The organism is Trinickia diaoshuihuensis (assembly GCF_003390925.1).
Classification (GTDB): domain Bacteria; phylum Pseudomonadota; class Gammaproteobacteria; order Burkholderiales; family Burkholderiaceae; genus Trinickia; species Trinickia diaoshuihuensis.
Genome location: NZ_QUBS01000078.1, coordinates 1 through 54,781, shown reverse-complemented (window position 1 = coordinate 54,781; position 54,781 = coordinate 1). Strand labels below are relative to the sequence as shown.

Annotated in this window: 60 protein-coding genes, 1 tRNA gene and 4 pseudogenes (1 of these 65 cut by a window edge); 48 read left to right on the top strand and 17 right to left on the bottom strand. The window is 61.4% G+C overall.

Annotated features, from left to right (window positions below; genetic code table 11):
• The 23 genes from mlaD to tatC all read left to right on the top strand — a co-directional run.
• Nucleotides 1-246 carry the 3' end of an outer membrane lipid asymmetry maintenance protein MlaD gene (gene mlaD, locus DXT59_RS16815; RefSeq protein ID WP_205417443.1) on the top strand. It extends 294 nt beyond the left edge of the window, so 246 of the gene's 540 nt are visible here — the last part of the coding sequence; its start codon lies beyond the left edge, outside the window; the stop codon is at nt 244-246.
• Nucleotides 247-297: 51 nt separating this feature from the next.
• Complete coding sequence (locus DXT59_RS16810; protein WP_116138019.1) at nt 298-1,197, top strand: MlaA family lipoprotein; 900 nt, start codon at nt 298-300, stop codon at nt 1,195-1,197.
• A gap of 122 nt (nt 1,198-1,319) precedes the next feature.
• Nucleotides 1,320-1,952 carry an MlaC/ttg2D family ABC transporter substrate-binding protein gene (locus DXT59_RS16805; protein WP_116138018.1) on the top strand — a complete coding sequence of 211 codons (633 nt, stop codon included), beginning with the start codon at nt 1,320-1,322 and terminating at the stop codon, nt 1,950-1,952.
• Nucleotides 1,949-2,263 carry an STAS domain-containing protein gene (locus tag DXT59_RS16800; RefSeq protein WP_116138017.1) on the top strand — a complete coding sequence of 105 codons (315 nt, stop codon included), beginning with the start codon at nt 1,949-1,951 and terminating at the stop codon, nt 2,261-2,263. The genes DXT59_RS16805 and DXT59_RS16800 overlap by 4 nt, the downstream gene beginning before the upstream one ends.
• 213 nt (nt 2,264-2,476) lie before the next feature.
• Nucleotides 2,477-3,403 carry an ABC transporter ATP-binding protein gene (locus tag DXT59_RS16795; protein WP_116138016.1) on the top strand — a complete coding sequence of 309 codons (927 nt, stop codon included), beginning with the start codon at nt 2,477-2,479 and terminating at the stop codon, nt 3,401-3,403.
• On the top strand, nt 3,400-4,155 hold the full coding sequence (locus DXT59_RS16790) for an ABC transporter permease (RefSeq protein ID WP_116138015.1): 756 nt from the start codon (nt 3,400-3,402) through the stop codon (nt 4,153-4,155). The genes DXT59_RS16795 and DXT59_RS16790 overlap by 4 nt, the downstream gene beginning before the upstream one ends.
• Nucleotides 4,156-4,174: 19 nt before the next feature.
• Complete coding sequence (locus tag DXT59_RS16785) at nt 4,175-4,414, top strand: BolA family protein (RefSeq protein WP_102645166.1); 240 nt, start codon at nt 4,175-4,177, stop codon at nt 4,412-4,414.
• Between the two features lie 88 nt (nt 4,415-4,502).
• On the top strand, nt 4,503-5,786 hold the full coding sequence (murA, locus tag DXT59_RS16780) for a UDP-N-acetylglucosamine 1-carboxyvinyltransferase (protein ID WP_116138014.1): 1,284 nt from the start codon (nt 4,503-4,505) through the stop codon (nt 5,784-5,786).
• Nucleotides 5,783-6,457, top strand: a complete 675-nt coding sequence (gene hisG, locus DXT59_RS16775) for an ATP phosphoribosyltransferase (RefSeq protein WP_116138013.1) — start codon at nt 5,783-5,785, stop codon at nt 6,455-6,457. The genes murA and hisG overlap by 4 nt, the downstream gene beginning before the upstream one ends.
• A 71-nt stretch (nt 6,458-6,528) precedes the next feature.
• Complete coding sequence (gene hisD / locus DXT59_RS16770; protein WP_116138012.1) at nt 6,529-7,851, top strand: histidinol dehydrogenase; 1,323 nt, start codon at nt 6,529-6,531, stop codon at nt 7,849-7,851.
• A 2-nt stretch (nt 7,852-7,853) separates the two neighbouring features.
• On the top strand, nt 7,854-8,927 hold the full coding sequence (gene hisC, locus DXT59_RS16765) for a histidinol-phosphate transaminase (protein WP_116138011.1): 1,074 nt from the start codon (nt 7,854-7,856) through the stop codon (nt 8,925-8,927).
• A 20-nt stretch (nt 8,928-8,947) separates the two neighbouring features.
• Entirely contained in the window at nt 8,948-9,535 is a 588-nt protein-coding gene (gene hisB, locus DXT59_RS16760) for an imidazoleglycerol-phosphate dehydratase HisB (RefSeq protein WP_116138010.1), read from the top strand.
• Nucleotides 9,536-9,594: 59 nt separating this feature from the next.
• A complete protein-coding gene (locus DXT59_RS16755) occupies nt 9,595-10,215 on the top strand; it encodes a MarC family protein (RefSeq protein ID WP_116138009.1) in 621 nt (206 codons plus the stop codon).
• Nucleotides 10,212-10,850 carry an imidazole glycerol phosphate synthase subunit HisH gene (hisH, locus tag DXT59_RS16750; protein ID WP_116138008.1) on the top strand — a complete coding sequence of 213 codons (639 nt, stop codon included), beginning with the start codon at nt 10,212-10,214 and terminating at the stop codon, nt 10,848-10,850. The genes DXT59_RS16755 and hisH overlap by 4 nt, the downstream gene beginning before the upstream one ends.
• Before the next feature lie 157 nt (nt 10,851-11,007).
• Nucleotides 11,008-11,760, top strand: a complete 753-nt coding sequence (hisA, locus tag DXT59_RS16745) for a 1-(5-phosphoribosyl)-5-[(5-phosphoribosylamino)methylideneamino]imidazole-4-carboxamide isomerase (RefSeq protein WP_116138007.1) — start codon at nt 11,008-11,010, stop codon at nt 11,758-11,760.
• Between the two features lie 113 nt (nt 11,761-11,873).
• Nucleotides 11,874-12,647 carry an imidazole glycerol phosphate synthase subunit HisF gene (gene hisF, locus DXT59_RS16740; RefSeq protein ID WP_116138006.1) on the top strand — a complete coding sequence of 258 codons (774 nt, stop codon included), beginning with the start codon at nt 11,874-11,876 and terminating at the stop codon, nt 12,645-12,647.
• Nucleotide 12,648: 1 nt separating this feature from the next.
• Entirely contained in the window at nt 12,649-13,059 is a 411-nt protein-coding gene (gene hisI / locus DXT59_RS16735; protein WP_116138005.1) for a phosphoribosyl-AMP cyclohydrolase, read from the top strand.
• Nucleotides 13,056-13,457, top strand: coding sequence for a phosphoribosyl-ATP diphosphatase (locus DXT59_RS16730; protein WP_116138004.1), 402 nt, complete (start codon nt 13,056-13,058; stop codon nt 13,455-13,457). Before hisI ends, DXT59_RS16730 begins: the two co-directional genes overlap by 4 nt.
• Nucleotides 13,458-13,510: 53 nt before the next feature.
• On the top strand, nt 13,511-13,888 hold the full coding sequence (locus DXT59_RS16725; protein WP_116138003.1) for a DUF4870 family protein: 378 nt from the start codon (nt 13,511-13,513) through the stop codon (nt 13,886-13,888).
• A gap of 34 nt (nt 13,889-13,922) precedes the next feature.
• Nucleotides 13,923-14,285: a histidine triad nucleotide-binding protein gene (locus DXT59_RS16720; protein ID WP_116138002.1), complete on the top strand. Its 363-nt coding sequence runs from the start codon at nt 13,923-13,925 to the stop codon at nt 14,283-14,285.
• A 117-nt stretch (nt 14,286-14,402) separates the two neighbouring features.
• Nucleotides 14,403-14,651: a Sec-independent protein translocase subunit TatA gene (tatA, locus tag DXT59_RS16715; RefSeq protein ID WP_116138001.1), complete on the top strand. Its 249-nt coding sequence runs from the start codon at nt 14,403-14,405 to the stop codon at nt 14,649-14,651.
• Between the two features lie 121 nt (nt 14,652-14,772).
• Nucleotides 14,773-15,330, top strand: coding sequence for a Sec-independent protein translocase protein TatB (gene tatB / locus DXT59_RS16710; protein WP_116138000.1), 558 nt, complete (start codon nt 14,773-14,775; stop codon nt 15,328-15,330).
• A gap of 99 nt (nt 15,331-15,429) precedes the next feature.
• Entirely contained in the window at nt 15,430-16,209 is a 780-nt protein-coding gene (gene tatC, locus DXT59_RS16705) for a twin-arginine translocase subunit TatC (RefSeq protein WP_116137999.1), read from the top strand.
• A gap of 89 nt (nt 16,210-16,298) precedes the next feature.
• On the opposite strand, the gene DXT59_RS16700 is transcribed toward tatC, so the two are convergent.
• The gene (locus tag DXT59_RS16700) at nt 16,299-17,531 is read right to left on the bottom strand and encodes a Do family serine endopeptidase (RefSeq protein ID WP_116137998.1); all 1,233 of its coding nucleotides are present in this window, start codon (nt 17,529-17,531) and stop codon (nt 16,299-16,301) included.
• Between the two features lie 19 nt (nt 17,532-17,550).
• Between DXT59_RS16700 and DXT59_RS16695 the strand changes: the two genes are divergently transcribed.
• The 19 genes and pseudogenes from DXT59_RS16695 to DXT59_RS31215 all read left to right on the top strand — a co-directional run bounded on the left by DXT59_RS16695 (nt 17,551) and on the right by DXT59_RS31215 (nt 30,343).
• Nucleotides 17,551-18,297 carry a Nif3-like dinuclear metal center hexameric protein gene (locus DXT59_RS16695; protein WP_116137997.1) on the top strand — a complete coding sequence of 249 codons (747 nt, stop codon included), beginning with the start codon at nt 17,551-17,553 and terminating at the stop codon, nt 18,295-18,297.
• Between the two features lie 285 nt (nt 18,298-18,582).
• Nucleotides 18,583-19,203, top strand: a complete 621-nt coding sequence (petA, locus tag DXT59_RS16690) for a ubiquinol-cytochrome c reductase iron-sulfur subunit (protein ID WP_116137996.1) — start codon at nt 18,583-18,585, stop codon at nt 19,201-19,203.
• A complete protein-coding gene (locus tag DXT59_RS16685; RefSeq protein WP_116137995.1) occupies nt 19,204-20,586 on the top strand; it encodes a cytochrome b in 1,383 nt (460 codons plus the stop codon).
• 22 nt (nt 20,587-20,608) lie between these two features.
• Entirely contained in the window at nt 20,609-21,376 is a 768-nt protein-coding gene (locus tag DXT59_RS16680) for a cytochrome c1 (protein WP_116137994.1), read from the top strand.
• Nucleotides 21,377-21,478: 102 nt separating this feature from the next.
• Entirely contained in the window at nt 21,479-22,090 is a 612-nt protein-coding gene (locus DXT59_RS16675; protein WP_006052302.1) for a glutathione S-transferase N-terminal domain-containing protein, read from the top strand.
• 87 nt (nt 22,091-22,177) lie between these two features.
• Complete coding sequence (locus DXT59_RS16670; protein WP_116137993.1) at nt 22,178-22,693, top strand: ClpXP protease specificity-enhancing factor; 516 nt, start codon at nt 22,178-22,180, stop codon at nt 22,691-22,693.
• A gap of 19 nt (nt 22,694-22,712) precedes the next feature.
• Nucleotides 22,713-22,788 (top strand) — tRNA-Thr (locus DXT59_RS16665).
• 516 nt (nt 22,789-23,304) lie between these two features.
• Nucleotides 23,305-23,904 (top strand): hypothetical protein, encoded by a 600-nt coding sequence (locus DXT59_RS16660; RefSeq protein WP_162878116.1) that lies wholly within the window; start codon nt 23,305-23,307, stop codon nt 23,902-23,904.
• A 7-nt stretch (nt 23,905-23,911) separates the two neighbouring features.
• Nucleotides 23,912-24,961, top strand: coding sequence for a tyrosine-type recombinase/integrase (locus DXT59_RS16655; protein ID WP_116137991.1), 1,050 nt, complete (start codon nt 23,912-23,914; stop codon nt 24,959-24,961).
• Between the two features lie 286 nt (nt 24,962-25,247).
• The gene (locus tag DXT59_RS16650; protein WP_081068816.1) at nt 25,248-25,484 is read left to right on the top strand and encodes a plasmid-related protein; all 237 of its coding nucleotides are present in this window, start codon (nt 25,248-25,250) and stop codon (nt 25,482-25,484) included.
• Entirely contained in the window at nt 25,481-26,107 is a 627-nt protein-coding gene (locus DXT59_RS16645) for a helix-turn-helix domain-containing protein (protein WP_116137990.1), read from the top strand. Before DXT59_RS16650 ends, DXT59_RS16645 begins: the two co-directional genes overlap by 4 nt.
• Nucleotides 26,108-26,305: 198 nt before the next feature.
• Nucleotides 26,306-26,584 (top strand): hypothetical protein, encoded by a 279-nt coding sequence (locus tag DXT59_RS30675; protein ID WP_060102428.1) that lies wholly within the window; start codon nt 26,306-26,308, stop codon nt 26,582-26,584.
• A gap of 22 nt (nt 26,585-26,606) precedes the next feature.
• Complete coding sequence (locus DXT59_RS16640) at nt 26,607-27,560, top strand: TrbL/VirB6 family protein (RefSeq protein ID WP_162878115.1); 954 nt, start codon at nt 26,607-26,609, stop codon at nt 27,558-27,560.
• A 33-nt stretch (nt 27,561-27,593) separates the two neighbouring features.
• Nucleotides 27,594-27,875, top strand: coding sequence for a hypothetical protein (locus tag DXT59_RS16635; RefSeq protein ID WP_116137988.1), 282 nt, complete (start codon nt 27,594-27,596; stop codon nt 27,873-27,875).
• Nucleotides 27,876-28,402: 527 nt separating this feature from the next.
• Nucleotides 28,403-28,825, top strand: a complete 423-nt coding sequence (locus tag DXT59_RS16630; protein WP_116137987.1) for a hypothetical protein — start codon at nt 28,403-28,405, stop codon at nt 28,823-28,825.
• An 83-nt stretch (nt 28,826-28,908) separates the two neighbouring features.
• The gene (locus tag DXT59_RS16625; RefSeq protein WP_116137986.1) at nt 28,909-29,256 is read left to right on the top strand and encodes a hypothetical protein; all 348 of its coding nucleotides are present in this window, start codon (nt 28,909-28,911) and stop codon (nt 29,254-29,256) included.
• A 90-nt stretch (nt 29,257-29,346) separates the two neighbouring features.
• A complete protein-coding gene (locus DXT59_RS16620; protein WP_162878114.1) occupies nt 29,347-29,862 on the top strand; it encodes a hypothetical protein in 516 nt (171 codons plus the stop codon).
• Entirely contained in the window at nt 29,852-30,058 is a 207-nt protein-coding gene (locus DXT59_RS16615) for a hypothetical protein (protein WP_240324552.1), read from the top strand. The genes DXT59_RS16620 and DXT59_RS16615 overlap by 11 nt, the downstream gene beginning before the upstream one ends.
• A pseudogene (locus tag DXT59_RS31215) lies at nt 30,055-30,343 on the top strand (CopG family ribbon-helix-helix protein). The gene DXT59_RS16615 and the pseudogene DXT59_RS31215 overlap by 4 nt, the downstream one beginning before the upstream one ends.
• A 55-nt stretch (nt 30,344-30,398) precedes the next feature.
• Here the strand turns inward: DXT59_RS31215 and DXT59_RS16605 are convergent.
• From DXT59_RS16605 to DXT59_RS31510, 4 genes and pseudogenes are all read right to left on the bottom strand, one after another.
• Entirely contained in the window at nt 30,399-30,869 is a 471-nt protein-coding gene (locus DXT59_RS16605; RefSeq protein WP_116137984.1) for a hypothetical protein, read from the bottom strand.
• A gap of 9 nt (nt 30,870-30,878) precedes the next feature.
• A complete protein-coding gene (locus tag DXT59_RS16600) occupies nt 30,879-32,009 on the bottom strand; it encodes a HigA family addiction module antitoxin (RefSeq protein ID WP_116138067.1) in 1,131 nt (376 codons plus the stop codon).
• A gap of 12 nt (nt 32,010-32,021) precedes the next feature.
• Complete coding sequence (locus DXT59_RS16595) at nt 32,022-32,318, bottom strand: type II toxin-antitoxin system RelE/ParE family toxin (protein ID WP_116137983.1); 297 nt, start codon at nt 32,316-32,318, stop codon at nt 32,022-32,024.
• A 434-nt stretch (nt 32,319-32,752) separates the two neighbouring features.
• Nucleotides 32,753-33,113 (bottom strand): annotated as a pseudogene (locus DXT59_RS31510) (type II toxin-antitoxin system HicB family antitoxin).
• A 69-nt stretch (nt 33,114-33,182) separates the two neighbouring features.
• Here DXT59_RS31510 and DXT59_RS16585 point away from each other — a divergent pair.
• Both DXT59_RS16585 and DXT59_RS16580 read left to right on the top strand, forming a co-directional pair.
• On the top strand, nt 33,183-33,470 hold the full coding sequence (locus DXT59_RS16585; protein ID WP_116137982.1) for a CopG family ribbon-helix-helix protein: 288 nt from the start codon (nt 33,183-33,185) through the stop codon (nt 33,468-33,470).
• Nucleotides 33,470-33,754, top strand: a complete 285-nt coding sequence (locus tag DXT59_RS16580) for a type II toxin-antitoxin system RelE/ParE family toxin (protein ID WP_116137981.1) — start codon at nt 33,470-33,472, stop codon at nt 33,752-33,754. Before DXT59_RS16585 ends, DXT59_RS16580 begins: the two co-directional genes overlap by 1 nt.
• Nucleotides 33,755-33,810: 56 nt before the next feature.
• On the opposite strand, the gene DXT59_RS16575 is transcribed toward DXT59_RS16580, so the two are convergent.
• The 3 genes and pseudogenes from DXT59_RS16575 to DXT59_RS30670 form a co-directional block, all read right to left on the bottom strand.
• The gene (locus DXT59_RS16575) at nt 33,811-33,996 is read right to left on the bottom strand and encodes a hypothetical protein (RefSeq protein ID WP_116137980.1); all 186 of its coding nucleotides are present in this window, start codon (nt 33,994-33,996) and stop codon (nt 33,811-33,813) included.
• Between the two features lie 47 nt (nt 33,997-34,043).
• Complete coding sequence (locus DXT59_RS16570) at nt 34,044-34,424, bottom strand: DUF1493 family protein (protein ID WP_116137979.1); 381 nt, start codon at nt 34,422-34,424, stop codon at nt 34,044-34,046.
• 1 nt (nt 34,425) lies between these two features.
• Nucleotides 34,426-34,895, bottom strand: a pseudogene (locus DXT59_RS30670) (STM2901 family protein).
• A 488-nt stretch (nt 34,896-35,383) separates the two neighbouring features.
• Between DXT59_RS30670 and DXT59_RS16560 the strand changes: the two are divergent.
• Complete coding sequence (locus DXT59_RS16560; RefSeq protein WP_162878112.1) at nt 35,384-39,553, top strand: type III effector; 4,170 nt, start codon at nt 35,384-35,386, stop codon at nt 39,551-39,553.
• Between the two features lie 39 nt (nt 39,554-39,592).
• Here DXT59_RS16560 and DXT59_RS16555 read toward each other — a convergent pair whose 3' ends face one another.
• Genes DXT59_RS16555 through DXT59_RS16545 form a run of 3 tightly spaced genes read right to left on the bottom strand, consistent with a single transcriptional unit; the run spans nt 39,593 to nt 40,677 of the window.
• Complete coding sequence (locus DXT59_RS16555; protein ID WP_240324550.1) at nt 39,593-39,919, bottom strand: hypothetical protein; 327 nt, start codon at nt 39,917-39,919, stop codon at nt 39,593-39,595.
• Nucleotides 39,920-39,929: 10 nt separating this feature from the next.
• Nucleotides 39,930-40,295, bottom strand: a complete 366-nt coding sequence (locus tag DXT59_RS16550) for a helix-turn-helix domain-containing protein (RefSeq protein WP_116137977.1) — start codon at nt 40,293-40,295, stop codon at nt 39,930-39,932.
• A complete protein-coding gene (locus tag DXT59_RS16545; RefSeq protein WP_116137976.1) occupies nt 40,276-40,677 on the bottom strand; it encodes a type II toxin-antitoxin system RelE/ParE family toxin in 402 nt (133 codons plus the stop codon). The genes DXT59_RS16550 and DXT59_RS16545 overlap by 20 nt, the downstream gene beginning before the upstream one ends.
• Before the next feature lie 749 nt (nt 40,678-41,426).
• Between DXT59_RS16545 and DXT59_RS16540 the strand changes: the two genes are divergently transcribed.
• The 3 genes from DXT59_RS16540 to DXT59_RS16530 all read left to right on the top strand — a co-directional run bounded on the left by DXT59_RS16540 (nt 41,427) and on the right by DXT59_RS16530 (nt 43,888).
• Entirely contained in the window at nt 41,427-42,488 is a 1,062-nt protein-coding gene (locus DXT59_RS16540; protein ID WP_116137975.1) for an aldo/keto reductase, read from the top strand.
• Between the two features lie 51 nt (nt 42,489-42,539).
• On the top strand, nt 42,540-42,863 hold the full coding sequence (locus DXT59_RS16535) for a YciI-like protein (RefSeq protein ID WP_116137974.1): 324 nt from the start codon (nt 42,540-42,542) through the stop codon (nt 42,861-42,863).
• Nucleotides 42,864-42,967: 104 nt separating this feature from the next.
• Nucleotides 42,968-43,888, top strand: a complete 921-nt coding sequence (locus DXT59_RS16530) for a LysR family transcriptional regulator (RefSeq protein ID WP_116137973.1) — start codon at nt 42,968-42,970, stop codon at nt 43,886-43,888.
• 22 nt (nt 43,889-43,910) lie between these two features.
• Here the strand turns inward: DXT59_RS16530 and DXT59_RS16525 are convergent, their stop codons facing one another.
• From DXT59_RS16525 to DXT59_RS16500, 6 genes and pseudogenes are all read right to left on the bottom strand, one after another.
• Nucleotides 43,911-44,801, bottom strand: coding sequence for an oxidoreductase (locus DXT59_RS16525; protein ID WP_116137972.1), 891 nt, complete (start codon nt 44,799-44,801; stop codon nt 43,911-43,913).
• 33 nt (nt 44,802-44,834) lie between these two features.
• Entirely contained in the window at nt 44,835-45,461 is a 627-nt protein-coding gene (locus tag DXT59_RS16520; RefSeq protein WP_116137971.1) for a LysE family translocator, read from the bottom strand.
• A gap of 142 nt (nt 45,462-45,603) precedes the next feature.
• Nucleotides 45,604-48,129, bottom strand: coding sequence for a two-partner secretion domain-containing protein (locus DXT59_RS16515; protein WP_116137970.1), 2,526 nt, complete (start codon nt 48,127-48,129; stop codon nt 45,604-45,606).
• A 5-nt stretch (nt 48,130-48,134) separates the two neighbouring features.
• Entirely contained in the window at nt 48,135-50,657 is a 2,523-nt protein-coding gene (locus DXT59_RS16510) for a two-partner secretion domain-containing protein (RefSeq protein ID WP_116137969.1), read from the bottom strand.
• Nucleotides 50,658-50,852: 195 nt separating this feature from the next.
• Entirely contained in the window at nt 50,853-53,360 is a 2,508-nt protein-coding gene (locus DXT59_RS16505) for a two-partner secretion domain-containing protein (protein ID WP_240324549.1), read from the bottom strand.
• Between the two features lie 280 nt (nt 53,361-53,640).
• Nucleotides 53,641-54,781 (bottom strand): annotated as a pseudogene (locus DXT59_RS16500) (filamentous hemagglutinin); the annotation flags it as partial.

Sequence of the window (54,781 nt, the reverse complement as noted above, 5' to 3'; positions counted from 1 at the left end):
TCGGCCAAGATCTTGACCTCCGGGCTGCTTGGCGAGCAGTACATCGGGCTCGAGCCCGGCGGCGACTCCGAGATGCTGAAGGCCGGCGATACCATTTCGATGACCCAATCGGCCATCGTGCTTGAAAACTTGATCGGGCAGTTCCTTTACAGCAAGGCCGCCGACGCGGGCGGCTCGAAAACCGCTCCTGCCCCGGCGCCTAGCGCTCCGGCCGCGTCCAGCGCGCCCGCGGCTAGCGGCGGTTAAGGAAACCCGGTTGATCGAATCACAGATAGTGTGAGCTAACGGAGAACAATAATGCGAACCACGCGCGCGAAGAACGTGACGCTTGCTTTGGCCGCCGCGGCATTGGCCGGCTGCGCGTCCGTCCAAACGCCGACACCGGGCGATCCGCTCGAGGGGCTGAACCGGACCGTCTTCAAATTCAACGATACGGTCGATACCTACGCGCTGAAACCCGTCGCGAAGGGCTATCAATGGGCCGTACCGCAGCCGGTACGCTCGAGCGTCACCAACTTCTTTTCGAATATCGGCGATGTCTATGTCGCCGCCAACGAACTGCTCGAACTGAAGATCGCCGACGGCGTGGGCGACGTCATGCGCGTCGTCATCAACACCGTGTTCGGCGTGGGCGGCCTGTTCGACGTCGCGACGGCGGCCAAGCTGCCGAAGCACTCCGCCGACTTCGGCGTGACGCTCGGCCATTACGGCGTGCCGTCGGGCCCGTACCTCGTGCTGCCGTTGCTGGGACCGAGCACGGTACGCGATGCGGCGGGCCTCGCGGTCGATTACTACGGCAACCCGCTCAGCTACGTGCATCCGTCGAGCGTGAGCTGGGCGCTGTACGGCGTGAATCTCGTCAATACGCGCGCCAACCTGTTGACGACCGTGGACGTGCTCTCGGGCGCCGCGATCGACAAGTATTCGTTCATACGAAACGCCTATTTGCAGCGGCGCCAATTCCTGATCACGGGCGGCGACGGGGCCGAGAGCGTTCCGAACTACGACGATTCGCTGCCCAAGTACGACGACGGATCGGCCGAGCCGGCCGGTGCTTCGGGTGCTACGGCGGCATCGGCGCCCGCCGCGGCGCCGGCGCCGGCCAGCGGGACGAACGGCGACGGCCAAACGGTGCCGGGCCAGCAGTACGTGCCGCCGCCGCACAACGGCCTGCCTGGAATTCATTTGCCGCGCTGAGCGGTGTGGGAGCGGGGTGGTAACGATTCGATACGAATGTTGCCGCCCGATGTTGGACCGGCCTCGAACTTGCATGGCATGGTGAGCTCGAACTCCGGTTCCTCGACACTCAAGGATCGACGATGAAAAAATTTCTCTGGTTTGCTTTGTTTTCCGCATTGCTCTCGTTCGGCAGCGCCGGCTTTGCCCAAACGGTCGACACGAATTCTCCCGACGGCATGATCAAAACGGTCACGACCCAGGTGCTCGACCAGATCAAGTCCGATTCGAGCATCAAGAGCGGCGATATCAACAAGATCACGCAGGTCGTGAACGAGAAGATCCTGCCGTACACCGATTTCCGCCGCACGACGCAGCTCGCGATGGGCCGCGCCTGGCGCCAGGCTACCCCGCAGCAGCAAGATCAAATGGTCGAGCAATTCAAGATGCTCTTGATCCGCACCTACTCGGGCGCGCTGTCGCAAGTGCGCGATCAAACCGTGCAGTTCAAGCCGTTCCGCGCGGATCCGGGCGCGACGGATGTCGTCGTGCGCTCGACCGTCATCAACAACAGCCAACCGGTCGAACTCGACTACCGGCTGTACAAGACGGCGCAAGGCTGGCGCGTCTATGACCTGAACGTGGCGGGCGCATGGCTGATCCAGGCGTATCAGCAACAGTTCGCCGAGAAGATCAATCAGGGCGGCGTCTCCGGTTTGCTGCAGTTCCTCACGCAGCGCAACGAGCAACTCGCCGCGGGTAAGCAACCGTCATGAGCGCCGATACGAGCCGTTTCGCCACGGGCGCGACGCTCACGCATGCGAGCGCCACTAGTGCGCTCGCAGCCGGCCTGGCCAGTATCGAGGCCGGTGCAACGGCCGTCGATTGCACGCAACTGACGCAATTCGACTCGTCGGCGCTCGCGGTGCTGCTCGCTTGGCGGCGCGCCGCGCAGGCGAGGGGCCGCGCGCTCGACATCGTGAACGTGCCGGCGGGCCTCGCGAGCCTCGCGCAGGTCTACGGCATCGACACCTTATTCGCCGGGGCGCATCCGGCTACGTCAGCGAACGCCGCCACGGCGGTCTGACCGCAAGCGCGCGATGCGCGCCGCCCGTGTCCGAGCGCCGGCCGCGGCGCCCGGTGGGCGACCCCGACTTAGCCTATAATCAACCGTTTTTCGGGCAGCCGACCGGCCTCTCGTTTTCGAGGCGGGCGCCGGCCGCATGCCCGCCCGTGCCGCGAGCCGGGCACGAATCACGTCACAACAAAGGCGCGCCGCCGGTAAAGGCCGCGCACACCCATGTCAGCGATAGAAATCCGCAACGTCAAGAAGCGCTATAAGGCGCTGCAAGCGCTCAAGGGCGTCAGCTTGACGGTCGAGGAGGGCGAGTTCTTCGGCCTGCTCGGCCCCAATGGCGCGGGCAAGACGACCCTCATCAGCATTCTCGCGGGGCTCGCGCGCGCCGACGAAGGCACCGTTCTCGTCCGGGGTCATGACGTCGTCTCCGATTTCCGGCAGGCGCGGCGGGCCCTCGGCGTGGTGCCGCAAGAACTCGTGTTCGATCCGTTCTTTTCGGTTCGCGAAACGTTGCGTATCCAATCGGGCTATTACGGGCTTCATCACAACGACGATTGGATCGACGAGGTCATGGCCAATCTCGATTTGACCGAGAAGGCCGACGCGAACATGCGCGCGCTGTCGGGCGGCATGAAGCGGCGCGTGCTCGTCGCGCAGGCGCTCGTGCACCGGCCGCCCGTGATCGTGCTCGACGAGCCCACGGCCGGCGTCGATGTCGAGTTGCGCCAAACGCTGTGGAAATTCATCTCGCGGCTCAATCGAGAAGGTCATACGATCGTGTTGACGACGCACTATCTCGAAGAAGCCGAATCGCTGTGCGACCGCATCGCGATGCTGCGGCGCGGCGAGGTGGTGGCGCTCGACCGCACGAGCGCGCTGTTGCAGCGCTTCGCCGGGATGCAACTCGCGGTGCGCTTCGCGCAAGGCGTGTTGCCGACGGAATTGCGCGCCTTGGAGATCGAGCCGTCCGCGCCGGGTGCGCGTCAGCATCTGCTGCGTTTGTCGAGCTACGACGACGTGGAGCGCATCCTCGCGCAATGCCGCGCGGCGGGCTGTACGTTCGAGGAAATCGATGTGCGCAAAGCCGATCTCGAAGACGTTTTCGTTCAATTGATGAACGCGCCCGAAGTGCTCGAGGGTCTGGCATGAGCGGCTTCCGGACTTTGTTCTACAAAGAAATCCTGCGCTTTTGGAAGGTCTCGTTCCAAACGGTGCTGGCGCCCGTCATTACGGCGCTACTGTATTTGACGATTTTTGGGCATGCGCTGCGCGGACACGTCGAGGTTTATCCGGGTGTCGAATATACGAGCTTCCTGATCCCGGGCCTCGTCATGATGAGCGTGTTGCAGAACGCGTTCGCGAATAGCTCGTCGTCGCTGATTCAATCGAAGATCACGGGCAACCTCGTGTTCGTGCTGCTGCCGCCGCTCACCTATTGGGAGATGTTCGGCGCCTACGTGCTCGCGTCGGTCGTGCGCGGGCTCGCGGTTGGGCTAGGAGTATTCGTCGTGACGGTTTGGTTCATCCCCGTGAAGTTCGCGGCGGCGGCCTACATCGTCGTGTTCGCGGTGCTCGGCGCCGCGATTCTCGGCACGCTCGGGCTCATCGCGGGGATCTTGGCCGAGAAGTTCGATCAGTTGGCGGCGTTTCAAAACTTTTTGATCATGCCGCTCACGTTCCTCTCGGGCGTGTTCTATTCGACGCATACGCTGCCGGACATCTGGCGCCATGTGTCGCGGCTAAACCCGTTTTTCTACATGATCGACGGCTTTCGCTACGGTTTTTTCGGCTTGTCCGATATCGACCCGCTCGCGAGCCTCGTCATCGTGAGCGGATTTTTCGCGCTGATCGCCGCGATCGCGATGCGTTTGCTCGCGTCAGGCTACAAGCTGCGCTATTGAATCGGAAAGGAGCGTGCACATGTTGCCGACCCCGGAACAAGTCAAGCAATACATCGAAGCGGGCCTCGCCTGCCGGCACCTCGAGGTGGAAGGCGACGGTCAGCACTTTTTTGCGACGATCGTCTCCGATGCGTTCGAAGGCAAGCGGTTGATCGCCCGCCATCAACTCGTCTACGCGGCGCTCGGCGAGCGCATGCGGCAAGAAATCCACGCGCTGAGCATGAAGACGCTCACGCCGGCGGAATGGCAGAACGGATAACGAGAGATTCCCGAGAGTGCGCATTACACCAGATTCACGCGATGCCGGAAGCGGCGCCGCCACGGAGGCCCGAACGGGGCAAATCAGCATGGACAAGCTCGTGATCGAAGGCGGCCGGCCGCTCGCCGGCGAAGTCGGCATTTCGGGCGCGAAGAACGCGGCGCTGCCGATTCTTTGCGCCAGCCTATTGACGGCCGATCCGCTGCACCTCCAAAACGTGCCCGACCTGCAGGACGTGCGCACCACGCTTAAACTGCTCGCGCAGATGGGCGTGCGCGAGTCGCGCGCGGGTGCGACGCTCACGCTCGACGCGGCCGGTGTCGACAATCCCGTCGCACCTTACGAGCTCGTCAAGACGATGCGCGCCTCGATTCTCGCGCTCGGTCCGCTCGTTGCGCGCTTCGGGCATGCGAAGGTGTCGCTGCCGGGCGGCTGCGCGATCGGCGCGCGTCCCGTCGATCAGCACATCAAGGGCTTGCAAGCGATGGGCGCCGAGATCAGCATCGAGCACGGCTATATCGAAGCGCGCGCCAAGCGCCTCAAGGGCGCGCGCATCATGACGGATATGATCACCGTTACCGGCACCGAGAACTTGCTGATGGCGGCCGTTTTGGCCGACGGCGAGACGGTGCTCGAAAACGCGGCGCGCGAGCCCGAAGTGGGCGACCTTGCCCAGTTGCTCGTGAACATGGGCGCGAAGATCGAGGGCATCGGCACCGATCGGCTCGTGATCCAAGGCGTTCAGGCGCTGCACGGGGCCGATCACGCGGTGATCCCGGATCGCATCGAAGCGGGCACGTTCTTGTGCGCGGTGGCCGCGGCCGGCGGCGACGTCACGTTGCGCGGCGTGCGCCCGATCACGCTCGAGGCCGTCACGATGAAACTGCGCGAGGCCGGCGTGACGATCGAAGAGGGCGACGATTGGATCCGCGTGCGTATGGCGGGGCGGCCGAAAGCCGTGTCTTTCCGCACGTCGGAATACCCGGCGTTTCCGACCGACATGCAAGCGCAGTTCATGGCGCTGAACGCGATCGCCGAGGGCACGTCGCAGGTCGTCGAGACGATTTTCGAGAACCGCTTCATGCACGTCCAGGAATTGAACCGGCTCGGCGCCAGTATCACGATCGACGGCAACACGGCGCTCGTCACGGGCGTGTCGCGCCTGTCGGGCGCGACGGTGATGGCGACGGATCTGCGCGCGTCGGCGAGTCTCGTCATCGCCGGGCTCACGGCCGAGGGCGAAACGCTCGTCGATCGCATTTACCACCTCGACCGCGGCTACGACCGCATGGAAGCCAAGCTGACGGCGATCGGCGCACGCGTGCGCCGCGTATCGGATCGCCGCGCCCCCGCATCGGAGAATCACGCATGAGTACCGCCGACACGACGCCCCTGACGCTCGCGCTCTCCAAGGGCCGGATCTTCGAGGAGACGATGCCGCTGCTCGCGGCGGCCGGCGTGCACGTGACCGAGGATCCCGAAACGTCGCGCAAGCTGATTCTGCCCACGAGCGCGCCGAACTTGCGCGTCATCATCGTGCGGGCGACCGATGTGCCGACCTACGTCGAATACGGCGCAGCCGATTTTGGCGTGGCGGGTAAGGATGTGCTGCTCGAGCACGGCGGCTCGGGTTTGTATCAGCCGATCGATCTGAATATCGCGCGCTGCCGGATGTCGGTGGCCGTGAAGGCCGGTTTCGATTACGCCAATGCGGTGCGGCAGGGCGCGCGTTTGCGCGTCGCGACCAAGTATGTGCAGACCGCGCGCGAGCATTTCGCGGCGAAGGGCGTGCACGTCGATTTGATCAAGCTGTACGGCTCGATGGAGCTGGCGCCGCTCGTCGGCTTGGCCGATGCGATCGTCGACTTGGTCAGCTCGGGCGGCACGCTGCGGGCGAACGATCTTGTCGAGGTGGAGGAAATCATGCAGATCTCCTCGCGCCTCGTCGTGAACCAGGCGGCGCTGAAATTGAAGCGCGCGGCGTTGGCGCCTTTGCTCGATGCGTTCGGGCAGGCGTCGCAGGGCGCGCAAGCCGGCGCCTGACGCGGACCGGGTTTGTCGCGCGTGGCTCGCGCGTCTCGCCCGGCACGCGCATTACCGAAACGGATACCAGCATGTCACTGACGATTCGCAAACTCGATTCGAGCGCCGAGGACTTCTCGGCGCAACTCGCCGCCGTGCTTGCCTTCGAGGCGAGCGAGGACGAAGCGATCGAACGCTCGGTCGCGCAGATCCTGGCCGACGTCAAAACGCGCGGCGACGCGGCCGTCCTCGAATACACGAACCGCTTCGACCGTCTTTCGGCCACGAGCGTCGCGGCGCTCGAATTGCCGACGAGCGAACTCGAAGCGGCGCTCGATGCGCTCGAACCGAAGCGGCGCGCGGCGCTGGAAGCCGCGGCGGCGCGCGTGCGGGCCTATCACGAGAAACAAAAGATCGAATGCGGCAGCCATAGCTGGCAGTACACGGAAGCCGACGGCACCGTGCTGGGCCAGAAGGTGACGCCGCTCGATCGCGCCGGCATCTATGTGCCGGGCGGCAAGGCGGCGTATCCGTCGTCGGTGCTGATGAACGCCATTCCGGCGCGCGTGGCCGGCGTGCGCGAGATCGTGATGGTCGTGCCGACGCCCGACGGCGTGCGCAATCCGCTCGTGCTGGCGGCGGCCTTGCTCGGGGGCGTCGATCGCGTCTTTACGATCGGCGGCGCGCAGGCCGTGGGCGCCCTCGCGTACGGCACGCAAACGCTGCCGGCCGTCGATAAGATCTGCGGCCCCGGCAATGCCTACGTCGCGGCCGCCAAGCGGCGCGTGTTCGGCACGGTCGGTATCGATATGATCGCCGGCCCCTCGGAAATCCTCGTCCTGTGCGACGGTACGACGGACCCGCGCTGGGTCGCCATGGACCTGTTCTCCCAGGCCGAACACGACGAGCTGGCCCAATCGATCCTGTTGTGTCCCGACGAGGCGTTCATCGCGCGCGTGCACGATGCGATCAACGAACTGTTGCCGCCGATGCCGCGGCGCGACGTCATCGAGCGCTCGCTCGTCGACCGCGGTGCGCTCGTGAAAGTGCGCGATATGGCCGAGGCCTGCGCGATCGCCAATCAGATCGCCCCCGAGCACTTGGAGATTTCGGCGCTCGATCCGCACCAATGGGCGAAGGAGATCCGCCACGCGGGCGCGATTTTCCTCGGCCGTTATACGAGCGAGAGCCTCGGCGATTACTGCGCGGGGCCGAATCACGTCTTGCCGACGTCGCGGACGGCGCGCTTTTCGTCGCCGCTCGGCGTCTACGACTTCTTCAAGCGCTCGAGCGTGATCGAAGTCAGTGCCGAGGGCGCGCAAACGCTCGGCGAGATCGCGGCCGAGCTTGCGTACGGCGAAGGTCTGCCGGCGCACGCGCGCAGTGCCGAATACCGGATGAAACAAGGCGGCTGATCATGACGACGAAACCCGAAGACATCATTCGTCAAGACGTCCTGTCCATGACGACTTACGCGGTGGCCGACGCGACGGGCTTCGTGAAGCTCGACGCGATGGAAAACCCGTTCCCGCTGCCCACGCCGCTCGCGCGGCAACTGGGCGAGGTGCTGGCCGCCGTCGCGCTCAACCGCTACCCGGAGCCGCGCCCCGCGGCGCTGATCGACAAGCTCAAGTCTGTGATGGGCGTGCCGGCCGGTGCGGACGTGTTGCTCGGCAACGGCTCGGACGAGCTGATCAGCATGATCGCCGTCGCTTGCGCGAAGCCGGGCGCCAAGCTGCTCGCGCCCGTGCCCGGCTTCGTCATGTATCAAATGTCGGCGAAGTTCGCGCACCTCGATTTCATCGGCGTGCCGCATCGTGCCGATCTGACGCTCGATACCGAGGCGATGATCGCCGCCATCGCCGAACAGAAGCCGGCCATCATCTATCTGGCTTACCCGAATAATCCGACGGGCACGCTATACCCGGACACGGATATCGAGCGCGTGATCGCCGCGGCGCGGGGTAGCCTGGTCGTGATCGACGAGGCGTATCAGCCGTTCGCCGAGAAGAGCTGGATCGACCGCGTGCTGCGGTACGACAACGTCGTCGTCATGCGGACCGTCTCGAAGCTGGGGTTGGCCGGGATCCGGCTCGGTTACCTCGTCGGTGCCCCCGCCTGGCTCAAGGAGTTCGACAAGGTTCGCCCGCCGTACAACGTGAACGTGCTCACGCAGGCCGCGGCCGAATTCATGCTCGATCACGTCGACGTGCTGGAAGGCCAGGCGGCGCAATTGCGGGCCGAGCGGGCCAAATTGGCGTCGGCGCTGGCCGCGTTGCCGGGTACCTCCGTGTTTCCGAGCGCCGCCAACTTCCTGCTCGTGCGCGTGCCCGATTCGGACGCGGCGTTCAACGCCCTACTAAAGGCGAAGGTTTTGGTCAAAAACGTGGGTAAAATGCACCCATTGCTTGCTAATTGCTTGCGTTTGACGGTCGGCGCGCCGAACGAGAACGCGCAAATGCTCGCGGCGCTCGAGCAGGCGCTGAAATAATAGTTACTTAGAGGTTTTTCATGCGCGTAGCGGAAGTGGTTCGCGATACCAGCGAAACGAAGATCCGTGTCAAGATCGATCTGGACGGCACGGGCCGGCAAAAGCTGGCCACGGGCGTGCCGTTCCTCGACCACATGCTCGATCAAATCGCCCGTCATGGGCTGATCGACCTCGATATCGAGGCGGATGGCGATTTGCATATCGACGACCACCATACCGTCGAAGACACCGGCATCACGCTCGGCATGGCGGTGGCCAAGGCCATCGGCGACAAAAAGGGCATTCGCCGCTACGGCCACGCTTACGTGCCGCTCGACGAGGCGCTCTCGCGCGTCGTCATCGACTTCTCCGGGCGTCCGGGGCTCGAATTCCATGTGCCGTTCACGCGTGCGCGGATCGGCACGTTCGACGTCGATTTGTCGATCGAGTTCTTCCGCGGCTTCGTCAATCACGCGGGCGTGACGCTGCACGTCGATAATTTGCGCGGTTTGAACGCGCACCATCAGTTGGAAACGGTGTTCAAGGCATTCGGCCGTGCGTTGCGCATGGCTGTGGAGCTGGACGAGCGCGCGGCGGGGCAGATTCCGTCGACGAAAGGCAGTCTCTAACGCAGGCCCTTCACCGACGGACCGGTTGCCGCGCCTAAAAGACGCGGCGCCGGCTTGCGATGGATCTTCTCAAATCGTTTATTTCATTGCTGGCACTGATCAATCCCGTCGGTGCCGTGCCGTTCTTCCTGAGCCTCACGTCGGAGCATTCCGACGGCGAGCGCCGGCGCACGATCCGCATCGCCTCGATTTCGGTGTTTTGCGTGATCGCGGTGACGACGCTGCTCGGCCAGCAGATCATTAGTTTTTTCGGGATTTCAGTCGGTTCGCTCGAGGTGGGCGGCGGCATCATCATGCTGCTGATGGCCGTGAACATGCTCAATGCGCAGATCGGCAATACGCGTGCCACCCCCGAGGAGCGCGACGAGGCCGAATCGAAGAACAGCATCGCGGTCGTGCCGCTGGCCATCCCGCTGCTGACGGGCCCCGGCACGATCAGCACGGTGATCGTCTATTCGGCGAACACGGTGCATTGGTACGACCGGATCGGGCTCGTAGCGATCGGCGCCGTCATCGCGGTCATCTGCTTCGGCGCGCTCAGGCTCGCCGATCCGATCGCCCGCTGGGTCGGCCATACCGGGATCAACATCGGCACGCGGCTGATGGGTTTGATGTTGTCGGCGCTGGCGGTGGAGTTCATCGTCGACGGATTGAAGGCGCTCTTGCCTAACTTGCGATGAAAAAGATTGCGATTGTGGATTACGGGATGGGCAACTTGCGCTCGGTGTACCAAGCGCTCAAGAAGGCCGCACCCGAAGCGGACGTGGCGATCGTCGATCGTCCCGAAGGGATTCGCGCGGCCGAGCGCATCGTCTTGCCCGGCCAAGGGGCGATGCCCGACTGCATGCGCTGCCTCGGCGAATCGGGACTGCAAGAAGCGGTGCTCGAAGCCTCGCGCGCCAAGCCGCTGATGGGCGTATGCGTCGGCGAGCAGATGCTGTTCGACTGGAGCGAGGAAGGCTCGACGCCGGGGCTCGGTTTGCTGCCGGGCAAGGTGGTGCGTTTCGCGCTCGAAGGCCAATTGCAGGACGACGGCTCGCGCTTCAAAGTGCCGCAAATGGGCTGGAACCGCGTGCGGCAAACGCGTGCTCACCCGCTCTGGGCTGGCGTGCCCGACGGTGCGTTCTTTTACTTCGTCCACAGCTATTACGTCGTGCCCGAAGAGCGCGACGATACGGTGGGCGAGACCGATTACGGCACGACGTTCACGTCGGCCGTGGCGCGCGGAAACATCTTCGCGACGCAGTTTCACCCTGAAAAGAGCGCCGATACCGGGCTGCGCGTCTACCGCAATTTCGTCGACTGGAACCCATGAACGCGATGCGGCCGTCCGCGCGCCATTGTCCTATCCGGGCGGCGAGCGGGCGGAGCCCCGAAAGACTTGTACTAAACTAAGCGACACGGCGGGGGCGATAGTGCGCCCGAAGCCGGCTGCCGCCGACATTCAACCTCCCAGACTTCACGCGATTGCTATGCTGCTGATTCCCGCCATCGACCTCAAGGACGGTCAGTGTGTGCGCCTTAAACAAGGCGATATGGACCAAGCGACCATATTTTCCGAGGACCCCGCGGCGATGGCCCGGCATTGGGTCGAGCGCGGCGCGCGGCGGCTGCATCTGGTCGATCTGAACGGTGCGTTCGCCGGCAAGCCGAGGAACGAAGAAGCGATCCGCGCCATCATCGAGGAAGTCGGCAACGAAATCCCCGTGCAGCTCGGCGGCGGAATCCGCGATCTCGAAACGATCGAGCGCTACCTGGACGACGGCCTGTCGTACGTCATCATCGGCACGGCCGCCGTGAAAAACCCCGGCTTTTTGCAAGATGCCTGCACGGCGTTCGGCGGCCACATCATCGTCGGGCTCGACGCGAAAGACGGTAAGGTGGCGACGGACGGCTGGAGCAAGCTGACGGGCCACGAGGTCGTCGATCTGGCGCAAAAATTCGAGGACTACGGCTGCGAATCGATCATCTATACCGATATCGGCCGCGACGGCATGTTGCAGGGCATCAATATCGAGGCGACGGTGCGGCTCGCGCGCGCGGTGAAGATTCCCGTGATCGCGAGCGGCGGTCTGTCGAATCTGGCCGATATCGATGCGCTGTGCGAAGTCGAGGACGAAGGCATCGAGGGCGTCATCTGCGGGCGCGCGATTTATTCGGGCGATCTCGATTTTGCCGCGGCGCAAACGCGCGCGGACGCATTGCGCGAATCCGACGACGCCTAATGCCTCGCGCATAACGCCGGGCGGCGCGCGCGGCCGAGGCGGCCCGAGCCCGCCACGGCTTTATGCTGTCTGCGTAGCAAGCAGGCGGCTCACTTAGCGGCATTTGCACCATCATGGCTCTAGCTAAACGCATCATCCCCTGTCTGGACGTGACCGCCGGGCGCGTCGTCAAAGGCGTCAATTTCGTGGAGCTGCGCGATGCCGGCGATCCCGTCGAGATCGCGCGCCGCTACGACGAGCAAGGCGCCGACGAGCTGACGTTCCTCGACATCACGGCCACCTCCGATCAACGCGACCTGATTTTGCCGATCATCGAGGCCGTGGCGGCGCAAGTTTTCATCCCGCTGACCGTGGGCGGCGGCGTGCGCGCCGTCGAGGACGTGCGGCGCCTGCTCAATGCCGGGGCGGACAAGGTCAGCATGAACTCGTCGGCCGTCGCGCGGCCCGAACTCGTGCGCGAGGCCGCCTTGCGCTACGGCTCGCAGTGCATCGTCGTCGCGATCGATGCGAAACGCGTCTCCGCCGAGGGCGAGCCTGCGCGCTGGGAGGTGTTCACGCATGGCGGGCGCAAGGCGACGGGGCTCGACGCCGTGCAATGGGCCAAGCAGATGGCCGAATACGGCGCGGGCGAAATCTTGCTGACGAGCATGGACCGCGACGGCACGAAAAGCGGGTTCGATCTCGCGCTGACGCGCGCGGTGTCCGATGCGGTGCCGGTGCCGGTCATCGCCTCGGGCGGCGTCGGTTCGCTGAAGGATCTGGCCGACGGCATCGTCGAAGGACGCGCCGACGCCGTGCTGGCCGCGAGCATCTTCCACTACGGCGAGCACACGGTCGGCGAAGCAAAGCGCTTCATGGCCGAGCGCGGCATCCCTGTTAGGCAATGACATGAACGCTCCCGCCGATCAACCCTGGCTCGACAAAGTCCAATGGGACGCGAACGGGCTCGTGCCCGTCATCGCCCAGGAAGCCGCGACAGGCGACGTATTGATGTTCGCCTGGATGAATCGCGAGGCCTTGGCCAAGACGATTGAAACGGGCCGCGCCGTCTATTTCTCGCGCTCGCGCCAGCGTTTGTGGTTCAAGGGCGAGGAGTCCGGCCACGTGCAGCACGTGCGCGAGGTACGGCTCGACTGCGACGAGGACGTCGTGCTGCTCAAGATCGAGCAAGTGTCGGGCATCGCCTGCCATACCGGGCGTCACTCCTGTTTTTTCCAGAAATTCGAGGGTACGGTGGACGAGGGCGGCTGGGTGGCCGTCGATCCCGTGCTGAAAGACCCAGAGCAGATCTACCGATGACGCAATCCACGCAAACGAGCCCTGCGGGCAACGCCGGCGCGACGACGCAAGACACGCTGCTGCGCTTGGCCGCCGTGATCGACGGCCGCAAGGGCGGCGACCCCGAGGTGTCGTACGTCTCGCGCTTATTTCACAAGGGCGACGACGCCGTACTTAAAAAGATCGGCGAGGAAGCGACCGAAGTCGTCCTGGCCGCGAAGGATGTACGCCAAGGCGGCGCGCCGTCCGCGCTCGTCGGCGAAGTGGCCGACCTTTGGTTTCACTGCCTCGTCATGCTGTCGCACTACGATCTGAGCCCCGCAGACGTCATCGCCGAACTCGAGCGCCGCGAAGGGTTGTCCGGCATCGAGGAAAAGGCGATGCGCAAGCGCCGCGAGCGCGAGGAAAACGGCGGCTGAGCGACGGCCGGCCCAACGCGAGTGCCGCACGCAACGAGTCAAGGAGAGCGCGGATGGAACAACGACCGGACACCCCCGTCCTTTACCGGAGTCCCGAGGCGGGACGCGATTTGCGTACGCTGACCCATATCCTGTATGCGCTCTTCGCGCTGCATTGGTTCACGGGCGGCCTATCGATCCTCGTGGCGATCATCCTCGCATACCTGAAACGGGACGATGCGGCGGGCACGCCGTATGAAGCGCACATGACCTGGCTGATCCGCTCGTTCTGGATCGCCTTGGCCGGCTACGTCATCGGTGGAGCCCTCGTGTTCGTCGTGATTGGCTTCGTCGTGTTGGCGGCAGTCACAATTTGGATGATTTACCGTATCGTGAAGGGCTGGCTGTACTTGTACGAGAACAAGCCGCTCGAGCCGCGAGCGTGGTTGTAAGGCGCCGCGCATTCGCTTCGTCACCAGGAAGACCATGAGTCACGACAACTGCATTTTTTGCAAGATTGCCTCGGGCCAGATCCCGAGCACGAAGGTTCACGAGGACGAAGACTTCGTCGCGTTCAAGGACATCCACCCGGCAGCCGATACGCACGTGCTCGTTATCCCTCGAAAACACATCGAAACGCTATCCAATTGCACCGAAAGCGATGCTCCGCTGCTTGGTAAAATGATGGTTCTGGTGGCGCGCCTGGCCGACGAGCTCGGTTGCGCCTACACCGGCGGCGACACGGGGTTTCGCACGGTCATCAATACGGGGCCGGGTGGCGGGCAAGAGGTCTATCACTTGCATGCGCATATCCTCGCCGGTCCGCGTCCGTGGAAGCGGATGGGCTAGGGCAGCGGCGCACCCGCTGCCGCATCGATCGACACCGAGCGTTCGCGCTCCGATTACGGTCGCAAGGCCGGTATTTTTGCCGTCGCATAGCGCTTCGGCGAGGCTCTGGAGATTCTCATGGGTTCATTCAGCATTTGGCACTGGTTGATCGTGCTTTTGATCGTGGCGCTCGTGTTCGGTACGAAGCGTCTGCGCAGCATCGGCAGCGACTTGGGTAGCGCGGTGAAAGGCTTCAAAGAGGGCATGAAGGACGCCGATTCGCCGGCCGGCACCACGCCCGGCGACGCCGAGCGCCGCGAGCTGCCGCGCTCGAATACGATCGATGTCGACGCCAAGGAAAAATCGCGCTCGGACGATTACCGCTAAGCCCGGGCAACCGGTGCGGCGCGCGGTGTCCGCGAGGGGGACCCGCGGGCGTGCCGTCTTGCCGCCGCGGCGTCTCCCTTCTTTGCACCAACGAACGATAACGGACGATTAGGCCACCCCCATGCTCGATCTCGGACTGACGAAGATGGCGCTGATCGGCGTGGTGGCGCTGGTCGTCCTCGGCCCCGAACGCTTGCCGCGCGTCGCGCGCACGGCCGGCGCGCTGTTCGGCCGCGCCCAGCGTTACATCAACGACGTAAAGGCGGAAGTCACGCGAGAAATCGAACTCGACGAGCTTCGCCGGATGAAGACCGACTTCGAATCGGCCGCGCGCAATGTCGAAAATTCGATCCACGACAATCTGCGCAAGCATGAAACGGAACTGAACGAGGCATTTAGGTCCGGGACTTCCGTCTCTCCCAGTATCGCAGGGTCGGGGGCGGCCGAAGACGCGGCTTCCAGCGGCACGGGCAGTATCGGCGGCACGGCGGGTACGGGTTCGCCATGGCGCACCACGGCGCCGCCGATGGCCAAACGCGTGAGCTGGCGCGCGAAGCGTTCTGGCACGCCCGTCTGGTACAAACGCACGATCGGGCGCCGCACGCACGTACAGTCGGGCGCCGCGCGCGTGGCGCGCCATACCCCGGCCAGCCTGCGCAAGCAGCGGCGCTTTCTTTGACGCCGTCCATGAGCGTGCTGCGTTTAGCGCCGATGATTGACGGCTTCCCACTTCCGATTTTTCGGCGCAACGCGCGCCGATTTCACTAAGAGGGCCGGTGTGAGCGACCCCCAGCAAACACAAGACGAAGGCACAGAAGAGTCGTTCATCTCGCATCTGGTCGAGTTGCGCGACCGCATCATCAAGGCGGGTGCCGCCGTCATCGTCGTGTTTCTCTCTCTCGTCTATTGGGCGACGGATATCTTCCGGTTGCTCGCGCGGCCGTTGATGGAGAACTTGCCGAAAGGCGGGCGCATGATCGTGACCGACGTCACGGGCTCGTTTTTCGTGCCCGTGAAAGTCACGATGCTGGTGGCACTCGTGATCGCGTTGCCGATCGTGCTCTACCAGATCTGGGCGTTCGTGGCGCCGGGGCTCTACCAGCACGAGAAGAAGCTCGTGGCGCCGCTCGTGGGCAGCAGCTATGTGCTGTTCTTGTGCGGGATGGCCTTTGCCTACTTCGTCGTGTTTCCGACGATCTTCCGCGTCATGGCGCATTACAACGCGCCGCTCGACGTGCAGATGTCGACCGATATCGATAACTACTTGAGTTTCGTGCTGTCGATGTTTTTAGCGTTCGGCGTGACATTCGAGGTGCCGATCGTGGTCGTCTTGCTCGTGCGGATGGGCGTGGTATCGATCAAGAAGCTGCGCGGCATCCGGCCGTACGTGGTCGTCGGGGCGTTTATCGTGGCCGCCGTCGTCACGCCGCCCGACGTTTTCTCGCAACTCATTCTCGCGCTACCCCTGATTATTCTTTACGAGGCGGGAATCATCGCCGCGTGGCTGATCGTGGGCAAGGACAGCCCCGTCGCCGAGGAAGAGAGCGCAGCGAGTTAAACGCGCGGGTTGGAGCCGCGGTTCGAACCGCAGGCTCATCCCCTTATCCCCTTTTAACCGCGCGCTTGTCCTGAAGGGCGTACGGCCCTTCATTCCTGCGGCTGGGCGTCGCTGCCGTCGTCTTGATTGTTGTCGGCCTGCTTCGGCGGCGGCGGACGCTTGCCGATCGTCACGACGAGGTCCATTTCCTTTTTCTTGCGCATCAGCGTGACCTTGGCTTGCGTGCCGGGCTTGATCTGCGCGATCACGTTTAGCAACCGCGTCGTATCGGTAATGTCCTCGCCGTTGACGTCGAGCAGGACGTCGCCGGGTTTGATGCCCGCTTTGTCGGCCGGCCCGCCTTGCAAGACGCCCGCGACGATCGTGCCGCGTTGCTCGAGCCCAAACGACTGCGCGATGGCCGGCGTGATGTCCTGCGGCTCCACGCCGATCCAGCCGCGTGTGACCGAGCCCGTCGTGATGATGCTTTCGAGGACGCTGCGCGCGGTCGAGACGGGGATCGCGAAGCCGATCCCGAGCGAGCCGCCCGAGCGCGAGTAGATCGCCGTGTTGATGCCGAGCAGATTGCCGTTGACGTCGACGAGCGCGCCGCCCGAATTGCCGGGGTTGATCGGGGCGTCGGTTTGAATGAAGTTTTCGAACGTATTGATGCCGAGATGGTTGCGCCCGAGCGCGCTGATGATGCCCATCGTGACCGTTTGACCGACGCCGAACGGATTGCCGATGGCCAGTACGATATCGCCGACGCGCACTTGATCCATGCGGCCGAGCGTGATCGAGGGCAGGCTCGTCATAGTGATTTTCAGCACGGCCAGATCGGTCTCGGGATCGACGCCGATGACCTTCGCATTCGTGCGGCGGCCGTCGGCCAGCGCGACCTCGATTTCGTCCGCCCCATCCACGACATGTTCGTTCGTTAGAATGTAGCCCTCCGGGCTCACGATCACGCCCGAGCCGAGGTTCGTCGCCGTTTCGTCCTCGGGCTGTTGTCCTTGCTGTTGATTCTTAGGATTGCCGAAGAAGTACCGAAACAGCGGATCTTTCGCATGCGGGTTGGGCGGTGTGGCTCCGGCCTTGCCGGAGAACACGTTCACGACGGCCGGCATGGCTTTTTGCGCCGCGTCGGCATACGAGGTGGTGGCCGGCCCCGAACCCGCCGCGCCCGGCGCGACTTCGCGCAGCGCGACGATCGGAGAGGCAAGCTGTTTGCCGAACTGCCCCTGATGCTGCAGCCATTGCGGCTTGAGCGTCACCACGATGAACAGGACCGCGAGCAGAACCGTCACCGCTTGGGCGAAGAGCAACCAGAAGCGTCTAAGCATTTGAAGAATCGAGGTTTCTATGGATCGGATCGAACTTGAATTGTACTTGAACGACATGCTCGACATTGGCAGGTTCAAGGACTACAGCCCGAACGGCTTGCAAGTCGAGGGCAGGCGCCGCATCGAAAAGATCGCGACGGGCGTCACTGCCTCGCTCGCGTTTCTCGAGGCGGCCACCGATTGGGGGGCCGACGCCGTGCTCGTCCACCACGGCTACTTTTGGCGCAACGAATCGCCGCAGATCACGGGCCGCAAGTACCGACGGATCAAACAACTCGTCGATCACGAGATCAACCTGTTCGCCTATCACCTGCCGCTCGACGATCACCCCGAAGTGGGCAACAACGCGCAGCTTGGCGCGCGGCTCGGTCTCATCGGCGATGCGCGCTTCGGACCGGACTCGCTGGGCTGGATGACCACGCTGCCGATGCCGGTCACGCTCGCGCATTTCGCGGCGCAGGTGGAGCAAACGCTCGGGCGCGTACCGCTCATGCTCGGCGACCCCGATGTGGAACTACGCCGTATCGCGTGGTGTACGGGCGGCGCGCAAGGCTGGTTCGAGGCGGCGATCGACGCCGGCGCCGATGTCTATTTGACGGGCGAGATCTCGGAGCAAATCACCCATATCGCGGCCGAAAGCGGCGTCGCCTATCTTGCTGCGGGGCACCATGCGACGGAGCGTTACGGTGTTCAAGCGCTGGGGGCCCACCTGTCGGAGCGCTTCGACATTGAACATCTCTTTATCGATATCGATAATCCGGTGTGACGCAGTGCCGCAATTGTCGGCAATCACGCCTCAATTGCACGGTCGATTTTTTGCGTTTTGAATGATGCGGGTCATCGGCCGCGCAATATGCATGCCACTAAATGAAATGCTTACCGGGGAAAAGCACCGGAAATTCGGATCTCGGATGCGGGGAAACCCTTAAGAATCAACGCTTCGCACGGTTTTTGTCGGACGGCTCTTGTAAATGCCGACTCCATTCGCGCAAACTAGCGGCGGTGGCAAAAAGCGGTGACGGAAAAATCCAACTTAGAAGTGGGGCGTGTGATGCGAGATAAAGAAGAGGAACGCGTCGACGGCAGCCGCCGTACCTGGCTGATTGCGACGACCGTAATGGGCGGCGTGGGAGGAGTGGCCGCCGTAGTACCTTTCGTGGACTCTTTAGAGCCATCGGCGAAAGCAAAGGCGGCCGGCGCGCCGGTCGAAGTGGACATCAGCGGATTGCAGCCGGGTCAGTTGATGACGGTGGCCTGGCGCGGCAAGCCGGTTTGGATTTTGAACCGCACGCCGGACATGCTGGCCGACATCAAAAAGGCCGACGCCGACGTCGTCGATCCGACCTCGAAGAACCCGTTCTCGATGCCGATGCCGAAGTACTGCCAGAACGAGTACCGCTCGCGCGAGGACCATAAAAACATTCTTGTCGTCGTAGCGGTCTGTACGCACCTGGGTTGCACGCCGACTTCGCGTTTCACCCCCGGCCCTCAAGCCAATCTTCCCGACAACTGGCCCGGCGGCTTTCTGTGCCCCTGCCACGGTTCCACCTACGATCTCGACGGCCGCGTCTTCAAGGACAAGCCCGCGCCGCAGAACCTCGACGTTCCCCGCTACATGTTCACGTCGCCGACGACGATCGTGATCGGCAAAGACGAAGAAGGAGAGGCGTAAATGGCGACAACGGAAAAGCAGGTGGAGACGACGGGGCTAGCCGGCTGGATCGACCGGCGCTTCCCCATGACATCGACGTGGAAGGCGCATCTATCGGAGTACTACGCTCCGAAGAACTTCAACTTTTGGTACTTCTTCGGTTCGCTGGCGCTGCTCGTGCTCGTGAACCAGATCGTCACGGGCATCTTCCTGACGATGAACTACAAGCCCGACTCGCAGCTTGCATTTTCGTCGGTCGAATACATCATGCGCGAGGTGCCCTGGGGCTGGCTGATTCGCTATATGCATTCGACGGGCGCGTCTATGTTTTTCGTCGTCGTCTATCTTCATATGTTCCGCGGCCTCATGTACGGCTCGTATCGCAAGCCGCGCGAACTGGTTTGGATTTTCGGCTGCGCGATCTTTCTGTGCTTGATGGCCGAGGCGTTCTTCGGCTACCTGTTGCCGTGGGGGCAGATGTCATACTGGGGCGCGCAGGTGATCGTGAATTTGTTCTCGGCGATCCCGTTCGTCGGCCCGGATTTGTCGCTCTGGATTCGCGGCGACTACGTGGTGTCGGACATCACGCTCAATCGCTTCTTCGCGTTCCATGTGATTGCGATTCCGCTCGTGCTGCTGGGCCTCGTCGTCGTACATTTGATCGCGTTGCACGAAGTGGGCTCGAACAATCCGGACGGCATCGAAATCAAGGCCAAGAAAGATCCGAACGGCAAACCGCTCGACGGTATCCCGTTCCACCCGTATTACTCGGTGCACGACTTCATGGGTGTGTGCGTCTTCTTAATGATCTTCGCGGCGATTCTGTTCTTCGCGCCGGAGATGGGAGGCTACTTCCTCGAGCAGAACAACTTCGTGCCCGCCAATCCGCTGCAGACGCCGCCTGAAATTGCGCCGGTCTGGTACTTCACCGCGTTCTACGCGATGCTGCGCGCGACGACCGACCCGTTCAAGATCGTCCTCATGATCGTGATCGGCTTGCTTGGGCTGCTGGCGCTTGCCCGGGCCCGTGGGAAGTGGCGTATCGGGTTGCCGGTTCTGGCCGTGCTGATGATTCTGTTCATGGCGTTCACCGAAGCGAAGTTCTGGGGCGTCGTGGTGATGGGATCGGCGGTGGTGTCGCTGTTCTTCTTGCCGTGGCTCGACCGTAGCCCGGTGAAGTCGATCCGCTACCGGCCCTTCTTCCACAAGGTGCTCTACGGGGTATTCGTGCTGGCGTTCCTGACGTTGGCGTTTTTGGGGACAAAGCCGCCGTCGCCGACGGCGACGCTGATTGCTCAGATCTGCGCGTTGATTTACTTCGCGTTTTTCCTGGGCATGCCGTTCTGGACACGGCTCGGGACGTTCAAGCAGCCGCCCGAGCGGGTTCGGTACAAGCCCCATTAACCGCGAGCGAGGACGACACGATATGAAAAATTGGCTGAGCAAGCTCGCGCGCATCGGCGGTGCGAGCGTGGCGCTGACGTTGGCTGTGGCGATGGGGCCGGCCCATGCGGACGAGGATTTCCACCTTGATCGTGCGCCGAACAACACGCATGACATCGCATCGTTGCAGCATGGCGCCCAATTGTTTGTAAACTATTGCTTGAATTGCCACAGCGCGAACCTCGTGCGGTACAGCGCGCTGGAGCAGATCGGCATTTCCCAGAAGGAAATCGAGCAGAACTTGCTGTTCACCACCGACAAAGTGGGCAACACGATGACGGTGGCGATGCGCCCGGACGATGCGAAGGCATGGTTCGGGGTGACGCCGCCGGATTTGTCGGTGGAGGCGAGGGCGCGCGGGAGCGACTGGCTGTATACGTATTTGCGCAGCTTCTACGTCGACGATACGCGGCCGACGGGGTGGAACAATATGGTGTTCAACAACGTCGGGATGCCGAACGTGCTCTGGCAATTGCAGGGTGTGCGTACGGCCAAGTTCGACGACGTGAAGGACCCGGAGACGGGACAGAAGACGCATGAGTTCCAGAGCTTCGAAGTCGTAAAACCGGGGACGATGTCCCGGGTAGATTATGATTCTGCCGTGGCGGATCTGGTCGCGTACTTGACTTGGATGTCCGAGCCGACCCAGCAGACGCGCCGGCAGCTTGGCGTGTTCGTGCTGATCTTCCTGGGCGTCCTGACGTTTTTCGCCTGGCGGCTCAACGCGGCTTACTGGAAAGACGTCCAATAAACACGCCGTAGACGCGGTGTGGGGCCGGCGCAAGGGAGCGCCCGCTTAACGAGCGGGCGTTCCGGCGCGCTGGCCCTTCAGCTTTTTGAGGAAACTTTAGACATGATGGTTTTGTATTCCGGCACAACTTGCCCGTTTTCCCAGCGTTGCCGGCTGGTGTTGTTCGAAAAGGGCATGGACTTCGAGATCCGCGACGTCGACCTGTTCAACAAGCCGGAAGACATCGCCGTGATGAATCCGTACGGTCAGGTGCCGATTTTGGTCGAGCGCGACCTGATCCTGTACGAATCGAACATCATCAACGAATACATCGACGAGCGTTTCCCGCATCCGCAATTGATGCCGGCCGATCCGGTGCAGCGTGCGCGCGCGCGTTTGTTCTTGCTGAACTTCGAGAAGGAGTTGTTCGTTCACGTCGGTACGCTCGAGAACGAGAAGGGCAAGGCCGCGGAGAAGAATCACGAGAAGGCGCGTTTGGCGATTCGCGATCGCTTGACGCAACTGGCGCCGATCTTCTTGAAGAACAAGTACATGCTCGGCGAAGAGTTCTCGATGCTCGACGTGGCGATCGCGCCGCTCTTGTGGCGTCTCGATCACTATGGCATCGAGTTGTCGAAGAACGCCGCGCCGCTGATGAAGTACGCCGAGCGTATTTTCAGCCGTCCGGCGTATATCGAGGCGCTGACGCCCTCGGAAAAGGTCATGCGCCGCTAAGTCGAGTTCGGACATGGGCCGCTCGCGCGCATGGTCCAACCATGCGCTTGCGCGGGCGGCGTGCCGAACCTCGTATGAGGACAGTTGATGCAAGAAATTTCGACTAAGCCTTATCTGCTGCGTGCGCTGTACGAGTGGTGCACGGACAACGGCTACACGCCGCATATCGCGGTGCGCGTGGACAACCAAACGCGCGTGCCGCGTCAGTTCGTGCACAACGACGAGATCGTGTTGAACATCAGCTTCGAGGCGACGAGCCAACTGCAGATGGGCAACGAATGGATCGAGTTCAGCGCGCGGTTCTCGGGCAAGGTGCACAAGATCGAAGTACAGGTGGCGAATGTGCTGGCGATCTATGCGCGCGAGAACGGGCAGGGTATGGCGTTCCCGGTTGAGCCTGCGACGGGCGCCGCGCAAAGCGGGCCCGTGGCGAGCAGCGAAGTGCTGGAGGCGGATGAGGCGCAAGCCGATACGCTTTCGCCCGATAGCGGCTCGAGCGGTCCGCGTGCGCCTGAATCAACCGGCGAGGGACCGCGTCCGCGCACGGATGACGATGGTGGCAAGGGCGGCGGCGGTAAAGGCCACCTCAAAGTCGTGAAATGAAGTAGAATCGCGGACTCACGCCGGCTTAGCTCATCTGGTAGAGCAGTTGATTTGTAATCATCAGGTGGCGGGTTCGAGTCCTGCAGCCGGCACCAGTAGAATCAAGGGGTTACGTGAAATTCACGTAACCCCTTGTGCTTTTGCGGCGTCGAAAAGTACAGTTTCGGTACACCGGCGGGTGCAGACGGGTGGTTCGTCATGCCCGCCGCAGGCAATCGGACTGGAAAAATAACCTGTGACGACGAGCACTTCCGAAAGCACGCCGCTTCCGCGGCCGAGCCTTGGCTCACGCATGTGGGCATACCTTACCGAACACGTATTCGAGGGCGTTGCGCTAGTTTTCTCGGTGACGGCCGCACTCAGTTACGCAGTCGGTCGTTCTCATCTGGATGGCTGGGCCGAGATGGCCGGCGTGCCCGGCATGATGTTTCGGCCGGACCTATGCGACACCATTCTCGCGGGTGTTCAGCTCCAGCGTCTGGCGCACAGCGGCGTTCGTCGTTGTGCTTTCTACCTTGTACCTTTGGGCAAACGTCGTGGTCCCGGAGTGGTGGGCTGGCCGGTTGCCGAACGTCAAGCGCCGTCGCCGGTGGCAAGACGGATGTGACCAGTTGGCATTGCGCCGGCGCTTCGCGTATGCGGCGCGCGCTGCGAGCAAAGGTGTTCCGCCCGAGCAGCGCGCGGCAGTTGTTGAGCGGATGAGGTGGAAAGTCATCGGACGCCGTGGTTTGCGTCGTATGGCGCGAAAAACTAGCTCCAGAGGGACGGCCAAGCGGCTGCGTCCTATCACGCTAACGCTGATACTCACGGTCTCCGTCACGCTCTTCGCAACGGGCGTCTACCTCTTGTTGCAATTCGTGCTGCTTAGCCCGGCGAAGGCGGATGGTGCGCGAGCTTTCGTCAAGACGTATGCGGCCGTTACCGGGCACATTCCCTACCAGTACATTCCGGCGAAAGTTGCCAGCACAACCTTGCAAACCTGGGCGTGCGAAGGCCGCTCAATGTTGTCGCAATATCGGTCGGTGGCGCTAGCCGATCCCGACGCTGCCGGATCGCCAAAGGAACCGTTCTATCTCTTACAGGGGTTTGGTAGTACGTTCGTATTGCTCGGTGAGAAAGGCTCCGTGATTCGATCATTCGGCGATGCGCCATTCAGCTTGCCGGAGTCGCCGTCGCGCCCGTTGTCCGATCTGGCCAAAGCGTGCAAATAGGATCGATATGGCGACGATCGTCAAGACTCCGTCGGGGACGTGGAAGGCCGTCATTCGCAAAATGGGATGGCCTACCGCCTCGAAGACTTTTCGCACCAAACGCGATGCCGAGGACTGGGCGCGTCGCACGGAAGACGAGATGGTTCGAGGCGTCTATCTGTCGCGTGCGCCATCCGAGAAGCTGACAGTGTCGGCGGGATTGAAGCGTTACATGGAGGAGGTGTCGGCTACCAAGAAGCCGACCACTCAACGCAGCGAGCGCTTTACCTCGCAGCATTTGACCGCATTCTTCGGGAAGTATTCGATGGCGGCCGTTAGCGCCGAACTTGTCGCCAAGTACCGCGACGAACGATTGGCGGCCGGCAAATCAAACAACACCGTGCGCATCGAGTTGGCGATGCTCGGCCACCTGTTCCGGGTTGCGATTCAGGAGTGGGGGATCGGCTTGACGTTCAATCCGGTTGCGAACGTCCGAAAACCTAGCCCCGGTGTGGGCCGGGATCGGCGCTTGACGCCGGAGGAACAGCAACGGCTTTTCGCGGCCGCTGACGCCCATAGCAACCCGATGCTCGGATGGATCGTGCGGCTGGCCGTCGAAACTGGCATGCGGTCATCGGAGATCACGAGCCTATGCCGATCGCAAGTCGATCTGAACCGCCGCGTGGTTGCTCTCAAGGACACGAAGAACGGTTCTGCGCGGTTGGTGCCGCTGACCCGCGCAGCGGTCGAAATACTGCGTTCAGCCCTGGAGAATCCTATACGGCCGCTCGACACCGATCTCGTCTTTTTTGGGGAGCCGGGGCGGGACGGGAGGCGCAAGCCCTACGTATTCCAGAAGCTTTGGGCCGGTATGGTGAAGGATCTTGGTTTGGCTGACTTGCATTTCCATGATCTGCGCCATGAAGCCGTAAGTCGGCTGGTGGAGGCTGGATTGAGCGACCAGGAGGTCGCATCGATAAGCGGGCACAAGTCGATGCAAATGCTTAAGCGCTACACGCACCTTCGCGCTGAGGATTTGGTGGAAAAGCTAGACCAGGTTTCGCGGCGCCGGGCGTGAGTGCAAACAAACAAATAAACAAACAAACAAACTAATAAATAAATCCTTCAAGGCTGGAAGCGTTGCAATGCTTCTGGTCTTGATCTTTATGGGCGACTGATCTTATGTGGACTATGAGATTTTCTTTGCGATAGAAAATAAAAATAATTTTCTGATTCAATGGTTTATTTGTGAAAGGTAAAACCATTTCTTGACTTACCTTTACTGTCCAGATTGATAAATACGGGCGCGCAAATATCATTGCCTACACATCGCAACCGAACGAAAAATTACGGTGACTAAGGCAATGACCACGGAAGAACTGCTGCTTGGCAAATTCGGACCGCTGATGACAACCGCTAACGTTGCGGAATTGCTCAACAGAAGCCCGGAGGGGCTGCGCATCACACTGTGCCATGACAACGAAATGTCGCGCCTGCTTCGCCCAACACGAGTCAAGTTGGGACGTAGGGTTTATTTTCGCACCCTCCAGGTCATAGAGGCTTTGTCGCTTGCCGGAGAAGTCGAGCGGGTGAGCAAATGACTACGGCTATTGCGTCGGGGCAACTGATTCAGGCGGAAACGCAGTGGATTCATTTTTTCCGGTCCATGGTCGATAGCGGGGCGCTTGCCAAAATGAGCGGCTCGTCGCTGAAGGTTTATCTCGTCATAAAGGCCCATGCCAACTATCACACCGGTATTGCCTTTCCGGGCATGAAGACCATCGCCGAAAAGTCCGGTATCTCGCTTGCCCAAGTGAAGCGAGCGATTCCCGAGCTTGAGTCATTGGGCTACATCTCAAAATCGAAGAATGGTCGCTCGAACGAATATCGGGTTCGTGAGGTTGTGAGAATTCAAGACGACACCGGGAACCACACCGGCGTTGCTTCGTGGGATTACAAGCCTTCCACGGTTCAAGAGACTGTCGATGAATTGAAAGGCGCCCTGCGCGCGAAGGACATCGGCAACGCGCGAATGGTCCACATTGAGCGCTTGCAGGTCAACATCAACCAGGTTGCGGCGGGCGGCGTAGTAGTCAACCTACAGGAAGCGCTCGCTCAGATTCATCCAGGCTTGCGAGAGCGATTGGGCGTTCTGTTGGCACGCGCTGGGGCGATCGACGCCGGGACTTATACACAGATCATTGATGATCCGTGTCATGAATGACCTTGGTGTTGCGTCGATTGCGCTCCTCCATGAGCCACGTTTCCCGCGTTTGAGTATCGCCGGTGAGCCACTAAAGAGATTGAGATGTTTACTTTAAAAAGAGGGATGCAGCCCGCGAAGCGGCATTCGTAGCGGCTGCGGCGTGGTGGGCGCCACGCCGCAGCCTGACCAAAAGTGAACCTGATAGGAGGTCCAATCATGGCTTTGCACATTGTAACGGTCGATCAGGTCGCGCGCCTGTGCGACCGCGACGACGCCATCGCGCAATCGCTCGTATTCGCTGATGCCAGGCGGGGGTTTTCGTTGCAGATCACCGTCGGCACCGAGTCGTATTCAGTGGTGGAGCGAGACGGCAGCCCGCTCTATTTCCGTTCAGTCGATCAACTGCTTGATGTGCTGCTCGACGTGCCGAACGTCTCTCACATTGCGTCTATCGATATGCGTAGCTGGGCGGTCGTCGGCGCGTCGTCCTACTAACCCCTACTGCTTCGGAAAGAAAATGACCGTTCATCTTTATACCGACGTGATTCAGTTTGTCGACACCACGTGCGCGGCTTTCATCACCGACCGCGTGCAGGCGGTCGCGTCAGCGATCGCACCGGCGGCGTACACGCTTCTCGGCGTCTATGTCATGTTGTGGGGGCTAGCAAGCATGCGTGGGCTGATCCAAGAGCCGATCACGGAGGCCGCTATGCGGCTCGTGAAGATCGCTTTCATCCTGGGCGTGGCGTTGAACCTTGGCACCTACAACCAATACGTCGTTGATACGGCGTGGAACGGGCCGCAACAGTTGGCACAGGCGTTTTCCGGTTTGACCGGCGACAGCGGAATCGCTGCGGCACAGGATCAATTACTTGCCAACGGGTTCGAAGCAGGCGCTGCGATGTGGCGGAAAGGCGGCATCTTGGACGGCGACTTCGGCATGTACCTAACGGCGTTCGTGGCGTGGGGAATTACATTGGCAGTCACCGCGTACACGTGTTTTTTGTTGGCCCTCTCGAAGATCGCCCTGTCGCTGCTAATCGGCCTCGGCCCCGCGTTCATCATTTCGCTGCTGTTTCATCCAACAGCAGAGTTCTTCAATGCCTGGCTTAAGCAAGTTGCCAACTTTGGCGTTCTGCTGATCCTCGTCATCGGCGCGAACTCCTTCGTTGTGCAGATTTTTAGCCGATATGCTGGATTGTCGGCGGTGCAACAAGCCGCCACGATCGACGTTCTCATTCCGTTTGTCGCAACGGGCCTGATCTCGGTGCTTGTACTCGTTCAGGTGCCGCACATCGCGGCTGGACTGGCTGGCGGGATATCGCTCTCGTCGTACGGTCTCGGACGGTTCGCCTTGGGGAAGGTCGCCAGCTTGCAAAGCGGCCGAGCACGACAGGCCGATACGCAGTATCGCGAGCGACAAGAGCGCCGGGAGCCGCGGAGCAACTTCAATTCCGTCGTGCGCGGCTAACGCCGGCGTCGAACGTCTTCAACGGGAGGTCGCATGGAAATCATTACGATGGTTGGCGCAGCCGCCGAAGCTATCCGGAGGCCCATCTTCGATGCACTTGTCTGGCTGCGGCCGGCCGTCAGGCTGGTGCTGAATTGGACTTGCTATGTCGCGTTCTTTTGCGTCCTGTTCATCATCGCTATGGCGAATCAGCAGGTGTTGCCGATGCGGGTGTTCGCGGGAATTGGCTTGGGCGCGACATTGCTGCTCTGGGCCTACGATACGACCATCGCGCTACTTGCTCCGAAAGGCTATGAGTTTGTCACGAGGCTATGAGCCCCGCCGTACGTCGGTTGAGGACGGTCAGCATGGCAACGCCGAAGCTGCTGAGTTCTATGCGTTATGAATCCAGTCGTCCCGGGCTGATGCGGCGGAATTGAGCGGGGCGCACCTGCGGTGTCGGCTACGGATCGGATTAGGTAACCAAACGAGAAACTTCGTCATGACGAAGTTTTCCGGTCGAGCCGATGCCGTCTGCAACGACGAAGCTGAATTGAGAGATATCGCGGGAGCGAGCCGGTTGGCGCTATCTTGCCTACGTTTGGATTGTGCAATCCAATGATCATCGACCGGCAAGGATCTCGTGATGGCGGAGGCCTCAAGCAGGGGCGCTCTTGTTTCCGTGGTAGTGGTCTGTGAAGTTTTCTTCGTCATGACGAAGAAAACTCGCGGTGTAATAGCTAACGCAGGATAGACTAGCGTCGGCAAGGTGCAGCACCTTCAGCGCTGCATGGTCCTCGTTTCTGACGAAACGGCGGCCTTCGTTTGTCTGCGACGAACTTCGGAGAAAGGCGTAACCAGCGATGCCGTCGAAAAAACCGTTGCTGTCAGGGCGCATCGATCCCGATCTGAAAAGCGCTTTCGCTACAGTTGCGAGAGAGCAAGGCGTGACCGAGGCGCGCTTGCTTGAAATCGTTGTCGCCGCATTTCTGAGGCGCACGTCCCCTGCCCCGGCTCCCGAACCGCCGGAATCCGATGGCGTTAAAACCAAAGATGTGCGTGTACGGTTGGCGCCGTTCAAATACCGCGAACTCGAACGCTTGGCCTCGCTTCCACATTGGAGTCGTGGCACCTATTTCGCATATCTCTTCGACGTTCACTTGAGCGGGAAACCGCATTTGACTGACGCCGAATTGCAGGCGCTTCGTGAGGCGACCGCTCAGTTGTCGGCAGTGGGCCGCAACGTCAACCAGATCGCGCTAATGAGGAGCCATGACGGGCTGTGACGAGCATACTGGGCGCTTTGGCTGGCAAGCGCCGCGAGGAAGGAATCAATGAGCCGCGCACATCGTGAGAGAAGGAGCAGTTGATGACCGACAAGAACGAAGACAAGCAGCACAAGGCGCTGATGACGGCCTTGGAGAAGATACAGGCACCGCTAGAGGCGCTCGCCGTGCTCAAGCTGGCCGACGAGTTCTACACGAAGGAAGAGCGGGCCAAGCTCTACGCCGATTACACGAAGCTGCGCGCCGCGGATATGGCTGCCTACGAAGTCTTGCATCGAGCGAACGAGGGTAAGGACCAGGCGGCGCATACGGCCGCATTCGAGGCGAAGAAAGCGGCGAGCCAGGCCCTGATGGCGTTCGAAAAAGAGCATCAGCTCGTTCTGCGGTTGCTGGATGCTCGAGCGACGCTCAGCAAGAGCCGCTACGATTGAACAGGGGCAGACACGACGGGCTCGACATGATGGAATGTTGTTGAACAAGAATGGTCGAATCGAGATTCGTAAACCCACAGGGAGGGTTCCGTGACGTCGTTTGAACGAACCACGATAACGCTGTACCCGCTTTGGATGGTGTTAGCGGGCCGGGCCATTGTCTACCTGGCTCTGATGATGCTGCCTGCGACGGCCGCAACGTGGATTGGCCAGCAGGCACCGGCAGCGATTCAGCCGGCCGCCGGTATTGCCGCGAATCTCGTGCTTTTGCCTTTGCTCTATGCCGCTCTGTACATGCTTCTTCGCAAGAGGGGCGCCCGTTCGCAGAAATTTGTCTACTTGGTCATCGCTTTTTTTGTGTTCTTCACGTTTATGCAGGCGCGGCTGGCGCTGCAAAGTGGGCAGATTGACCGATGGGTCGGCGTGATGTTGGGCGCGCTGTATGTGGTCGGTTTCTCATACCTTGCCTATCGTGGTCTACAGGCAACCAAGCGCGAACGGCTAGCCGCCTACGACGCTGAACGCGAAGAACGGATCAACATCCAGGCCGAAGCGATTTTAAGGGCAAAGCAGTTGCAGGGTACGAGACGGAACGATGAACGATAGAGCCCACGATGATGCTATGGCAGCGGTCTTCCGCGAAGACCCGGCGTATGCGATTGATTTGCTGAACAGCATTCTTGAAGACGGCGCCCATGGTGAGCTACAAATCGCGCTTCGTCAGATGACCACGGCCTTTGACGATGCGCCAGCGATGTGGTCGGAGTCCGGCGCGAGGCCGCGCCGTGATGGCTTGCAGTGAGTGAGGCAACGTTTACTTTCCGAGTCGATGAGGCCCTGAAGGCCGAGTTTTCCACGGCCGCGAAGGGCCCACGACCGCACGGGCGCGCAACTCCTGCGTGACTTCATGCGGGACTACGTGAAGCAGCAACAGGAAGCGGCAGAATATGACGCATGGCTGCGGGCGAAGGTCGAGCGCTCACGGGCCTCGGCCAACGCCGGTAATCTGGTGCCGGCCGGAGAGGTCGAAGCCAAATTCAGAGCGCGTCGAGCTGAGACGCGCCGCCGACTTGGAGCGTCGAAGTGATGGAATTGTCTGGACGTCAGAGGCGATACAAGATCGAGATCGCGACGACATTCTACTAGGCACTCCGCTTAAGGTAAGCGGCTTCCTCCAAGTCCAACGTGAAGTCGAAGATTATCTGAATCGGCTCCGTCGGTAGACGATTTTGGTTGAAGCTGTCCACGTCCGATTTGAGTTGCTTGCAGTCACCGAGGATTTGATGACGACGTTGCTGGAAGGCTCGTCTCATATGATCGGCCGGTGCGGTGCGAATATCGTCCCAAAGGACAAGTTGCTCGCCTTCGTCAGTCGTGTACGTAGCTGCATGCTTTGTTCGCACGCGCCGGCCTTGGGGGTCGGTAACATACTCGTCTCGAAGCGCTCGTGACAGCTCTTCTGCACACTGAGCTATCACTGCCGATGGCTGAGGCGCCCACAGGTTTGCGTGGATCGCCCAGGTCGCGACTTCCCGCATCGTTGCAGGCCATTTGTTGTCGGCGCGACGATATTCTTCCACTATGAACTGAAGGTGCTCATTCTTCGTCGTCATTTCAATCGCTCACATCGATGATGATTCGATCACGCGGTGACCGAATCCGTCGGTAACAGCATTCGCTACGACGTACTCGCGCACCTTTTCCAAATACTTCCGATGGAAGCTCCAAGGTATCAAGCCACGATTTTGAAGCTGACCCACAACGAGACCGGGGTGGACGGCGATGCGTCGAGCGAAACCGACGATCTGTTCCTCACTAAACATCGGGTTGACTCTCGCGACAAAGCCATCCATTTCCTTCTTGGGAATGAGCGCTTCGGCCGCGTTTTCGTTCGCCCTTACCTCAATGCTAGGTTTGCCGGAGTCAGCATCCATAATGTCTACATCGAGGATCGGCGTTGTCTGTCCTTCCTCATGTTCCACATGATCGAGTTCGTGGAGCAGTGTGTGCCAAAAGTTATCAACCCGATCGAAGCGCATTGACATTGCGATGACAGGATTTTTCTTGTCTAGCCAGAAGCATGCGCCGTCAATCTTTGAGCCCGAAATGGCCTCAACGATCACGAATCGAATTCCCGCCTGCGCCAAAATTCCCGGCACACGCTGAGTGCCATCGACGTGGGCAAGTTGCTCTCTGAGTTGCGCTTTTGCGGCTACCAGTCGTTGCGAACTGAAATTGATTGTAGTGGGAGCGTATGCCGCTAACTTCTTTGCCCGACAGAACCAAGCAACCTGCGCTACAGGCACCTCCTGATAAGTCGTGGCTTTGGCGGCGTAACGAAGTTGAGGAGTTTGCCCAATCTCCTCGATACCGAAGAATTCCATGAGTTGCTGCTGCAATACATCGACGCTCTTCGTCCCTTCGATCCATCCCCGCTTAACCATTTCACGAACGGGAAACCTGCCGTGCAAATCTGCCTTACGCGCAATAGAGTCTTGTTTCGGTCGGACTTTTGATAGCTGGTATTGCCCCTCCAGATTCATCCAGAGCTCGGGCGACGTGCCTAGCGCAGCCCCGAGCGCGATGGCTGTTTCTGGAGTAATGGAACGCTTGCCGCTGATCACTTCACTAACCAAGCGTGCGTCCTTACCAATAATTTCGGCGAACTCGGCTTGCGTCCACCCACGAGCCTCAAGCTCATCTTTCAAAAATTCACCGGGAGGGAAGACCTCGGCCGGAATACGTGCGCCCATACTGCTCTCCATTTAGTGGTAGTCCTCAATGCTGACGATAACGACCAATTTGTCCCCAGCGCGCCTCTCCAGCCGGAGGATGAGACGCCACTGGTCGTTCAACCGCATTGAATGCTCTCCGTCTCGATCTCCTTTCAGCTTCTCGAAGTGGAGCGACTTCAGGGCATAGAAGTCCCGCTCGTCGGCTGCCGCTCGGATGTACTGGAGCCGTTTGCGGTAAGCCTTCACGACAGGCGCGGAAAACCCAGCCGTGAACCCGGCGTCGGTCTCCAAGCGGTCGTAGTCTGGGTCAGCGAACTCGATTTCCATTCCACCGAATTTTATCCATCTTTACACCATGTGTAAAGATGCAATTTTATCCATCGCGCAAGGCGGGCGCCGCTCATGGTAGCCCGAGCACCATGTGAGGGCGAGGAGGGGCCGCGGAGACAAAATATCGAGCCGCCGCAGGTTATCCGTGGCGCGAAGCCAGCGCGGCGACCGGTACAATAGCGGTACGCCGCTTGGTTCGGCTGCGCTTCGTCTTGTTACGCTAAGTTGCTGAATATAAAATACTTTCAGGTTCGCCGCATTACGGTCACTTTCCCTTAAATATCAGTAACTTATTGATTTAATTGAAAATTTGTAATCATCAGGTGGCGGGTTCGAGTCCTGCAGCCGGCACCAAATCTGACGAGGGGTTACGCGATGTTTGCGTAACCCCTTCGCATTTCCAATGTTTCCAAAGCAATGCTGAACGAGCGTCACGCGTGAATAGCGTGTTCCAGCACTTCGCGGGCGGCGCGCCCCAGCACTTCTTCCGCCCATTGATTGACGCTTTCGCCCGAGATCGCGGCGGCGATTCCAATGCGTGCGTGAACATCTGGATCGATGCGCAACATCAGTTTTCCTGACGCCGGTTTTTGGGGGTTGCGTCCAGCCTGTTCGCAGTCGCTCAGATAGTGATCCACCGCCGCGTGGAAATCCTCGGTCAAACTCAGTGACGGTCTCCCCGTGAAAGCTGATCCTATCGTCCACGCCGAGTACGTGGCCGACGAAAGTGTTGTCTCGCCCATCGAAATCGACACGTGCGAAATACCCCTTGTAGTTCATGGCGTTGGTCATAGCTTTAGTTCGGGCGTTCTTGTATTGTGTTACCATGCACTGATCTGGTAACACATACGAGGCAACGCCATGAGCGAGGCAACATTTACGTTCCGGGTCGACGATGCCCTGAAAAACGAGTTCGCCACGGCCGCGAGGGCTCACGACCGCACGGGCGCGCAGCTTCTGCGCGACTTCATGCGGGATTACGTAAAGCAGCAACAGGAAGCGGCAGAACACGACGCATGGCTGAACGCGAAGGTCGAGCGGTCACGGGCCTCGGCCAATGCCGGTAATCTGGTGGCGGCCGCTGAGGTCGAAGCCAAATTCGCAGCGCGTCGAGCAGCAACACGTCGCCGGCTTGAAACGTCGAAGTAATGCGACTGTTCTGGACGCCAGAGGCGATACAAGACCGCGAGGACATTTACGACTACATTGAGGCGGACAACCCGGTTGCCGCGCTGGACCTTGATGAGTTGTTCGAGGAAAAAGCTGCGCTGCTGATCGATCGTCCGGGCTTGGGCCGCCTTGGTCGCGCAAGCGGCACACGCGAGCTGGTCGCGCACCGGAATTACCTACTGATCTATGACGTGGCCGGCGACTTGGTGCGCGTGTTGAACGTAGTCCATACGTCCCGGCAATGGCCACCCGTCCGAGAGTAGTGACCCGATAGGAGGAACGTATGCGTCACTTCCTGCCCCAGCATTCGTGAGCTTCGTTACATTGTTCGAGGACGCAAAATATCGTCCCGCCCGACACCCAGAGCTTGGGCCAACTCGGCCTGGCTTTTCTCAGTCGCCCGTCGCCACTCCATCGAAGAGACGAGCTCCTGCACCCGCCGCTCGATTTCTTCGCGCCGTGCTGGGGGCATCGCTGCTATCACATCATCCAGTTTCGTTGCCATACTTGACCTTCGTTATCTTCCTCTACCACGAGCGAGGTAATTGCAGCTCATTGGCCCCCTACGCGCCGACCCGCGGCCCGCTCGATTTCCTCGGTATTCCAACGGCCGCGCTTCATCGCCTCCGCCAACATACCCAGCGTTAGCGACGCTAGCTTCGGATCCCGGAAGCGCTTCGAAAATAGTCCGAGGACCGACCTAATCACGTCCAAGCTCTCAGGACCGAAATAGCGATCGTATGGGAAGCCATCCGCTTCAATATTGAACTCATCTGCCCACTTGTCGATGAATTCGACCGCGTCCAGTCCCGTCAAGCGTAGGTCTTCCTCCAGTCTGCTATCGGGCGTAAGCGTCAACCGACCGCCAAGGAGCGGCCGTCCAAGTTGCTCTCGCGCAAACTGCCCTAGTTTGTTCCAAACAACATCATCCATATCAAAGCACCCGGTCTTCCGGCTTCACGAGGCGATTGTAGGACGCGATCGTGTGTCTCATGATGAGGAATGCGTCGCGCGATAGCATCACTACGCCGAGCACTAGGATCGTGCGACCAACGAAGGCGCCAAGGTTGCGGGTCATAGCGATGCGAAGTCCCCCGATGCCTGCTTTCGTAATGGTCGGCAGGCGGATAGCGATCTGAAACGGAAGCAGTTTGCGCGACGCCATCGAAACGACTGACGTACCTCGTACTGCGCCACCTAACTTTCCAGGCACTGGGACGTCATTCGCTCCGAGGAGGATTGCCGATGCGCTGGCGAGATCATCGAAACCCAACTGCTTGCAGGTTTCATCGAACGCTACCCAAACAAACTTGCCGGGGTGAGGTTCTGACATTGACGGTATTTGTATGCATTTCGCTTATAGCCGGCGGTTGCGGAAGAGAAACTTAACGCAGCGTCCGAGATGCGTTGACCACTACATTCGCTTAAGGTTGGCGAAGCCTAGTTCGTGCAGCTACAGGCATATTGGGCACCCGCACAGCCTCCATTTACCAATGCTTTGACTTTACCAATGGCGACATTAGCAAAAGATTATTCGTTATAAGCGTCTGCGCTAAAAGCGGATATTTTCTTAGGCATGTGCAACGCGGTTTGGGATGTCAAGAGATGATTCCGTATCGCCCGAAAGTGACGAAAGCAACGAAAGCAACGACAGCTCGCATCGTCGGGCGGCCGGCGCGGGGGCAGCGCCGGTGAGTGTGAATCCGATCGGCCGCTCGCCTTCAAGTCTCCCGGCGTTGTCGGAAAACGAAAATGACGAGGCCGAGTCCCGCCGTCATGAGGAGCCCCGGCGTCCTTCTTCTCCTCCGCCGATAACGGGCCAGCTCGATGGCCTGGAGAGGCGCCGCCCGCCGTCGACGACGCCGAACGCGAACAACCCTTTGCCGCGGGTGATGCCGAAGCGCCTCGGCCCCGATGCGACCGCCGCTGTACACCGTTCCCAGGCCAAACAGGTTCTCGCGTCGACGGCCGGCACGCCTTCCTTGAGTCAGCGGCTGGCGGCCGGGATCAGCGGACGTCAGGTCAACGTGACGATGGGGGTTTCCGGCACGAGCCGCACGATCAATGGCCCTTTGCGCGCAGGCGTGCCGGCGCAAACGCATGCGGGCGTCGCAGGACCGCCCGGGCCTTTGGGCGAAGCCATCAAGCCGGCACCCGGCGCCACCGATGCCGACCGCGACCCGGTTCTCGAGGATGCGCACAACTTGCTGCGCGTCGCCGATGGGATGGCTACCAGCCTGCACATGCCGGAGGCGGTGGTGTACGACCGGCCGGCGCCGTCGAAGGCACGTCGACTGGCTACCGCGGTTGCCCCCTGGTTGAGCCCCACGCCCTTGCAGGACATGGCGAGTTTTACCGATGGCCCCGGCAACCGGCTTACCGCACCGGCGTTGCGCCAGAACCCGGTGATGTCGCGCAGGCGCCTCGCCAACGAACAACAGGCCCGCAAGCTGTTCAACGCTGTGGAAAGCCGTCGCCGGGTCGTCGACGAGGCCGTCGTCGAACTGACGGAGGCTCGCGAGCAGCACGAGGCCGCGCGTACCGCGGCGCCCGGCGATCAGCCGCTGGAACACGCAAAGCATCTCGCCGCTGCGAAGAGGCGGCTGCGCCTCGCTGAATGGTCGCTGCGAGCGGCGAACCGCTCGCTTCACGATACGGTTCACGGCACGGAGTTGCTGGAATTGATCAGCCTGAGTCATCTGTCGGACCAGGCAGACAAGAACCTGTCGTTCGCGCTCGACCGGCTCAATGAACTGAAGCGCGAGATCTACGGATTGCGCGCGAATGCGGACGACCGGCGCGCGGCGATCGAAGTGCGGTTGAGGGCGCACGCGAAGCTGCGCGCCGAGGAAGCCGAGGCGTTGACGTCGTTCGACGACGACCTGTCCACGGCCGAGGAAATTGCCGCTCAGGCGACGGCGCGGTTGACCCGGTTGACCGCGAGGCACGCGGAGCTTGCCGGGCCCAGGGCGAACACACGTTCGGCAGCGGCCAAAGCCGCCAACGTCGAACGCAGGATCGAGCGGACGCGCGGCGTGCTCGCCGAGGCGATCGCGGAGCAGGATCGCTGCCGCGAACGCCTGCAGCGATTCGCGGAGTTGAACGACAGCATCGCCGCGTTGATGAACGAGCGTGCGCAGGCCGACCGGCAATGGCACGTCGCGGACCGCGCGGTGCCGTCGCTGCTGAAAGCATCGATCGCACTGGCGGAGCGCAAGGCCGATGCGGACCGGATCGACCAGGCTGAAACGACGATCTCGCCCGAGGGTGAAGTCAAGAGCGGCAAGCAGCGCGAGAAGGATGCGATCGACGCCGTGCGGCAAAAGATGGTCGATCAGTTGACCGAGGCCGCGCACGCATTCGGTCCACAAGCACCGCCGGAACTACAGGCGGGGCTCAGACAGTTTGCACTGCGCCTGACCGCGCCGCAGCCGCCGCTTCCCGTGCCGCCGCAACTCGTGCTGGAAATCGTCACCCGTTCGATGGCCGATGTCGGCGCCGACGCGGCCGAGGCCGCCCGCATGCTCGATACACTCGCCCGACATCCGGTGACGCACTGGGTGCGCATGGCGAACGATGCGCCGTCCACGGACGAGAACGCACGCATCGTCGCGCTGTGCCGCAAGATGGCGACGCTGCCGCGCGGCACCGACATGCTGCACGCGCTGTCGAGCGCCGGCGCCGAGCCCGCGGACCCTGCGCGGTCGCAGGCGCTGCGCGTGTTCTGGAATGCGGACGACGCGCAGCAGGGCGAACGGTCGAACGACAATGGCGTGGCGAACTGGCTGCAGCAGGCGAAGCGCGTCGCGCACGCGCGGCTGACGTCGACGGAACTCGAATTCGACGACGTAGATCACGCGGCCTACAACGCGGTTCGCAACGGCTACTTCAGCAACGCGCCGGGCTCCCCGTATGCGCAGCACAACCTGCGGTTGAAGAAAGCGATTACGGAGTGGGTTATCCGTGCCTCGGCGTCCTCCGCGAAAGCCGACGCGACCGATGTACCGGAGGTCGATGACGAGGCGAATCCGGCAGATCGGGACGTGGCCTCGCAGCCGGCCCTGTGGCGCCGCGCGCTGCCGAATCTGAACAAGACGCCGTTCGGCAAGCGCACGATCAACCGGGCATACGACGTGGGCGAAAGCATGGGCATGCAGTCGCCGCGCATCAAGGTGGATGCTCACGTGCAACACCGCATGTCCGAACTGGAACGGACGATTGCCGCATGCCACGCGTTCGGCGGCACACCGGAATTCAGGCAGGCAACGCAGGCTGCACAGGCCACGGTCGACCACCTGAAGCGGTTGCGCAACCGCGGCCGGCATCTGTCGCAGATCCGGCTCGATGCGAAGGATGCGAAGAGCGTCAGCCGCCGTATCGGCGAAGACGCGCTGAAAGCGCGCAGCGACCGCGCGCGCGGACCCAATGTGTTACGCAAGGCCGCACCGGTCGAGTTGCCGACGTTCTTCAAGGATGCATGCGGCAGCGGCATCACCGCGTACGAAGCTATCGACCGGATCGAGGCGCATCTCAATCAGGGGTTGCCCGCCGATCTGCGCCGAGCCGACGTCGGCAATGGCGACGCAACCGACGTCGGCCTCGCTGCCGCGATGCAGTTGCTGAAGGCCGAATACCTTGGCAGCAAGACCGACATCGTCACGTTCTTCCAGCCGTTCATCCTCAATAGCCGCCTGCGCGACCGGTTGCGCCTGGGCGGGGGCGGGAGCGTCGGCGTGAATCTGCCTTCGCTGCCGTATGGAGCGGCATCGCCAGTTGCGTCGCCGATCTTCACGGCCGAGAAATCGATGACGGATGAAGCGTTCGTGCAGCTCTTCATGCCGATTATCGGCATGGAACTGTCATTCGGCTCGGCGCACACGCGCGCGAAGGAAGCGACCGTCGGCGTCGCGGCAGGACCGCAGATCGTACCAGGCGTTTCCTTGCAAGGCACCTTCACGGCGCGAGCGGCGAGCCAGCAGACGCGCACAGACTCGACGGTGATGCGCTTTTTCAGAAGACGTCACAAGGACGACGAGATGCGCGCCAACATGATGAACGCGCTCGACAGCATGGTGCGCTGGGACATCATCCAGCCCGATCGCGGCCGCGCGTACAAAGACCCGCTCGAAGCGATCTTCGCGCGCAATCCCGAGGTCGTCGTGACGCAGCTCGAGGGCTTTACCGACACGAAGACCGTGACGGCCCGCGTGTCCGCGCGGCTGCCGTCGGCGAGCTTCAAGGACCCGCACGGCGTGGGACAGACGCTGGGAATCGAGGCATCGGCCTTCGTCGAGGCGGAGCGCACGCGCGACAAACGCTTCGAAACGGGCGGTCAAGTCCGCATCGTGGGCGCGAAGAGCGATACCGCGCAGCAGCGCGCGGGCGCCACCGTCAACCTGAACTTCGCGCCGCTGTCGAACCAGTCCGTGCCGATCGGGCAGGGCGGCGAACACGGTGAGGTGCAGCGCGAGTCGGTGCCGATGCAGTTGGGCATATCGCGCGACCTTGCGTGGGTCAAGGAACAGCACGAGATCTCGCCGTTCCTGGTCGGCGACAAGCAGGACGCCGATCTCGATCGCCATTATTCAACCCCTCGCGATATGGCAGCGGAAATCGCCGGCAATCGCGAGAACTGGCTGATGCGTTGCATCGAAACGCTCGAACCCGACGCGACCGGCGAGAAAGATACGCCGGAGAACCGGCTCCGCGCGGCCGTGCTGCTCGACCAGTTCGAGAAGGACATAGCGAAGCTCGGCGAGACGAGCAAGTATTGCCACTACAACGTCAACTACTCGATGCGGGGCGAGGCGGGCGCGTGGATCGACGGCTATCGCGCGGTCGCCGAGCTGGCCGCGCAACGAGGCGATCGGGAAGGGGTGCGTCGCGCGCAGCGGTCGATCGACGACATCCTGCTGATGCGCGCGACCTGGCGGCCACTGATGCTGATCGTGCGCGAACGCACTCGCGATTCGACCGCGCTCGGCTGGCGCAGTCTGCTTCGATGGCAGCGCAATGCCAATGTCGACGGGCAGCGCACCGCCGCGCAGTTTCCCCCTCCATGACATCAGGTGGGGGCGAGTCCTTCAGCCATCAGGCCGAAGTTAGCCATCTCTGCAAAGACGTCCATCGTTCCACTCGCGACACTCACCCGGTAGGGACTCGCCGATGTCGGCAGCGAACCGTAGAACGATCGGTGCCACGCGGTCATAGCCCTGGGCTTCGAGCCCGGTGTCCGAGTTGGGATACCGGCCATTGTCTGTCGCATCGCCCCAGCTGAAGGGTACATACAGGATCGGGTGCAGCGTGACGTGGTACGCACGGGACAGCGGCACCAGGGCCTGCAACAATTGCACGGCGGCCGAGCCGTCCCCAGTGAGCGGAAGATCGAAGCGATAGCTCTTCGAACCGCGCTGCTCCATCGTGGCCACGATGCCGCGCTTACGCTGCTGTCTTGGTTGACCGAGCTGAACCCCGCGCCCGAGTCACGGAACGGGCTGGCGCTTTTTCTTCCGTTAGATGGTCGATGACTACCGGCGGACGATTCGGAAACTGCGCCACCAGTTCCAATTTTCCACCCATGCCTTCGATGTAGCGTCGTAACGTCGAAAGCAGCATGTCGCTGCGTTGTTCAAGGCGCGAAATGGTGTCCTGCCCAACTCCTAGAGTCTCGGCCAACTCCACCTGGGTCTTCTCGACCGCCTGTCGCAACTCTTTTAGGGAGGCGAGTTCTTGCGCACGCCGGTCGATTTTCGCGCGACGTGCTGCGGGCAATGCTGCCATCACATCATCGAGTCTTTTTGCCATGCTTGTTCTCCGTTGCTTTCGTTGCCCCGAGCGAAGATAGATGCTCACTTAACCGGTGGTCTGCCTCGGCGATCAGCCGCTTGTAGAACCGCCTTTGGTCAGCGCTGCCCTTGTCTCCTCCCACCAATAAGATCGCCTGCCGTTTAGGGTCAAAAGCGAACGCAACGCGCCAGACACCGTTGCCCCAACCGAAGCGCAGCTCCTTCATGTTCGCGTGTTGAGAGCCTTTGAGACTGTCAACGGTCGGCCGCCCCAGATTTGGGCCGAACTCACTGAGCAGCCTCGCGTGGGCTAACAGCTCGTCCTGCAAACCCTCTGGGAATGCTCGGAATTCCGCGTCGAATGCGTCATGAAACAGCACCATCCAGTTGTTGTTAGTCATTATGTACCAAAATCAATATGTGCTCAATGTAATATGGTCTCTGATCCATGAGAATCCGGGCGCCATTTCCGCCAAGTACCGCATGGCTTGGTGCGTTGACAGGGGGGCGGGCGTCGGTGTGCGTATTTCCGGGGCTTTGGGGGCCGGTTCCATTAGGCGCTGGCAAACGGCTTCGAGGCCTTAAGGCATGCAACGGCGCCACTTCCCCTGGCCTAGGCGTTGCTGGGCAGCGTACCTAGCGACGGGAGCGGCCGTCCACGTTACCCCCGGTCAAAGAACACCAGCGCCTTCCAAACCACATCATCCGTATCGAAGCACCCGATCGTCTCGCTACGGGAGCCGACCGCCGGCACTTTACTCGAATGATTCAACCCAGCGCGCGGCGCAAGGCCTCATGCGGGTTTCCTTTAGATGCGGATTACGGGATGACGGAGTCCCCCGAGACTCCCGCTACGCCGCCGACCGGCGAGCGCTACCTCCGACGCGGCCTCGGAATACTGATCCGGTAAGCGTTCCAGAGACCCGAACCAAACCTAGCGACAGAACTCACAAGGTTTTCCATATATGGAAAAGGGGTCGCCGCTTTTCGGTATTTAACTGTGCTCGGTAAGTACCGACAATATCGTCACAAACCGAAACCTCCTGGCGCACCAAGGAAAAGGCCGTCCCTTTGCCGTGACGCACGTTGACGGAGCAAAGCGAACGACCACCCATGCGTGAAATCTTTCTCATCTGTTTAGGAGTCCATAATGAAATACAAGACACTCGGAAACACCGGTCTGCTGGTCTCGCAGTTGTGTCTGGGCACGATGACATTCGGCGGCGGCAAGGGCATCTATGAGCATATCGGCGACGTGGATCAGGCCGGCGCCGACCAACTCGTGAAAGCAAGCATCGATGCGGGAATCAATTTCTTCGACACGGCCGACGTCTATTCCGGCGGCGAAAGCGAGGCGACGCTGGGCCAGGCGTTCAAGAACCTAGGCATTGCCCGCAAGGACGTCGTGCTCGCCACCAAGGTATATAGCCGCATGGGGCCCGGTCGCAACGACGTTGGTGCATCTCGCGGTCACATCATGGATGCCGTCGAGGCCAGTCTGAAGCGGCTGCAAACCGATCACATCGATCTGTACCAGATCCACGCAACGGATACGGTCACGCCGGTCGAAGAGACGCTGCGCGCGCTCGACGATCTCGTCCGTCAGGGCAAGGTTCGCTATGTCGGGGTGTCGAACTGGCAGGCGTGGCGAATCGCGACGGCGCTCGGCGTCTCGGCGCGGCTCAATCTGGCGAAGTTCAATACGCTTCAGGCATACTATTCCATCGCGGGCCGCGATCTGGAGCGCGAGCTGGTGCCGCTGCTGGAAGCCGAGAAACTGGGCCTACTCGTCTGGAGCCCGCTTGCGGGCGGTTTGCTGTCGGGCAAGTTCAGCCGGGAGAACCAATCGGCGGACGGCTCGCGCCGCTCGGGATTCGACTTTCCGATCGTGGATAAGGAGCGGGCGTGGGACGTTATCGACGTGATGCGCCCCATCGCCGAGGCGCACGGCTGCTCTCCGGCTCGGATCGCGCTGGCGTGGCTGCTGTCAAAGCCGGTCGTGACATCCGTTCTCGTAGGAGCGAAACGCTTGAGCCAACTCGAGGACAACATCGCCGCGGTGGATATCGAGCTGTCCGACGATGAGATCAGTAAGCTCGACGAAGTCAGCCAGCTTCCGCCGGAATACCCGGGCTGGATGCTGGCGACGCAGGGAGCGGATCGTCTCGGGCCTGTCGATCTTTGGGCCGGAAAGATGTTGAGCGCGTCATGAAAGCTCACCCTCGTTCCGTCTTCGGGCGGGACGATTCGATAGGAGGAACGTATGCGTCACTTCCTGCTTTTTTTCGAATTCGTGCCGGATTATGAGTCACGCCGCCCGCAGTATCGCGATGCACACCTGCGTATGGCCTGGCAAGCCTGCGAGCGAGGGGAACTCGTGCTCGCGGGGGCGTTGACCGATCCGCTCGATACAGGTGTTCTGCTGTTCAGCGTGGAAAGCGTTGAACAGGTCGAGAAGTATGCGAGGGAGGACCCGTATGTCGTCAATGGGCTGGTTACCCGCTGGCACGTTCGGGAATGGGCAACGGTGGTGGGTAAGGACGCAATACTGCCGCTTGGAAAGCCTGGGCCTGCGACGGCAACTTGAGCGCGCCTGCAATTCTTTCCTGAGAACTTATACGCGCACCGGAATCCGGTTCAAGCATTGTAACCGGCCGGCTTTGCCCGTATGCACGTTTGCTAGACCCAGTGATGGACTGGAACGATCTTCGATATTTTCTGTGCGTGGCGAGAACGGGCAGCCTAAGCGGCGCGGCTAGCGATCTCGGCGTCAGCGTTTCGACGGTCAGCCGTCGAATCATCGAATTGGAGGCCAACCTTCGCGCCACGCTTTTCTCACGCAGCCCGACCGGGTACACGCTTACGCTCGAAGGGGAGCGCGTGCTAAAGGGCGCCGAGATGGTCGAGGCCGGGGTGTTTGCAGTCGAGCGAAGCGCTTACGGGCTCGTCGAGCAACCATCGGGTACCGTGCGGCTGGCGACGTCGGAGAACATTGCAACCGACCTCGTCATTCCGGCCCTCCCGCGATTTCGTGAGCAGTATCCGTTGATCCGACTGGAAATCATTACGAGCACAATCACCGCGGAGCTCGAAAGTCAGGAAGCCGATATAGCGCTCCGGGTAGTTCGACCGGAGCGCGGCAACCTCAAGATCAGGCGGCTGGGACGGATGACGTATTCGGTGTACGGCCGGCGCGACTATTTACAAGCGAATCCCGCGATCGGCGACGACCCACTGAAGGGGCGATCCTTCATTGCGTGGGACCGCGCCCATGCCCATCTGCCGGCGGCCGTCTGGGCGTCCGACCGAATATCCGACAGCGATATCGCGCTCGTGACGTCGAGTCTGCCGACGCAGATCGCGGCTGTCCGTGCCGGAATCGGGCTGGCCATCATCCCTGATTTTCTCGCGACAGACGACGATCTGGTGCGGGTGGTGCCGCCATCCGAAATGTTCTCGAACGACGTGTGGCTCGTCGTGCATTCCGATATCAGTACTTCTGCGCGCGTGAGAGCGGTGAGCGATTTCTTGGCGGATGTCATCGCGAAAGCGTCGTCCGCCTTGTCGGCTGAGCCGATAGTGCTATCGAGAGCCGCGCCGTCCGCGGCATAACGACGGCGCGTCGATTGGCGCGTTATCCCGGCCCGTCACTCGCCGCCGCCAGAAGCGGCGCGACCAGATCGCTGATCGGCGTAGCGATCCCGTGAGATCGCCCCAATCGCTGCACGACCCCGTTCCGGATATCCCACTCGAGCGGGCGGCCCGCCTGCCGGTCGGCAAGGATCGAAGTGCCCATATCCGGCGGATAACCGCGGAACGCGTCGAGAATCTCTTGCGGCACCTCGTCGCCCAGCGATGCCCCCTCGGCCCGGGCAACCGCCAGACATTCCTTCAGATAGGCGAAAGCCAGCTCGGCAATGTCCGGCCGAGCATACATGCCGGCGCGGCGGCCGGCGAGCACCATCAAACCCGCGACCGCATTCTGCAAGAGCTTGCGCCAAGCGACGGTCGTGAAATCCGCCGCAACGTCGACCGAACATCGTGTGCCGCGCAAAGCCGACAGCACCGACTCGGTCTCAGGCGTATCCGGCAACGTAAGCCGCGCTTTGCCCCGCAACCACACCGAACCGTCGGATTCGCGTTGGGCCGGAAACCATACTACCGAGGGCAGGACCGTGCTACCGGATACATAGGGCGCCAGCATTGCTTTCTGCTCGACGCCGTTTTGCAACGCGCAAACCACGGTCCGCTCGCCGCATAACGCTGAAAGCCAAGTTGCCGCGGCATCCACTTGCGTCGACTTCACCGCAACGAACACCAAATCGAACTTTTTATCGACCTTCGACGGATCGGTTCTGACAGGTCCCGGCACCACGACTTCACCGCCTTCGAAGCGAAGCTCCAAGCGGTCTTGCGGCGAGCGGCCGAAGATTTCCGGCGTGCGTCCGGCCTCGTGGAGCGCCGCCGCCACAGTGGTGCCGATGGCACCCGGGCCAATGAGGGCAACTGTAGGGTTCTCCGACATCGCTGAACGCTCCTAAAAAAAGCCGAGCCCGGCTCAACGATGCTGAGTCGCGACCTTCAGCCCGAGCGAAATGAAAATCGTGCCGATGATCTTGCCTTGCCATCGGCTGATCCACGACAAGCGCTTGACCATGCGCCCCAGCGGCCGAATCGACAGGACGATGAGCGTCGTATAGATCGAACTGAGTCCGACGAAGATGAGCCCAAGCGTCGTGAACTGGACGAACGTCGAACCATGTTCGGGGTGAACGAATTGCGGCATGAAGGCGAGGAAGAATAGCGCCGTCTTCGGGTTCAGCACTTCGGCGGGAATCGCTTGAAAAAACGCCTTCGCCGGCGTGACGGATGCAATTTTCGGTAGCGACGGGTCGCTCGGCTTTTCCATTAACGCGCGTACGCCGAGGTAAACGAGATAGACGGCGCCTACGATTTTGACAACGTTGAAGGCAAGGGCCGAAGTCATCAACAGCGCGGACAATCCGACCGCGGCAAACAGCGTATGAACGAAGTCACCGGTCGCGACACCGAGGCCCGTCAAGATGCCGGTTTTGCGCCCGCCTTGCACCGTTGGGCTCAAGACCAACAGCACGGCGGGTCCGGGAATGAGAAATAGGCCGAGGACGACGGCTACGAACGTACTTAACGTCGAAAGATCGAACATCAGGGACTCCGGTTGTCGGAACGGTGAATAGCGCCTTTAAATAACGGCGCCGGGCCATTCTAACGCTATGAATCGGTGTCCCGCTTTGCGCTCATCCTAAGCACGAGCCGTGCATCTCCAAATCAATCGACCCAAAAAACCATCAACCGCCGTTCTCCGATTCCAATTGCCACCGCAATACGGGGTGACTCCCGTTGGCGGGCATGGCCCACACGCCGTTCGGGCCGAAGTCGTATCCGGCGAAGGACGAAGGCATGCTCATTTGCGCCCCGGTGAGCCCGTTGGAAGCCGAAACCGCGCTGCCGTCTCCAACGCCTGGAACCGGTGATGCATCCTTGTTCCAATAGACGTCGCTCGTGATCGCGCCTTGATTGACCCACGCCAACCCGTATGGTCCGGCCACCCGGTACAGGTCCGAGTAGCCTTCTTGCGCACGCACGACACCGGTCGAGAACGACTGACTGATCACGCCGAAATTGAGGGCCGCAAGCCCGCCGGCACCCCCGCAACGATTGAGCCCGCAACGGGACGTGACAGCGCCGGTGGCATAGGATCGGGTGATGGTCCCGAAATTGGTGCCGACGAGTCCTCCGGTTCCTGCACACTCTTCTTGCGCGCAACCGGTATCCACTGCGCCGGTCGCATATGATTGATCGATGGTGCCGTAGTTGGTGGCGACGAGCCCCCCTGGAGGGCTATTGACGATCAATCCGTTCGTGGTAGCGACGGCGCCTGTCGCATACGATTGAACGATGAGGCCATCATTTTTGGCGACAAGGCCGCCGGCTGTGCCGCTCCTCACTGCCGCCGTACTGCTCGAGCGTATGATCGTGCCGTGGTTCACGGCGACGAGCCCGCCGACAAACGTGCCGTCCCAATGCGTGTCGTCGTTTCGGATGCTGCCGGACGTGCCGACGCGCAGGATCAAGCCGTCGTTCTCGCTGGCTAAGAGGCCTTCCTCGCCTTGGACGACTTCGCCACTATCGAGTCTGTTCGATACATTCCCCTCGATCTGTAAGTCGCGCACTACCGCGCTCGACCCGAGCACACCAAACATACCTTGGTTCGTATCGACGCCTGCCATCGTCAGCGAACGGACGGTATGGCCCCTGCCATCGAATTGCCCGGTGAACGGCGTGCCGTTCCCTCCGATTTGAATATACGAACCGTTGCTCGTTGCGCTCGCATCGATGTCCTTGCCGAGCGCGTAGTTACCCGTTAGGCCGGTATTGATGTTTTCGAGGTCCGTCAACGAATTGACGAGCCGATAGCCCGTGATCTGCGTGAGAAGGCCGCTTTGGCTCGGAGCGATCCATGATGCGTTGGACGACATTTTGCCGGGCGCATAGGTGCCGTTCATGTCGTACAACGCGCTGACGATGCCTGTGCTGGTCGACCAATCCACCGTACCGTTGTTCGTGATGCTGCCGCCGTTATCGATCGCGCTCGAATCGGCACGCAGCGTCATGTTGCCCGTCCCGCTATTCTTCAAATAGGCCGCCGCTTCGATGGTCAACGAGCGATAGGCGTCGAGCGTGAGCGAAGCCGCACCGTTCCAGCGAATACCCGAGGCCACATCGATATCGCCGGCCGCGCCGCTTGCGCCCGTGGCATGGACGTTGATCGAGGTCCCCGCATCGAGATTGTTCTGGAATACAGGTGAAGCTAAGGCATCGATGGTAAAGCTAGGCATCGTGATATTCCATTGGCCTGCCGTGATCGTCGGGCCACCCGCGATCCGTAGCGTCGCAGCATTGGTGTCGACGGTGCCGCCCTGACCGTCGGCGTTGCGTGCCTCGACGACACCGTCGATCCAGACCCGGCCCGCATCGGCGACGAGCCAAACATGGCCGTCCCTCGTCGCGGTACCGGTTGCCCGCAACACCGAGTGATTGCCGGCTAATGCATAGACATTTCCATCGGCCACTTGCAAACTGATTTGCGCCGCCTCTATGTCGCCGCGATTGACGACGGTGTTGTAGACGCTGCCTCGTTGCACGAACACCTGCCGGCTTTGCTTCGAATCTTGCAGCAGAATCTGTTGGCCGGCCGCAAGTTCGACCGAGCCGTTCGCGGCGCTAATCGTGCCGACGTTGTCGACTTCGCCGTTCGCAAACAGGAACACATCGCCGCCGCTCGACGCAATCTTGCCTAGATTGATGAGTCTGCCGTTCAGGTCGCTGGGCAGTCCGGAGGTGCCGGAGAAGGTGAGCGCGCCGCCGTTCATGAACGCGTCGTTATCGACTTCCAGGGTCGAGGCGACGAAACGGCCGCCTGTGGTCACGACTCCGCTGGGTCCGATCAAGATGCCTTGCGAATTGATTAGGTAAACACTACCGGTGCCCGAGAGCGCGCCGTAGATATACGACGGATCCGCACCTGTCACTCGGTTGAGCGTCGCCCCGGCGCCGTTGGCGATCTTGACTTGATTACCGCCGCCGATAGAAAAGCTGCGCCAATCGATAATCCCACGACTCGATGTTTGGTTGACCGTGAGCGAGGTGCCGTTGCTGCTGATCGTTCCTGCGCCGGCTAGGAACCGTCCATCTTGCGGCAAGGCACCGGCCGCTTGGGACGGTCCTGGTAGTACGAGCGTCAATGCCAGCACGATGGGGGCGAGGGCTGGTGGCCGTGGAGCGCCGTTCTTGCGGTGTGCGGTTCCGAGCATCGGTATCAGCCTCCGTTCGCAGACTGCAATTGCCACCGCAACACGGGATGACTGCCGTTAGCGGGCATGGCCCATGCGCCGTTCGGGCCGAAGTCGTATCCGGCGAAGGACGAAGCTGTCCTCATTTGTGTCGCGGTTAGCCCGTTCGCAGCCGGAACCATGGTGCCCGTTCCCACGCCGGGGACCGGCGACGCGTCCTTGTTCCAATACACGTCGCTTGCGATCGTGCCTTTGTTGACCCAGGCTAGGCCGTACGGCCCGGCCACCGTTGCGTCGCCCTCCGCGGGACCCGATTGCGCGCGCACCACGCCGTCGGCGAACGACTGACTGATCGTGCCGTAGTTGTAAGCGACGAGCCCGCCCGCGCCACCGCAGTCATAGAGACCGCACTCGGACCCCACATCGCCCGTTGCGTAAGAGCGACTGATTGTCCCGTTGTTGGTACCGACCAGTCCCCCGGTTCCAGCGCAATCATCGTGATTGCAACCGGTGTCCACGAAACCCGTTGCATACGATTCATCGACCGTTCCATTGTTGGTGCCGACGAGCCCGCCCGGCGATGCGATCTGGTTCGCACTGTCCGTGGCGGCGACGGCTCCAGTCGCATACGATCGAAGGACCAGACCATCGTTTTCGCCGACCAGTCCTCCCGCCGTTCCACCCACGATGGTCGCCGCGCTGCTGGAGTGCTCGATCGTGCCGCGGTTTATGCCCACCAGTCCGCCGACAGTCGAGTCATCGGCGATCATAGATTGATTCATCAGGGTGCCGGACGTATGGACGCGCAAGATAGTCCCATCGTTCTCGCTGGCTAAAAGACCTTCGTAATTCGTTAGTTCGCTGGTGTAAAGATTCGACGCAGTGCCATCGATGTTCAAGTCGCGCACCACCGCGCTCGTGCCCAGCACGCCGAACATGCCGAGCGATACGTCAATCCCTTCCATCGTTAATGAGTCGACGGTGTGCCCTTGCCCGTCGAATTGCCCGGTGAACGGGGCGCCCTTTCCCCCCACTTGAACATATGACCCGTTGCTAGTTGCGCTCGCATCGATGTCTTTTCCAAGCGCATAGTTGCCCGCGAGATCCGCATTGACGTTCTCTAGATCGGCCAATGAATTGACGAGCTTATAGCCCGTGATTTGCGTCACCAGACCGCTGTACGCGGGAGACGTCCAGGATGTGTTCGCGAGCATCGTGCCTGGCGTGTACGTGCCGTTCATGTCATAGAACGCGCTGACGATGCCGTGGCTGGCCGACCAATCGACGGAACCGTTGTTCGTGATGCTGCCCCCGTTATCGATCGCTTGAGAGTCGCCGCGCAGCGTCAAGTTGCCCGCGCCGCAATTCTTTAAAGACGCCGCCGCTTCGATCGTCAACGAGTGATAAGCGCCGAGCGTGAGCGATGCGGCGCCGCCCCAGTGAATGCTGGAGGCAACGTCGATATCGCCGCTCGCGCCGCCGCTACCTGTCGCTTGTAGGTTGATCGAGGTCCCGCGATTCAGGTTGCTCTGAAAGACCGGTGCGGTTAAGCCGTCGATCGTGAGGCTCGGTACGGTGATATTCCATTGGCTCGCCTGTACGGTCGGGCCGCCCGCAATCCGTAACCTAGCGGCGTTCGTGTCGACGATGCCGCCGCTACCGTCGGCGTTGCTCGCTTCGAACTTGCCGTCCATCCACACTCTACCGGTGCCGGCCACGAGCCAGATGTGCCCGTCCCGCGTCTCGGTGCCGGTTGCGCGCAGCAACGAGTGATTTCCGGCCAACGCATAGACGTTACCGTCCACGACTTGCAGATCGATCTGAGCGGCTTCGATGGTGCCGCGATTGACGACGGTATTGCCGTACAAGGTTCTTTGCACGAACAACTGCCGGCCTGCCGCCGAGTCTTGGAGCAGCACCTGCTGACCCGCGGCAAGTTCCGTCGATCCATGCGGCGAACTGATAGTGCCGACGTTTTGGACCTGGAGGTTCGCGATGAGGAATACATCACCGCCGCTCGACGAGACCTTTCCGAGGTTGACGACCCAACCGTTCCAGTCGCTCGGCAGTCCTCCCGTGCCCGTGAAGGTGAGCGGACCGCCATTCATGAACGTGTCGTTATCGACATCCAATGTCGATGCGACGAAGCGGCCACCGGTGGAAACGACACCGCTCTGACCGATGACGATCCCTTGCGAATTGATCAAATAAACGCTCCCGGTACCCGACAGGGAGCCGTCGATGTATGAGGGGGCCGCACCCGTGACGCGGTTCAGCGTAGCACCGGAGCCGTTCTCGATGTTGACGTGATTGCCGCTGCCGATGGAAAAGCTGCCCCAATCGATAATCCCGCGACTCGATGTCTGGTTGACCGTGAGCGACGTGGCGTTGCTGCTGATCGACCCTGCGCCGCCTACGAACCGTCCGTCCTGCGGCAAGGCCCCGGCCGCTTGGGCCGCTCCCGAGATGACGAGTAGTAGCGCCAATAAAGCAGGAGTGAACGCGGGTAATCGCGCGGCGCGTTCTAAACTGCCTGAGCTATCAAGCATCGCTGTCTCCCTTGTTATTCGACGCACGGCCACATGCCCGTAGGCGTGTAGCCGTACGAACCACTCGGCGAATGCGATGCTTCTTAGTTTATGCGTCAGACAAATGACTTCCAGCGCCAGCGCCGCCAAAACGGCAGTCGTTCTCGCCAAGTCTCAGGAACAGGCGCGTCGATTACCGGCAGGCAGCGCCGCGGTTCAACCCCCATTTGCCGATTCGAGCTGCCATTGCAACACGGGATGGGTGCCGTTGACCGGCATGGCCCAGACACCGTTCGGTCCGAAGTCATAGCCGGCGAAAGACGAGGCCTGGCTCATTTGCGCCGTCGTCAGTCCGTTCGAAGCAGGAACGGGCGTGCCGCTTCCAACGCCAGGCAGATACTGGTTCACGTCGGCATTCCAATAGACGTCATTGCCGATCGTCCCGGTGTTGTACCAAGCGAGGCCGAACGTTACGTCGTTTGCCCCGGATACCGCGCCCGTCTCGAACGACTGACTGATCGTCCCGGAGTTATATGCAACCAGTCCGCCCGCGCCGCCGCAGCCCGGCAGAAAGCCGCCGGTGCATCCGGTGGACACGTTGCCTGTCGCATACGACTCGGTGATCGTTCCGTTATTGCTGTTGACGAGCCCGCCGGCGGGACTGCAAGCGAATTCGCTACATCCCGGGGTCACTGCGCCCGTTGCGTAGGACTGGGTGATCGTGCCGTTGTTCGTGCTAACGAGTCCGCCCGGGTTTCCGGTCGTCCCCTTGCCGCCGGCTCCCGATACTTGGCCGGTGGCGAACGACCGGGAGATCAGTCCGTCGTTTTCGCCGACGAGGCCGCCACCGTATCCCGACGTGACGGCGGCGGAACTGCTCGACCGCTCGATGGTGCCTCGGTTCACGCCGACGAGTCCACCTGCCGTAGCGTCATCGTTCATCGTAAATACATCCTGCACGCTGCCGGACGTGTTGACGCGCAGGATCGTCCCGTCGTTCTCGCTAGCCAAGATTCCCTCGACGCCGGTTTCGGCGTTGTCGTCGTCAGGGGTGATGGAGACGTTGCCGCTCACGTTCAAATCGCGCACCACCGCGCTCTTGCCGAGCAGCCCGAACATTCCTACCGCCTGCCCACCGGAGCCGTGCATCGTGAACGAATAGACAGAGTGGCCCTGTCCGTCGAACTGTCCCGTGAACGCCGTGCCGTTGCCTGCCAATTGGACGTACGAGCCGTCGCTCGTTGCGTCCGCATAGATGTCCCTGCCTAGCGCATAGTTGCCGGCCAGATCGGCGTTGATGTTTTCCAGATCGGCCAACGAATTGACTAGCTTGTAACCGGTGAATTGTGTCACGAGGCCGCTGTCGGCGGGGGCGGTCCACGATTTGTTTGCGAGAATCTTGCCGGGCGTGTAGGTGCCGTTCATGTCGTAAAACGCGCTGACGATGCCGCGACTCGCCGACCAGTCGACGGTGCCTTTATTCGTGACGCTGCCGCCGTTGTCTTTCCCTTCGGCATCGGCATACAGCGTCAAATTCCCGGTCCCGGAATTCTTGAGATACGCGGCCGCTTCGATCGTCAATGAGTGATACGCGCCGAGCGTGAGCGACGCGGCGCCGGTCCAGCGAATGCTTGAAGCGACGTCGATATCGCCGCTCGCCCCATCTTGAGCGGACGTTTGCAGATTGATCGACGTGCCCCGAGCAAGGTTGCTCTGGAAGATGGGGGCGACCAAGCGGTCGATCGTGAAGCTGGGCGCGCCGATATTCCATTCGCTTGCTTTGACCGTCGGGCCGCCGGCGAGCCGGTACCTAGCCGCATAGCTTTCGACGATGCCGCCGCTGCCGTCGGCGTTTTGCGCTTCCACGGTACCGTCCATCCATATGCGACCGGTGTCGGCACGGAGCCAGACATGGCCGTCACGTATAGAGGTGCCAGTCGCACGTAGAACCGAGTGGTTGCCGGCCAGCGCATAAATGTTTCCGTCCGCTGCTTGCAGGGTGATTTGCGCTGCTTCGACGGTGCCGCGATTGACGACCTTACCGCCGCTGCCGATTTCCACGTACGTCTGCCTGGTTTGGGGCCAGTTCAGCAGCAAGACTTGGTTCCCTGCGGTGAGCTCGGCGGTGCCGTTCGGTGCGCTGATCGTGCCGACGTTATCGACTTCTTTGTTCGCAATGAGGAACACGTCGCCGCCGCTCGATGAGATCCTGCCTAAGTTGACGACAGTGCCGCCGCTCGGAGTACCGGGCGGGTTAGAGAGCTGGAGGGCGGCGTTGTGCATAAACCCGTCGTTATCCATGTCGAGCGTGGACGCAACGAAGCGCCCTCCGGTGGTGACCACACCGCTACGACCGATGACGATTCCCTGTGGATTGACCAAATAGAGCGTGCCGCTGGCGGAGAGCGTGCCGAGAATCGATGATGGCGTAGCACCGGTCACGCGATTGAGCGTTGCACCGCTACCATTGTTGATATTGACGACGTTGCCGCTACCGATGGAAAAGCTATTCCAATCGATGACACCGCGCGTCGATGTTTGATTGACCGTCAGCGAATGACCATTGCCATTGATCGAACCCGCACCGGCCACGAATTGCCCGCCGCTCGGCAACGGACCGGCTGCCTGAGCGAGTCCCGGCATGGCCATCGAGACCGCGACGAAGATCGGTGAAAGCACCGGTAATGCCCGGTACATGCGTTGTTTGATAAAAAATCGAAGCATTGCGGTTACCCCTGTTTATAGATGCGCGAGCGCATGCCCTCAGGCGTGAGCCCGCCCAGGCCACTCGGCGAGTGGGACGCTCCTTAGTCTATTGGTCATACGAATTTCTTCTACACGCCATACCGCCAAAACGGCAGTCGTTCCCGCCAAGCTGGATCGATGAAAGCGAATCGTTGGACGGCGTTGACAGTGGTTTAGAAATGCGAAGGGTTACGCAAGATTTGCGTAACCCTGTTGATCGATTTCGAATAATCGGATTTGCGCAGGAAGTGCCGCGGAATCATCCGCCGTTTGCGGATTGAAGTTGCCAACGCAAAACAGGATGAGTAGCGCCGGCGGGCATCGCCCAGATGCCGTTCGCGCTGAAGTCGTAGCCCGTGAACGAGGACGGTGTGCTCATTTGGCTGGCGGTGAGTCCGTTCGAAGCCGGAACGCCGGTGCCTGAGCCCACGCCGCTCGTGGTGTCCGTCGTGTCTTTGTTCCAGTACACGTCGTTTGCGATCGTGCCGTTGTTCGAGACGGCGATGCCGTATGCCGCGGTGAAGCCGGATGGTCCCGGCCCGGTCCCGGACACGAACGATTGAGTGATCGTGCCGTTGTTCGTATAGACGAGCGCCGCGGCGCTGCAACTTTGATTCACGCAAGGATTCGATACCGCGCTCGTCACGTATGACTGGCTGATCGCCCCGTTGTTGGTGCCGACGAGCCCTCCCGGACTGGCTTCCGTGAACGCTCCGCTGCCGCCGGGACCGACGTCTAGCTCGAGTCCTTGCACTGGGCCCGATGTGTACGACTGCGCAATGAGGCCGTCGTTCTCGCCGACGAGGCCGCCTAGCGTTCCGCCCGTCCGAAGATTGACGCTGCTCGATGAGCGCTCGATGGTGCCGTGATTGACGCCGACGAGGCCGCCGGCCTGCGAGTTATCGAAAAAGATGTTGCTTGATATCGCACCACCGATATTGTCGATGCTGCCCGATGCGTCGACACGCAGCACCGTTCCGTAGTTGTACGCGGCCAAGATACCTTCGGCGCCGACCGCGGAGCTGATGAAATCGGTGCTCGAAATCGACGTGCGGCCGTCGACGCTCAGATCGCGCACCACGGCGCTCGTACCGAGCGTGCCGAATAACCCCAGCGCGAACGGTTGCGAGTTCGAATCGCCTTCGTCCACGCCTTGAAACAACAGCGAATTGATTGCGTGACCTTGGCCGTCGAATTGACCCGTGAACGGCGCGGCACTGCCGATAGGGACGTATGAGCCGTCGCTCGTTGCGCTGGCGTCGATGTCCTTGCCCAGTGCGTAGTTGCCGGCGAGATCGTTCGATACGTCCTCGAGATCGGCCAACGAATTGACGAGCTTGTACCCGGTGATCTGGGTCACGAGGCCGCTGTAAGCCGGAGCGGTCCATGCTCGATTGGCG

What these genes read in the sequence shown, in the direction of transcription:
- DXT59_RS16615 (WP_240324552.1), top strand. Translation starts at nt 29,852, where the DNA reads ATGAACGATAGAGCCCACGATGATGCTATGGCAGCGGTCTTCCGCGAA.
- hisB (WP_116138010.1), top strand. Translation starts at nt 8,948, where the DNA reads ATGCGCGTAGCGGAAGTGGTTCGCGATACCAGCGAAACGAAGATCCGT.
- DXT59_RS16805 (WP_116138018.1), top strand. Translation starts at nt 1,320, where the DNA reads ATGAAAAAATTTCTCTGGTTTGCTTTGTTTTCCGCATTGCTCTCGTTC.
- DXT59_RS16520 (WP_116137971.1), bottom strand. Translation starts at nt 45,461, where the DNA reads ATGTTCGATCTTTCGACGTTAAGTACGTTCGTAGCCGTCGTCCTCGGC.
- DXT59_RS16580 (WP_116137981.1), top strand. Translation starts at nt 33,470, where the DNA reads ATGCGACTGTTCTGGACGCCAGAGGCGATACAAGACCGCGAGGACATT.
- hisG (WP_116138013.1), top strand. Translation starts at nt 5,783, where the DNA reads ATGAGTACCGCCGACACGACGCCCCTGACGCTCGCGCTCTCCAAGGGC.
- DXT59_RS30675 (WP_060102428.1), top strand. Translation starts at nt 26,306, where the DNA reads ATGGCTTTGCACATTGTAACGGTCGATCAGGTCGCGCGCCTGTGCGAC.
- hisH (WP_116138008.1), top strand. Translation starts at nt 10,212, where the DNA reads ATGAAAAAGATTGCGATTGTGGATTACGGGATGGGCAACTTGCGCTCG.
- DXT59_RS16670 (WP_116137993.1), top strand. Translation starts at nt 22,178, where the DNA reads ATGCAAGAAATTTCGACTAAGCCTTATCTGCTGCGTGCGCTGTACGAG.
- DXT59_RS16600 (WP_116138067.1), bottom strand. Translation starts at nt 32,009, where the DNA reads ATGGGCGCACGTATTCCGGCCGAGGTCTTCCCTCCCGGTGAATTTTTG.
- DXT59_RS16545 (WP_116137976.1), bottom strand. Translation starts at nt 40,677, where the DNA reads ATGACTAACAACAACTGGATGGTGCTGTTTCATGACGCATTCGACGCG.
- DXT59_RS16790 (WP_116138015.1), top strand. Translation starts at nt 3,400, where the DNA reads ATGAGCGGCTTCCGGACTTTGTTCTACAAAGAAATCCTGCGCTTTTGG.
- petA (WP_116137996.1), top strand. Translation starts at nt 18,583, where the DNA reads ATGCGAGATAAAGAAGAGGAACGCGTCGACGGCAGCCGCCGTACCTGG.
- DXT59_RS16585 (WP_116137982.1), top strand. Translation starts at nt 33,183, where the DNA reads ATGAGCGAGGCAACATTTACGTTCCGGGTCGACGATGCCCTGAAAAAC.
- DXT59_RS16625 (WP_116137986.1), top strand. Translation starts at nt 28,909, where the DNA reads ATGACCGACAAGAACGAAGACAAGCAGCACAAGGCGCTGATGACGGCC.
- DXT59_RS16635 (WP_116137988.1), top strand. Translation starts at nt 27,594, where the DNA reads ATGGAAATCATTACGATGGTTGGCGCAGCCGCCGAAGCTATCCGGAGG.
- murA (WP_116138014.1), top strand. Translation starts at nt 4,503, where the DNA reads ATGGACAAGCTCGTGATCGAAGGCGGCCGGCCGCTCGCCGGCGAAGTC.
- DXT59_RS16680 (WP_116137994.1), top strand. Translation starts at nt 20,609, where the DNA reads ATGAAAAATTGGCTGAGCAAGCTCGCGCGCATCGGCGGTGCGAGCGTG.
- hisD (WP_116138012.1), top strand. Translation starts at nt 6,529, where the DNA reads ATGTCACTGACGATTCGCAAACTCGATTCGAGCGCCGAGGACTTCTCG.
- DXT59_RS16595 (WP_116137983.1), bottom strand. Translation starts at nt 32,318, where the DNA reads ATGGAAATCGAGTTCGCTGACCCAGACTACGACCGCTTGGAGACCGAC.
- DXT59_RS16530 (WP_116137973.1), top strand. Translation starts at nt 42,968, where the DNA reads ATGGACTGGAACGATCTTCGATATTTTCTGTGCGTGGCGAGAACGGGC.
- DXT59_RS16685 (WP_116137995.1), top strand. Translation starts at nt 19,204, where the DNA reads ATGGCGACAACGGAAAAGCAGGTGGAGACGACGGGGCTAGCCGGCTGG.
- tatB (WP_116138000.1), top strand. Translation starts at nt 14,773, where the DNA reads ATGCTCGATCTCGGACTGACGAAGATGGCGCTGATCGGCGTGGTGGCG.
- DXT59_RS16700 (WP_116137998.1), bottom strand. Translation starts at nt 17,531, where the DNA reads ATGCTTAGACGCTTCTGGTTGCTCTTCGCCCAAGCGGTGACGGTTCTG.
- DXT59_RS16560 (WP_162878112.1), top strand. Translation starts at nt 35,384, where the DNA reads ATGCCGAAGCGCCTCGGCCCCGATGCGACCGCCGCTGTACACCGTTCC.
- DXT59_RS16785 (WP_102645166.1), top strand. Translation starts at nt 4,175, where the DNA reads ATGTTGCCGACCCCGGAACAAGTCAAGCAATACATCGAAGCGGGCCTC.
- hisF (WP_116138006.1), top strand. Translation starts at nt 11,874, where the DNA reads ATGGCTCTAGCTAAACGCATCATCCCCTGTCTGGACGTGACCGCCGGG.
- DXT59_RS16675 (WP_006052302.1), top strand. Translation starts at nt 21,479, where the DNA reads ATGATGGTTTTGTATTCCGGCACAACTTGCCCGTTTTCCCAGCGTTGC.
- hisC (WP_116138011.1), top strand. Translation starts at nt 7,854, where the DNA reads ATGACGACGAAACCCGAAGACATCATTCGTCAAGACGTCCTGTCCATG.
- DXT59_RS16575 (WP_116137980.1), bottom strand. Translation starts at nt 33,996, where the DNA reads ATGGCAACGAAACTGGATGATGTGATAGCAGCGATGCCCCCAGCACGG.
- DXT59_RS16540 (WP_116137975.1), top strand. Translation starts at nt 41,427, where the DNA reads ATGAAATACAAGACACTCGGAAACACCGGTCTGCTGGTCTCGCAGTTG.
- DXT59_RS16730 (WP_116138004.1), top strand. Translation starts at nt 13,056, where the DNA reads ATGACGCAATCCACGCAAACGAGCCCTGCGGGCAACGCCGGCGCGACG.
- DXT59_RS16505 (WP_240324549.1), bottom strand. Translation starts at nt 53,360, where the DNA reads ATGCTTCGATTTTTTATCAAACAACGCATGTACCGGGCATTACCGGTG.
- DXT59_RS16650 (WP_081068816.1), top strand. Translation starts at nt 25,248, where the DNA reads ATGACCACGGAAGAACTGCTGCTTGGCAAATTCGGACCGCTGATGACA.
- DXT59_RS16695 (WP_116137997.1), top strand. Translation starts at nt 17,551, where the DNA reads ATGGATCGGATCGAACTTGAATTGTACTTGAACGACATGCTCGACATT.
- DXT59_RS16525 (WP_116137972.1), bottom strand. Translation starts at nt 44,801, where the DNA reads ATGTCGGAGAACCCTACAGTTGCCCTCATTGGCCCGGGTGCCATCGGC.
- DXT59_RS16725 (WP_116138003.1), top strand. Translation starts at nt 13,511, where the DNA reads ATGGAACAACGACCGGACACCCCCGTCCTTTACCGGAGTCCCGAGGCG.
- DXT59_RS16655 (WP_116137991.1), top strand. Translation starts at nt 23,912, where the DNA reads ATGGCGACGATCGTCAAGACTCCGTCGGGGACGTGGAAGGCCGTCATT.
- DXT59_RS16605 (WP_116137984.1), bottom strand. Translation starts at nt 30,869, where the DNA reads ATGACGACGAAGAATGAGCACCTTCAGTTCATAGTGGAAGAATATCGT.
- DXT59_RS16645 (WP_116137990.1), top strand. Translation starts at nt 25,481, where the DNA reads ATGACTACGGCTATTGCGTCGGGGCAACTGATTCAGGCGGAAACGCAG.
- DXT59_RS16510 (WP_116137969.1), bottom strand. Translation starts at nt 50,657, where the DNA reads ATGCTTGATAGCTCAGGCAGTTTAGAACGCGCCGCGCGATTACCCGCG.
- hisI (WP_116138005.1), top strand. Translation starts at nt 12,649, where the DNA reads ATGAACGCTCCCGCCGATCAACCCTGGCTCGACAAAGTCCAATGGGAC.
- DXT59_RS16515 (WP_116137970.1), bottom strand. Translation starts at nt 48,129, where the DNA reads ATGCTCGGAACCGCACACCGCAAGAACGGCGCTCCACGGCCACCAGCC.
- hisA (WP_116138007.1), top strand. Translation starts at nt 11,008, where the DNA reads ATGCTGCTGATTCCCGCCATCGACCTCAAGGACGGTCAGTGTGTGCGC.
- DXT59_RS16570 (WP_116137979.1), bottom strand. Translation starts at nt 34,424, where the DNA reads ATGGATGATGTTGTTTGGAACAAACTAGGGCAGTTTGCGCGAGAGCAA.
- DXT59_RS16720 (WP_116138002.1), top strand. Translation starts at nt 13,923, where the DNA reads ATGAGTCACGACAACTGCATTTTTTGCAAGATTGCCTCGGGCCAGATC.
- DXT59_RS16550 (WP_116137977.1), bottom strand. Translation starts at nt 40,295, where the DNA reads ATGGCAAAAAGACTCGATGATGTGATGGCAGCATTGCCCGCAGCACGT.
- DXT59_RS16800 (WP_116138017.1), top strand. Translation starts at nt 1,949, where the DNA reads ATGAGCGCCGATACGAGCCGTTTCGCCACGGGCGCGACGCTCACGCAT.
- DXT59_RS16640 (WP_162878115.1), top strand. Translation starts at nt 26,607, where the DNA reads ATGACCGTTCATCTTTATACCGACGTGATTCAGTTTGTCGACACCACG.
- DXT59_RS16810 (WP_116138019.1), top strand. Translation starts at nt 298, where the DNA reads ATGCGAACCACGCGCGCGAAGAACGTGACGCTTGCTTTGGCCGCCGCG.
- DXT59_RS16535 (WP_116137974.1), top strand. Translation starts at nt 42,540, where the DNA reads ATGCGTCACTTCCTGCTTTTTTTCGAATTCGTGCCGGATTATGAGTCA.
- DXT59_RS16630 (WP_116137987.1), top strand. Translation starts at nt 28,403, where the DNA reads ATGCCGTCGAAAAAACCGTTGCTGTCAGGGCGCATCGATCCCGATCTG.
- DXT59_RS16755 (WP_116138009.1), top strand. Translation starts at nt 9,595, where the DNA reads ATGGATCTTCTCAAATCGTTTATTTCATTGCTGGCACTGATCAATCCC.
- tatA (WP_116138001.1), top strand. Translation starts at nt 14,403, where the DNA reads ATGGGTTCATTCAGCATTTGGCACTGGTTGATCGTGCTTTTGATCGTG.
- DXT59_RS16795 (WP_116138016.1), top strand. Translation starts at nt 2,477, where the DNA reads ATGTCAGCGATAGAAATCCGCAACGTCAAGAAGCGCTATAAGGCGCTG.